This window comes from Mesorhizobium sp. WSM4884 (genome assembly GCF_029625675.1).
In the GTDB taxonomy this organism is placed as follows: domain Bacteria; phylum Pseudomonadota; class Alphaproteobacteria; order Rhizobiales; family Rhizobiaceae; genus Mesorhizobium.
This window is the reverse complement of record NZ_JARTVO010000010.1, coordinates 115343-173013: the sequence shown is the minus strand read 5'-3', so window position 1 is coordinate 173013 and position 57671 is coordinate 115343. Positions and strand designations below refer to the sequence as shown.

Genomic DNA, 57671 nt, shown 5'->3' with positions numbered 1-57671 from the left:
TGATTTCCTGCGTCCTGCAAGATAATTGCGCGTTTTTGCTTGCTCGCCGTCTGCTAGATTTTTGCCCGACTCAGACATTTGCGAGTTTGCGTGGTTTTCGATTATATCGTCGTGGGTGGTGGCTCCTCTGGATGCGTGATGGCGAGCAGGCTCTCCGCCTATGGCGCTCGCGTGCTGCTCATTGAAGCTGGCCCTGATACGCCGCCGAATGCCATTCCTGACGACATCCAGGATGGCGACCCAACGCGTGCTTACCTTAATCCCGGTTATCGATGGCAGTCACTCCACGCGACAACGGTGCGAGGTGGCCGCAAGCCTGTCCATTACGAACAGGCGCGCGTCATGGGTGGCGGCTCCAGCATCAATGCCCAAGTCGCCAACCGCGGCGGGCCCGGAGATTACGATGAGTGGGCCTCAAGCGGTGCAACGGGCTGGGGTTGGGAAGACGTGCTGCCCTACTTCCGTCGTCTAGAATGCGATTTGGATTTCGGCGGGGAATTTCATGGCACGAACGGCCCCTTGCCAATCAAACGTGTGCGCCAATCAGACTGGTCGGGCTTCATCCGGGCAATCTCCGATGCTTACGATGCTTTGGGGCTTCATTTCAGGCCAGACTTCAATGGTGCATTCGGTGATGGCTATTCAGTTGTCCCATTGACCAACCGCAATGGTCATCGGGTCTCCTCCGCGATGGCGTACTTACCCGAAACCGTCCGCTCTCGCCGCAATCTAACGATTTTATCCGAAACGACAGTTGCGCGGCTGACCTTTTTGGGAACAACGGTAACGGGGGTCGAGACGGAGAACAAATCGGGCGTGCAATCGTATAGCGCTTCTTGCGTTATCCTGTGCGCAGGAGCACTCCATTCACCCGCCATATTGATGCGCTCCGGGATCGGCCCCGCGAAGGAATTAGTACAATTCGGAATCCCTATCGTTGCAGATTTGAAAGGTGTGGGCCAGAATCTTCAGGAACACCCCACGATTTGCGTTTCGGCCTATTTGAAGCCGGCCGATCGCTTGTCACCCGGCGTGAGCGAATATATTCAGATGCACGCCCGCTACTCGTCGGGTTACGAAGGCTGCCCGTCGACCGATATGGCAATATCGACTGTTGCCAAATCATCCTGGCACCCGCTGGGGAGGCGCCTCGGCACTCTCGCCGTGTGGGTCAATCGCAGCTACTCGACGGGAACTGTGGCGCTCAAGGGTAGTTCGCATAAAATAGAGCCGGAGGTCGATTTCAACTGGTTGAGCGACAAGCGGGACGCCGAGCGCCTCAAGCAGGGCTTTCGCTTCATAGTCCGCCTGCTGCAGCAAGATTCGCTGTCCTCTGTGGCGCTGGACCCGTTTCCGTCAGCGTTGAATGCGCGAGCGAAGCTGGTGAGCAAGGTCACAAGCACAAACTATGCACTCACGTCATTTCTGGCGCTGCTCATGGACGCGTCGCCGCGGCTGCGCCGTGGGCTGATTAGGCGCGTCATAACGGATGGGGATAGCATTTCCGATCTCGTCAACGACGAGAAACATCTGGATCGGTATATTCGCCAGAACGTCATCCCAAGTTGGCATCCGACGTCGACCTGCAGGATGGGGGCAGCCGCGGATCCTGGCGCTGTGACCGATCCGTCGGGACGCGTTCATGGTATTTTGGGTTTGAGGATCGCCGACGCTTCCGTCATGCCATTTTGCCCTCGGGCGAACACAAACATTCCGACGATTATGGTGGCTGAGAAATTGGCCGACACAACCTTGAGAGACGGCAGACGGAGCTAGGCCAGGCGGCATGTACATTCTGCCGGAGCGCTGCCGCAATGTGGTGTTCACCGAGCCGCTTGCTAAGTTCACCGAAGCCCTGCTCATGCCGAATGGCAATCCCAAAAGACCAGCACTCCTTTGACGATATTCGTGATAAGGGCCTAACGCTGGTCACCACCGCCGGTTCCGACACGGTCACGACCGCCAAAGACGCGGGCATTCCGGAGGATCGTGTCATGCAGGTCGCCGGCCAGGCCGAATTCTTGCAGGCAGTGAAGGTCGGCCGCGCGGCGGCGGGGTCGCTAAACTACTTCACGGTAAGGAGCTCGCTGACAAGGTCGACAGCGTTGAAATGGCAGATCCGTTCACCCCGCCGGCTGGGAAGGCCGGCTACCCAAGTCTCGCCTTCCTGCCCAATCAGCAGGCGGTCGATGCCTTCAACGAGGTATTGAATACTTATATCGGCTCCGACCAAATGATGCAGTCGGTCAAAATACGGCTACACCAAAATCAATCTGCCGGACGGCACCAAGACCGGCGACCTGTGCAAGGGTTGAAATCTTGCGGGGAATGCCACCCATGCACCTAAAAGGCTCCCGGCCGCAGTGGCTGGGCGACGACAGAGCAAAGTGACAAGACGCGAGGCTCCGGGGTGCCGATTTCCGGTATTCAGACGAGATAGTTCGGCAACGTGGCATGTGAGGCTGCTACGCTCAGGAGTGAGCAATGGCAGTCCATCTCGCATGTCGCAATGCCGACCTGATGCCCCTCCTTTTGCCGAGGAACCGATGATCACCAAGCATCGCGTATCGGTTGATGGTGTCGAGACATCGTACTGCGAGAACGGAGCTGGTAGGCCGATTGTTTTCCTGCAGGGGGCGGGCTTCCGTGCAGAGGCTAAGAGTTCCTTTGTTCGGCAGCTGAACGGGCTATCCGATCAATTTACGGTAGTAGCGATTGATCAACTCCATTTTGGGGGAACGGATTATCCTGCTGACTGCAAATACATTAACCGGCTCGGTCGTGTGAATCATGTAATTAGCTTCCTCCAACAACTGGGTTTGAAGCAGATCACGCTAGTCGGCCATTCAGAAGGATCATTCGTCGACGCGCGGGTCGCGATCGTGCGTCCCGATCTTGTTTCTAAGCTTGTCCTGCTGACCGCTAACTCCGTGTCGCCGGCGTTCGGAGATGACCGTGACGAAGCTTGGCTGGAGGCCTGCCGGCAGGCTTACGGCTGTTCCGGCCCGATGCCGAGCGAAGAGGAATACATCACCGCACGGCGGAAAAGCTGCCGCGCCCACGGGCAGGATGTGGAATGCGCCGAGCGAGAAGCCTATCGGCGGGCCGCGGCTCGGGGACAATGGGAGATCTGGCAGAGATTGCCGGAAGACGAGACAAACCTGCATCGTTATCCACTGCTGCAGCAGAAGTATATCTTCCCCTACCTTGATCAGCTTCAGGCCCAGACGTTGATCATCTGGTCCAAGAACGACCCTACCGCGACGCCGGAGCAAGGGATCAACCTGGCGAAGCTGATCAGGAATTCAGATTTCCATCTGCTCAATAATGCCGGCGATTCCGTCCAGGTTGATCCGGAGCGAAGCCGTGAACAGACTCATCCGTCAATGGCACGAATGATCAACTGTGACGGGAACAATGCTCGGGCCAGCGTCTCCGAGGCGAATCTCTCAGCGGCGTGTCGCATACGACGAACTTGTGCCCTGCCATGGCAACAAGGGCATAGCCCAGGCGGTGGCGCCCATCCAACCGGGCAGGGCAGGAGTCATGCAAGACGTGGTGTGCCTCAGTTGGCCATACCACAGCTCGCGATTGTTCACTTCCAACGAACCACGGGGATGACGGAAATGTGCGTATGCACCCAAAAATCACCGAATTTCTGCGAATAACTTGCATTTCTCGCACAAAGCACCACAGCTGCGCTGCTACGCTCACGAAGCATGCACAAGTGGCGTAGCAAAGGATCGACTGGAGGAATCTATACCTAAGTGGGGACCCTGCAGCTCACACGATGATGGGAACCGCCGGACTACAAGCTCAACAAATGATGCAATGGTCTTTTCCCGAGGCATATCGGGAGACCATCGGCGATGCGAAAACGGAGGACTAACCAGTGGTCAAGTGGAAACTCGACGAATGCTTTAAGGCTGCAATCTTGAAGAGGATTGCCGCGCTCGGCCTGGCGGCGATGACAATCTCGTCCTTTGCCGGTTCGGCCTCGGCGGAGTCGCTGCTCGATAAGATTAAGAACGGAGAAACGATCCGTCTTGGCTTCACCAATGAGCCTCCCAGTGCCTATCCTGGTGCGAACAACGAGCCGCTTGGCCTGGTCAATGTGATGACACTGGACGTTCTGAGAAAGATGGGAACGACCAAAATCGAGCCGGTCGTAACCGATTGGGGTTCCCTTGTCCCGGGCCTCCAGGCTGGTCGCTTTGACATCATCACGGGCGGCATGTGGATTAAGCCGGAGCGGTGCCGCAACGTCCTGTTCAGCGAACCGATCGCATCGAGCAATGATTCGATGATCGTGCCGAAGGGCAATCCGGAAGCGCTGCATTCCCTCCATGACGCTCAGAAGAAGGGGCTTACCCTGGCCATCATGACGGGTACCACCGCAGTCGAGCAGGCGAAGAAATTAGGTTTCCCTGACGACAAGGTTATGCAGGTCGCCGGACCGCCCGAGGTCGTACAGGCTGTAAAGGCCGGCCGCGCCGCTGCCGGCTCGCTCTATAGTCTGAACGCGACGACTCTTGCCGAGCAGGATCCCAGCATTGAGGTGGCTGACCCGTATACCCCGCCGGGACCGAATGAACATCCCGCCATAGCCTTCCCGCTCAGCGAACAGGCTGCGGTAGACGCGTTCAATGCTGTGTTGAAAGACTATATTGGCTCTGACGAAATGATGGCCGCGGTCGGCAAATATGGTTACACCAAACGCGATCTCCCGGATGGCAGCAAGACCGCTGATCTTTGCAAGGGCTGAAGCTATGCGTCTGACCGCTCCCCGGCCCTTGGCCGGTAGGCGGTCAGTGGGGAGGGCATATGAGTAAGGTCGATCTCAGCTTTATCTTTGCCGTGCTCACCAAGGGCGTCATGACTACGGTCATCGTCACTCTTGGCGCCTGCGTCGTAGCGATCGTCCTTGGGCTTTTCGTGGGCCTGACCCGAGTCTCTCCCCGTCGGCAGTTGCGCTGGTTCAGTATCGCCTACATCGAATTCTTCCGCGGGACGTCCATGCTGGTTCAGCTCTACTGGTGGTTCTTTGTATTGCCGATTTTCGGTATTTTCCTGTCGCCGTGGACTGTCGGAATTTTGGGGATCGGAATGAATGCCTCTGGCTACGCAGCCGAGTATGTCCGCGCCGCCATTCAGGCCGTTGATAGGGGCCAGTATGAGGCATCTACAGCGCTCAATTTTTCGCGGCTCACCATGATGCGGCGTATTATCCTCCCACAGGCAATGCGCGCCATGCTGCCGACCTGGGGTAACATGCTCATCGATGTGCTTAAGGGTAGCTCGCTCGTCTTCTTCATCACCATTCCCGAATTTACTAGCGCCGCCAAGCAGGCGGCCGACGCAACTGGCGATTATATGCTGTTCTTTGCGGTTGCACTATTCGGTTATTACATCATCGCGCGCGCCCTCATCACTCCTTTCGTGCGCTGGCTGGAACGCCGCGTCTCGCGCGGTTTCGTTCGGGAGCAGGTGGCTTGAAGATCTGGGATTGGTCTTACGTATGGGAGGCTTTCCCATATCTCTATCAGGGAGCGATCGTCACCATTGAGGCTACGCTGCTCGGGTTTGCGATCGCGCTGATATTGGGTCTTGTCTTCGCGATGATTCGCCAGTCGCCAAACCGCTACGTCTCGACCACCATGGCGGAGATCGTGGAGTTTATCCGTTCAACGCCCTTGCTGCTGCAGTTGTTCTTTGTCTATTTCGTTGGTCCGCAGATCGGAATCTTCATTCCTGCCTGGACGGCGGGAGTTGGCGTGCTGGGGATCCACTATGCAGCCTATTGTTCCGAAGTCTTCCGCGGCGGCATCGAGAATGTGGATGGCGGCCAGTGGGAGGCCTGTACGGCACTAAACCTTTCGCGAACGCGGACCTGGCGAACAATCATTCTGCCGCAGGCGATCCCGCCCATGGTGCCAGCTCTGGGCAATTACTTCATCGGCATGTTCAAGGACACGCCGGTCCTGGCGGCAATCTCGATCTTCGAGATGCTGCAGCAGGCGAAAAATTTCGGGGGCAATAACTATCGATACATAGAAGCGATCACTATGTGCGGCTTCTTCTACTACGTGTTCAGCTTGGTTGCTTCCGCTATCGTGCAGTCGGTCCGCGTCTGGCTCAACCGCCGCTACCATCTGCAATAGGGAGGCCTTATACTATGAGCGAATTTGTGCTTCGCTTCGAGGACGATCTCACGAAGCGCCCTAGGGCATCAGCCAGGCGGGACGAGCTTGACCTCGATATCAGGCGCAGCGAAAAAGTCATGAACGAACCCATAGTTCGCTTCGAGAACGTCACAAAGCGCTACGGCGCGTTGACGGTGCTGGACGAACTCAATCTCGAGATCGCACGCAACGAGAAGGTGTCCATCATTGGTCCGTCCGGCTCGGGCAAGACCACCGTTCTGCGCATGCTGATGACGCTTGAGCACATCAACGGGGGGGTGATATGGGTCGACGGTGAACCGTTGACGCATACGCAGAAGAACGGCCAAATAGTGCCGGCGAGCGAGCGTCATCTCCGTCGCGTGCGTGCCAAGATCGGTATGGTGTTCCAGCACTTTAACCTGTTCCCGCATATGACTGCTCTGCAGAACTGCATGGAGGCGCCGATCTCCGTCCTTGGGCTCTCGAAGAAGGAGGCGGAGGCCCGAGCGGCAGAGCTGCTCGACTTGGTGGGCCTCGGCGACAAGAAGAACCATTTCCCGATCCAGCTTTCCGGGGGCCAGAAGCAACGCGTGGCGATCGCTCGGGCGTTGGCCATGCGGCCCAAGGTGATGCTGTTTGACGAGGTGACATCAGCGCTTGACCCGGAACTGGTTGGAGAGGTGCTCAACGTCATCCGCAAGCTCAGCGCCGAACATGACCTCACAATGCTGATGGTCACGCACCAGATGGGCTTTGCCAAGGAGTTCTCCGATCGCGTGTGCTTCTTTTCTGGCGGTAAGATTGTCGAGCAAGGCCCGCCCAGCCAGCTTTTAGGCAATCCGCAAAACGAGCGAACGCAGCAGTTTCTCAATGCGGTGCTGGAGACGAGGTGAGTTGCGGGTTGTGCCGCTAGTTGAGTTATCCCGTGGGTGGCTTCCGGGCAGGAACTGGTCCGTTCGGAGCAGGCTGCCCTGCGACGAACCTACGCGCGGTTTTTCAGGGCCGGGTTGATGTCGAGGTTACTGCCCCAGTTCATTCAGGACTGCATAACTAGGATCGTCCGGTCCAAGCCCCAGATTGGTCGAGTTAGGTAAATAGCGCTGCCCGTTCGGCAGTTGCGAGCTTGAAGATCTGATGTGCGTTCAATCTGCCATTCAGGGCATCTGGGCTCTGGAAAGTGCCCTAACACGATTGTCTGACGGCGGACGCAAACCCGGTATCCTACAGGCCCGGGGAGGGTCGCACAAGCGTTCTGCGGTTTCCCAGTTTTTACGGCTTTCATGCGAATGCACCAAAACAATGCCGACTTACTGCGCCTGGAAAGGCATGTTTCTCTGAAACAGCCGTTTCGACGCTGTTAAATTCGTGCATTCAGAGAGAACCTGTATCGCGCAGGTGATGGGCATTTGCTGCCGAAATCACCATCTTAGCTGCTTCCAGAAGAAGGATGCTTCCGTGACAACTCAACAAAGGGCCCTCGGAATTATTGGGCTGGAGATCGGACTTCCGCCTCGTGAATTTCCGCCACCGCAACCGGAGTCGGTCTTCAACCCGGCAACTTTCGACTTCCCAATTATAATAGAGACCGCGGCCGGGGCTTTGGAGGAGAGGGTCATTCCCGGTGATGCTTCTCTCGAGCCGGCCTACATTGCAGCTGCCAGGCGGTTGGTCGAGCGCGGAGCAGTCGCGATAACCGGGGACTGCGGGTTCAGTATCCGGTACCAGGCTGCAGTGGCCGCGTCTGTCGAAGTCCCGGTGGCCATGTCGAGCCTGCTACTGGCGCCCACGCTACTCCGGCAGCTTCCAGCTGACGCAAAGCTCGCCGTTGTGGCCGCAGACTCAAGACACTGCGGCAAAGAGCTGCTGGGCATAGATTCATCCGCAGAGGCAAGAGTAGTCATCGGCGGCATTGAAGGTGACGCGTGGCCGGCTGGTGTTGTTGAAATGGAGTCGGAGGTTGCAGCCTGTGTCGCGCGACTTGGCGCCGCACATCCGGGGATTGCCGCCCTCCTATTTGAATGTACATTGTTCCCGATGGTGACGTCAGCAATCCGTCGTAGGACAGGACTGCCCATCTATGACGCCGCGACCCTTTATCGGATGACATTCGCGTCCGTGGCTTGACCGCTTGGAGGCCACTATCCCAAAATATGAGCTCATGTCTGGTATGAGTTGCGGCTCGTTATTGTAACACACGTCCGCATCTTGTCGAATACTCTGTCGAGACTGGATCCTCGATTTCCGAGGTCAGGACGCGGTGCCTGAGATGCAGGTTGGATTTTTGGAACTCGTGCTGGTCGACCGTGATCCAGACGCTAAGCGGCGACCGACTTCGGCCGGAGTTGAAGCAGGGCGATCAAGGGCCACAAAAATCACTTCAGCCACCTGAGCAGGAGGGAGAAGTTGTATCCGGCGGCGGCCAGGACGGCGTTGAGGGCGTCGCCCTGCTGGCCGGCGAGGTAGTTGCGGCCCATGCGGTGTTCGTTCTTGATGTGGCCGATATGACGCTTGCCAGCGTGTGGCCGTCATAGGGATTGCCGGGCAGCGCTTTTGCATGCAGGGCGAACTGGCCGCCCTTGGAGCGCTTCAGCGTGGTGGCCACCGACACCTTCACACCGAACTCGTAGGGCATATGCGCCTTGCCCTTGCCAATGCATTCCACCTCGTGCGCGTGCAGGCTGTAGATCTTGCGGCCGCGCTGGCGCTGGCGTTGCTAGAGAACGGTGGCGGCCTGGTAGAACGGCCATTTGAAGAGCGCGTCCAGCCCCGCATCGCCGGCGATCTGGCGAGAAATGTCGCGAATGGTCCGGCCGAGATAGGTCTTGAGCCTGCGCAGCGCCTTGTTGGCCCGCTTGAACTGCTTGGCGTGGGCATAGCGCTGGTGGCTGATCAGCGCCAGCTGATAGCTCTGGCGCAAATGGAGCTCCTTCCCTCTTGGCCAGCCGCACCAGCCGTTCGCGCGCCCGGTTGATGAGCTTGGCGTCGGTCGGGAACATGACGTTCTTCGGCTGCACGGTTGTGTCGACGATCACCTGGCGCGTGTCGGCCGGCTTCATCGCCCCGGTCTTGACCGCAAGGCTGAGGCTCTCCTGCAACAGCGCCACGATCCGCTCCTCGCCCATGCGGCTGCGCCAGCGCGTCATCGACGAGAGGTCGAACGGCAGCGTATGGCAAAAGAACGTCTCGCCGGTGAGATACTGGAAGTAAGGGTTCTCCACCCAGCGCTCGCACAGCACCTCATCCGACAGGTTGAAGGTGTGCTTGAGGATCGCCAGCCCCGCCATCAGCCGGGTCGGCAGCGGCGGCATGCCGGGGCCGTCCGAATAGACGGCGCCGAAACGCTCCTCCAGCACCGGCCGGTCGATCGCCTGCTTCATGTTGATGATCTGATCGAGCCTGGAGCGGAACAGGTCCTGCTCTCCCGTCTCGCGTGGCTTGGACATTCGCCGTCCCCTCGATTCGCCGCCGCCGAACCGAGTGAATCACGCTCCGCAGCACAAGGGAATCGCAAAACCGAATTGCAGGAAAACAGCGTCCAAATACCGCTAATCCTGCAATTCAAAAGACGCTATCCGCCTCAATCAAAAGGCCAGATCAATGGCTTGCGGATAGTTCACGGTCGACGAGCTGGCGGCCACGCATCAGGCTGGAGATCCATCAGCGTTTACATCGTTTTTCAACGGGCGGCTCAAGCTCCGTGTTGTTGCGCGGCGCGCAGCTTGTCGAACGCCTCTTAGACCGTCGTGTGCCGGAAGAGGATATCCTCTGGAATTTCGGCATCGACATTCCGACATCACACATCCGTGATAAAGGCGTTTGCGGCTCGACGGGACCCTCCAACCCGAGGTCGCGAACAGAACCTGAATGACTGCCTCGTTTGCTATATGCGAATTGTCCGTGGGCGCCGCCAGGAGCTGGAACCGGCCAATCGACTTTAATTCTGGCTAGCTGTGCCCAGAATCGAGAAAAACGCCGGATTCATGCAGGCACAGCGGCCAATTTGCAGGAACCACCCCCCTGGGCACTGCTACTTATCTGGAATGAGGGGACTGTGGAGCTTCCGTCAAAAGGAAGCCAGATGTTCCGGGTTGAGGCCGTAGATCATCGTGGTCGTGTGAACATGAAGTGATGATAAAGCCGGCAAACAGGGAGGATAAAATGAGCCAATACTCATATAATCGTCGTGCGCTTATGAAGGCAATGCTGGCGATTTCGGCGACCCCTTGGGGGATTAACTCGAGGGCGTTCGCCTCGTCGTGCGACGATCGCATCCTGCGAATCGGCGGACTGGGTGGAGGCCCTGATTCGATGAACCCCTTCGCCACTTGGGGCTCCTTTTGGCCCTTGGCTATTTGCTATGATTTCTTGGTCTGCATAGACGCCCAGCGATACGACGATCGAAAGGGCTTTGCCCAATCTTGGTCCGTCGCCGACGACAACCTCACTTGGACCTTCAAGATCTGGCCCGGCATGAAGTGGTCGGACGGCCAGCCTGCTACCGCTAGGGACGCGGCGTTCACTTATAGTTATTTGCACGATTCCATAGGCAAGCCCGACGAGCTAAACGTCGGGTGGAACAGCACCAGCGGTCTTGAGAACGTCGAGTCCATCAAAGCGTTCGACGACGAGACTTTGCAGATCGTGACCAAGTTCCCCGCGACCTGGCCAATAGACAATATCATAATGATCGTTCCCGAGCACATTTGGAAGGACATCAGCTATGCTGACGCACGCGTAACCTTCCGCAACGATCCGCCTTTGGTGGGTACGGGACCTATGATCGTTTCGGAGTTTCACCAGGGCCAGTTTACACGCCTGACGCCGAACCCCTATTTCCGTACGGGGAAGCCCCAAATCGCGGGGGTGATCCTGCGGTCCTTCGATGCCGCCGATCCGATTGCGCAAGGTCTTAAGAGCGGGGAACTCGATTATGGCAACTACCTGACGTCCGCCCAGTGGGCTGATCTCTCGAAGGATCCCGACATTGTAGTCGGTGAATCCCGCATAGCTCAGAAAACCTATCTCGCCTTCAACACCGCTTCGGGAGATGGCGCAGGTAGCACCAAGGCTCTGCAGGATCCGGCGTTTCGCGATGCGCTCGGCTACGCGATCGATCAGAAGGCCATCGTCGATCGAGCCATGCGCGGACACGCCGACCCTGGTGTCGGACTCGCAATGCCGGTGGCGGCCGATTACTATTCAGATCTGAACGACATCAGGCGCCACTTCGATCTCGCCGAAGCCAACCGCCGGCTTGACGCCGCAGGGTACCGGGACACGAACGGCGATGGCATTCGGGAGGACAAGGACGGGAAGAGTTTCCAGCTAGAGCTGGTGTCTGGACCTTCAGCAAATATAGAGATGCCGGTCGCGGCAGTGCAGTTTATCGCTGGCTGGTTGGAGCAAATCGGTATCCCTGTATCGGTGACTCGGCTCGACTCCGGTGCGCTGAGCGCCCGCGCCGCAGCTCCGGCGAAAGGCGGCGGAGGGTGGGATCTGCTCATTTCCGATACCTGGCAAGGCCCAACACCTAAAGACCTGCTCATCTTCGGCAGCAGCAATTCCATCGGCATCAAGAACAAGGCGTACTGGACGAATGCGGAGTTCGACAAACTGTTCGCGGAGGTGCAGGTCACCGTTGACCTCAAGAAAAACCAAAAGCTGGTCGACCAGGCAGCGCGACTAATTTATACTGAAGCGCCTTACATCGTACTATGTTACCCCACCCTGCTCGAAGCCCACCGGAGGGATTGCTTCGAGGGTTGGGGAAAGCAAGGCATCATGTCGATGGACAGCTACTTCCCATTCGATCGCTTGAAGCCGGTGCCCGCGCCGTGAACGGAGGGGGAGGGAGCCGTCACATCCTGCGCATCATCGTCAGGGCCTCTATAACCCTCCTGATGGTGGCAGTCCTGAACTTCATCCTATTCCGAGTTATTCCAGGTGACCCTGCATCTCTTTTGCTTGGCGGGGCGCGCGTCAGCGTCACCGCCGAGCAGATTGAGGCGCAGAACCAACGTTGGGGCCTTGACCGGCCGCTGTTCCCGGACCAGGCGGTCGACTACCTGTCGGCAACACTCCGCGGCGATTTCGGCTACAGCTTCAAGTTCAGGGGCAGGCATGTCGCAGACCTGATAGCGGAACGCCTGCCGGACACCATAGTCCTAGTCGGGGTTGCTCAGATAATGGCAATCGTTATTGGGGTGATGCTTGGGATCTACGCAGGCTGGCGCCGGGGAGGAGCCGGCGACCGTATCGCAACCGGAGCCTCTCTGGCGCTCTATTCTACGCCGGCTTTCTGGCTCGGCATGATCCTGGTGGTAATCTTCAGCACGGCATTGGGTTGGCTCCCGGGCTATGGTGCATACTCGCCCGGCCTGATCACGGGCTCTCTTGGTTCGTTCCTCGACTACCTGCAACATCTCACGCTTCCCGCCACTGCGGTGGCGCTTGGGCTAATCGGCCAGTACGTCGTCGTCGCTCGTGCCGCAATGAGTGACGTACTCACCGAGGATTACATGGTAACCGCACGGGCGAAAGGGCTGACCAACGGTCAAATGCTGATGCGTCATGCATTTCGCAATGCAATGCTACCGGTCGTGACCTTGATCACCCTCAATATTGGCTATGTGGTCGCCGGGGCCATCACTGTCGAAGCCGTTTTCGCCTGGCCGGGTATCGGCGGGCTGACGGTGGAAGCACTCAACGCACGGGACTACCCAGTCCTTCAAGGCATATTCCTGTTGCTTGGCGTTTCAATTGTTCTCGCAAACCTCGTAGCCGATCTTGCCTACAGCCTTCTAGATCCGAGGGTCCGACAATGAGCGACAATATTGTTCGATATTGCCCGCGAGGCCGGGCGCGCGCAATAAAAGGCTTTCTGCGTCAATTTCTCAGCTATGGCGGTGCTCAGGTGGGCCTCGTATGTCTGGTATTCTTTCTTGTTGTGGGAGCGGTCCCCAATATTCTGGCGGGACCGCTCCAGACTGCGATCAATGCAACTGGCGATTTCCTCGCACCCCCATCAGGCGAGCATCTGCTCGGCACGGACGAAATCGGGCGGGACGTGCTCAATCTGGTCCTCCATGGTGCCCGGATCTCGCTTACGATTGCGCTACTCGCGACTGTGATCAGCCTCGTCGTTGGGACTACAATCGGTACGACCGCTGGCTACTATGGTGGCAGGGTCGACGTCTGGCTGATGCGCTTGACAGACTTCTTTTTTGTCATGCCGTCCTTCGTGCTGGCGCTGGTCATTACACCCGTGGTTCTCGAGGTGATGGGGCGCGGTGGAGAAATCCTGGGCTTCCGTCCTTCTCTTTTCGTGATCATTGTCGTTATAGGCATGACAAGCTGGTCCTTTGTTGCACGTATCGTCCGGAGTCAGACACTGTCGCTTAAGGAGCGACCATTCATTGATCGTGCGCGCGTTGCGGGTAGCAGTAATTTCGGCATCATGGTGCGGCACATCCTCCCCAATCTCGTGCCGCAAATCGCAGCCAATGGTGCGCTGGTGGTCGCCAGCGCAATCTATGTCGAGACATCGCTCTCATTCCTTGGACTCGGGGACCCGTTGCAGCCTTCATGGGGCACTTTGCTTTCGCTCGCTCAGCGCGCCGGCGCGGCCAGTGCTGGAGCCTGGTGGTACCTCGGCGCCCCAGGACTGTGCGTACTCACGGTTTCGCTTAGCTTCGTCCTGATTGGCAGTGCCCTTGACGACACGTTCAATCCACGGCGGAGGGTGATCCCATGACCAGCTCCTCCCAGGACAAAACACCGCTTCTGGAAATAGACCGGCTCTCTGTCGATTATGGGCTCAAGGGCGTTTCATTGCGAGCAATCGACGGCGTAAGCTTCGCGCTCCGAGCCGGAGAGGCCGTGGGCCTCGTCGGAGAATCGGGCAGTGGCAAGACCACGACCGCGATGGCGATCGCTGGTCTACTATCACCCAACGCGCGGGTCAGCGGCGGCCAAGTGCGCTATCGTGGCAACCGACTGCCGATCGACGATGATGCGGCGATGCGGCCACATCGCTGGAGCGAAACGTCCGTTGTCTTCCAGGGCGCGATGAACGCACTTAATCCTGTTCACCGCATTATCAAGCAGATCGCCGAGCCATGCATGCTGAAGCTCGGCATGTCGCGGGGCGAGGCGACCAAGCGGGGAAGTGAGTTGCTTCAACTGGTCGGCATCCCGGCGGATCGTGGTTCCGCCTACCCTCACGAGTTGTCGGGCGGAATGCGACAAAGGGTGATGATTGCCATGGCGCTCGCGTGTCGACCTTCGATTATCATTGGTGACGAGCCCACCACAGCGCTCGACGTCATCACTCAGGCTCAGATCCTTAACCTGCTAGGCGACTTGCGATCGCAGTTGAGCCTCGCCCTGATTTTGATCACCCACGACCTTTCTGTGGTGGCTAAGTGTTGTGATCGCGTAATGATCATGTACGCGGGCCGCATCGTCGAGGATGGCACTGTCGCCGAGATTTTCGCCCAGCCCAAACATCCCTACACCCGACAGCTGATCGAATCGATCCCGAACCCAGCGAGCGGCAAAAAGATGATCCGGCCAATACCGGGTGATCCTCCCAACTTGGTGAATCGACCCTCGGGCTGCGCTTTCCATCCGCGTTGCCCGTCGGTCATGGGGGGGTGCGCGACCGAAGTCCCCAGCCTCAATAAGTTCGGGCGGGGACGTGTCGCCTGTCACCTTCACCGGTCCTTGACGCAAGAAGACAAGGTCGCTGTTCATGCCTGACACTGCCGGCATCCTGCGTCTCGAGAGCCTGCAAGTTCATTTTCCTATCCAGGGCGGTCTGTTCGACCGTGTCCTGGGCCGATCTGTCGGCGCCATGCGCGCGGTAGACGGGATCGACCTCAACGTCGGGCGGGGCGAGATCGTCGCCCTGGTCGGCGAATCGGGAAGCGGCAAGACCACTGTGGGCCGCGTCATCACCAAGCTTGCCAAGCCGACTGGCGGCAGAATGCTGTTCGAAGGCCGCGACATGAGGTCGGTAGAGGGCTTCTCGGCTCTACGTCCGTACCGGCGTCGCGTGCAAATGATCTTCCAGGACGCTTATCAGGCCCTCAATCCGCGACACACCGTGTTCGACATCGTGGCGGAGCCGTTGCAGTCCCTGCGGCTGGTCGGTAACGCCACTCAACTCGCCGACCGGGTGAGTGAAGCGCTTGCGGCCGCTGGGCTCAATCCTCCCGGCGATTTCTTCGCCCGCTTCCCGCACGAGCTATCCGGCGGGCAGCGCCAGCGCGTCGTGATTGCAGGAGCGCTTGCCGTCCGGCCGGAACTCATCGTTGCTGATGAACCTGTATCGATGCTCGATGTCTCGATACGCGCTCAGATTCTTCAGGTCCTGGTTGACTTGCGCGACAGGCACAACATGGCGCTGCTGTTCATCACCCACGATTTGCCCCTTGCCTGGCTGATCGCCGACCGGATTGCGGTCTTGTATCTTGGAAAATTGGTCGAGATTGGTAGCGCCGACGAGATCACATTCAACCCTCGCCATCCGTATACCGTCGCCTTGCGCAACGCCACACCGCAGATTGGCGGCAACGCAGGTCGCGCCGAGTTGCCGGCCCTGCAGGGCGAGGTTCCAAGTGCCGCGCGCGTGCCGAAGGGCTGCCGTTTCCATCCTCGTTGCCCGCTTGCCTTCGACCGTTGCAAAGCTGAGGAGCCGCCGGCGATCGAAGTTGGACCACAGCACCTGTCAGCCTGCTGGCTCGCTAAGTGAAAGGCATGCAATCAGCGCCACCCCAATGAGCGTATTCCATCTGGTATTGCACAGGCAGGTGGGCTGGAACACCACCATGCAGATAGAATGCTGAGACCCGTCGAAATTGGCCACTCCATCTTGAATCAGTCTCAATGTCTGGGAGGCACTCTGAAGTGTGTAATGAACTAGGCCCGATTAAACCGCCAACGCCGCGATACGAAGTGGTTTTGCAGACCGGCTTGCGCGTTCCAATGCGGGACGGCGTTGAGCTCGCCACGGACCTGTATCGGCCTATTGGTTACACTGGGGAACTCGGGTCAATCCTTATCCGAACTCCATACGGTAAGACGCCCTATCGCTGTCCGGTTGAGCCTCGCCACAAAGTGGCAAGAATGTTTGCTGGACAAGGGTTCGCTGTACTTGTGCAGGAGCGTCGTGGCGTCTTCGATTCCGGCGGCGTATACGCTAGGGAACATATAGGGGACGACGGTTATGACACGCTGTCCTGGATTTCGCAGCAGCCATGGTCGAATGGACGCGTGGGCACATATGGGTGCTCGGCGCTTGGTATCGCGCAGGTTTTGCTGGCGCAGTTGTGCCATCCAGCCCACCGATGCGCAATTGCGCAGGGATCGGGCGGCGCGAACGGCTCTGCCGGAGGGCGATATCGCAACGGGGATCTCCGTCTCGGCGGTGCGGTGGAGGTTGCCGCGTTTGTCCCCTGGTTCCACCAAACCGCAGCGAAGGACCGGTCCCGAGTGCAACCGAAAAGCGATGAGGAGTATCAGCGGGCTTTCGCGTCGCTGCCGCTCGTCAACATGCTTAAGAGCCTTGGGGGACCGCCGACTGACTGGGAGGACTGGGTCTCGCGTGACCCAGGCGATCCCTGGGGGGATCGGAATGGGATGCTTAGCGAGGACTCGACCATCGACGTCCCAGCCCTGTTCGTGAACTCGTGGTACGACGTGGGGGCTGCCGACGCGCTTCACCAGCAGCGCGTTTTTAGTGCTCGCGGATTGAGCCCGGCGGCACGCGATCACCAACATATCATTCTGTCGCCAGCCACGCATTGTGGCACCGAGAGTCTCAAAGCCCCGACGGTTATCGGCGAGCGCGAGCTGGGCGACGCGCGCCTGGATTGCTGGCAGATCTACCTGGACTGGTTCGACTGCTGGCTGAACGACAAGCCCGACCGGATCGAGGGAATGCCCCGCGTCCAGTACTACGTGATGGGTCGCAACGAGTGGCGTGCCGCGTCAGAATGGCCCCCTCTTGGTGTGGAACTGCAGCACTGGTTCCTCCGCAGCGGCGGGAATGCCGCGACCCGTCTAGGCGACGGGACTCTTGATGTAGAGCCTCCGAGTGCCGACGAGCCGGCTGACACGTTTACCTACGACCCTGGGGATCCGGCGCCGTTCTTGGGGATGGACGGCGGGAAGTCAAGTGGAACTACTATAGGACCCCGCGATTACCAGGACGTCCAGCTTCGTCCAGACGTCCTCTGCTTCACTTCACCGCCCCTCACAGAGGGCATGGAGGTTACCGGATTTGTCCGGGCGGTCCTCTTCGTCTCTTCTTCGGCCCCGGACACGGACTTCGTGGCCAGACTGTTGGACGTACATCCCGATGGCCGTGCGATTGACGTGGTGGACGGGATACTGCGCGTCCGCTATCGCGAGGGCTTTGATCGGGCTGTTTTCATGGAACCGAGCGTTATATGCAAAATCGAGATTGATCTCGACGCCACAAGTAATTGGTTTCCGGCCGGCCATCAAATTCGCCTGGAAATCACTAGTTCGGCCTTCCCGCGGTTCGACCGCAACCTGAATACGGGAGGTAACAACTGGGACGAAACTGAATGGGTAGTGGCTCGGAACACGATTCATCACTGCGAGCAGTTCCCCTCCCACGTACTGCTTCCTGTGATGACAGCGATGGGGTCCCATGCCGGCAAGGCGAATTTGAACAGCTTGCCGCCTGGCTAGCCTACCTCCACTATTTCAAACAAACGGTGATAACAAGCTGCGATCGGTCGGGGAGCCCGTCGCTTCTCACATCAAGCAGCTTGCCCCATCGGCCCGCGTCAATCAGCATGGAATGGGGGTCCATGGATCGGCACATAATGGCGGTGAGACTCACAATTGATGTTTTGCACAGCGGCGTAGGCGCGCTGTCACATTGATTTAAGCAATAGGGAAATTGGGGTGGCAACGCGCCATCATTGAGTGCCGGACCTGCTAGAGAAGCACGGTTGAGTTTCTTTTCAAACAACTTAGCAACGGCACAGAGTTCATCGTTGTACTGTGAATGCGACGAACACACCACCGTGCAGATAGAATGCTGAGACCCGTCGAAATTGGCCACTCCATCTTGAATCAGTCTCAATGTCTGGGAGGCACTCTGAAGTGTGTAATGAACTAGGCCCGATTAAACCGCCAACGCCGCGATACGAAGTGGTTTTGCAGACCGGCTTGCGCGTTCCAATGCGGGACGGCGTTGAGCTCGCCACGGACCTGTATCGGCCTATTGGTTACACTGGGGAACTCGGGTCAATCCTTATCCGAACTCCATACGGTAAGACGCCCTATCGCTGTCCGGTTGAGCCTCGCCACAAAGTGGCAAGAATGTTTGCTGGACAAGGGTTCGCTGTACTTGTGCAGGAGCGTCGTGGCGTCTTCGATTCCGGCGGCGTATACGCTAGGGAACATATAGGGGACGACGGTTATGACACGCTGTCCTGGATTTCGCAGCAGCCATGGTCGAATGGACGCGTGGGCACATATGGGTGCTCGGCGCTTGGTATCGCGCAGGTTTTGCTGGCGCAGTTGTGCCATCCAGCCCACCGATGCGCAATTGCGCAGGGATCGGGCGGCGCGAACGGCTCTGCCGGAGGGCGATATCGCAACGGGGATCTCCGTCTCGGCGGTGCGGTGGAGGTTGCCGCGTTTGTCCCCTGGTTCCACCAAACCGCAGCGAAGGACCGGTCCCGAGTGCAACCGAAAAGCGATGAGGAGTATCAGCGGGCTTTCGCGTCGCTGCCGCTCGTCAACATGCTTAAGAGCCTTGGGGGACCGCCGACTGACTGGGAGGACTGGGTCTCGCGTGACCCAGGCGATCCCTGGGGGGATCGGAATGGGATGCTTAGCGAGGACTCGACCATCGACGTCCCAGCCCTGTTCGTGAACTCGTGGTACGACGTGGGGGCTGCCGACGCGCTTCACCAGCAGCGCGTTTTTAGTGCTCGCGGATTGAGCCCGGCGGCACGCGATCACCAACATATCATTCTGTCGCCAGCCACGCATTGTGGCACCGAGAGTCTCAAAGCCCCGACGGTTATCGGCGAGCGCGAGCTGGGCGACGCGCGCCTGGATTGCTGGCAGATCTACCTGGACTGGTTCGACTGCTGGCTGAACGACAAGCCCGACCGGATCGAGGGAATGCCCCGCGTCCAGTACTACGTGATGGGTCGCAACGAGTGGCGTGCCGCGTCAGAATGGCCCCCTCTTGGTGTGGAACTGCAGCACTGGTTCCTCCGCAGCGGCGGGAATGCCGCGACCCGTCTAGGCGACGGGACTCTTGATGTAGAGCCTCCGAGTGCCGACGAGCCGGCTGACACGTTTACCTACGACCCTGGGGATCCGGCGCCGTTCTTGGGGATGGACGGCGGGAAGTCAAGTGGAACTACTATAGGACCCCGCGATTACCAGGACGTCCAGCTTCGTCCAGACGTCCTCTGCTTCACTTCACCGCCCCTCACAGAGGGCATGGAGGTTACCGGATTTGTCCGGGCGGTCCTCTTCGTCTCTTCTTCGGCCCCGGACACGGACTTCGTGGCCAGACTGTTGGACGTACATCCCGATGGCCGTGCGATTGACGTGGTGGACGGGATACTGCGCGTCCGCTATCGCGAGGGCTTTGATCGGGCTGTTTTCATGGAACCGAGCGTTATATGCAAAATCGAGATTGATCTCGACGCCACAAGTAATTGGTTTCCGGCCGGCCATCAAATTCGCCTGGAAATCACTAGTTCGGCCTTCCCGCGGTTCGACCGCAACCTGAATACGGGAGGTAACAACTGGGACGAAACTGAATGGGTAGTGGCTCGGAACACGATTCATCACTGCGAGCAGTTCCCCTCCCACGTACTGCTTCCTGTGATGACAGCGATGGGGTCCCATGCCGGCAAGGCGAATTTGAACAGCATCGCTAGGTGTTTAGATTGTGGTATTCGGCTTTGCCCCCCGCCTTGAACGGGTTGTTTTGAAGTGCTGCGCTTCGAGATGATGACAAAACGTGGTCTGTGTGAACAGCCACAAGCATCAGGAAAGGAAGCGCAGCATGAAAAATTATGCCGGACTGGACGTCTCCGTGAAAGAGACCACCGTTTGCATCGTGAGAAGGGCGCCGAATTTGCCGAGAGATGAAGGTTGCTAGTCATCCGGACGATCTTGCTGACGCATTGAAGAACCCCGCATGGAATCTCGCCCGGATCAGGCTTGAAGCCGGCCCCTTATCCCAATGGTTGGTCTGGCGGCAGCCGGACTACGTGACCTGTATCGAGCCCCGTCATTCCAAGGCGTTCTCAAGGCACAGGTCAACAAGACCGACCGCAACCATGCTCGCGGCATCGCGCAGATATGCGGGTTAACCTGTTCCGGCCCGTGCATGTCAAGAGTAAGCGGTATTCTCGGGCCACGGCCTTGAGCTCGAGCTTGTTGATGTAGACCCAAGGCAGGAGATCGTCGATCTGGCTGTTGGGGTGGCCGTTGACGATCCTGGTGAGGACATCGGCGAGATAAGCCGAGCGGTTCGACACCATTGAGCTTGCAGGTTTCGATCAGCGAGGCGATGACTGCCCAGTGTTCGGCGCCGCCGTCAGAGCCTGCGAAGAGCGCGTTCTTGCGGTTGAGCGCGAAGACTGATTCATTATGCACCCCCTCTTCAAATGGCGGGAAACAGCGATTTCTGATTATCGTCGTTGATGATACGCGGAGATTTGCGCGCCAAATCGGCCTTGATCCGTTCATCTTCAAGGTCGCTGGCGCGGATCTGGTAGGGCGCGCCGCGCATGACCTGCTCGGCTGGTAATATGCCGTCCCTGACGAACCGGCGGATTTTGACGTGCGACACGCCAAGCTTCGCGGCCGCGTCCGACATGGTAAGCCACTCGCCGTTCTTGTCGGAAGACCGATAGCCGCTGATCTTGTGCACCGTGCGCAGGGATTGGACGCGTCGCGCCGTCCAGGTCTTTCCCTGACCCGTCTTCATGCCCATGCGGTTGAGTGTGGCGGCGATTTCGGCATCCGACCATCGCGTTGCCATGGATCGCATGACCGCCAGAGCCTCCTCAGGCGTACTCTGGCCATGCTCTCCGGATTTGGACTTGCGAACCCTTACCTGGGAATGCTGGCCCCCATGCCAATGGATGGTCAGGATCACATCGCGCGCGTCGTCATCGACGTCCGCCACAATGTCCTTGATGAGCGCGCGCAGCAGTTGCTGACGGAACCGCATATCGACACCCGGCGCATTCCAGGCGGCTTCGAGATCCTGGGCGAGGCCGGTGAAGTCAGGGATCGCGTCGACAGGCTCCATACGCTGGACTTCACTGAGCCGGGCCTCGCAGGTCTCCACGCGCCTGAGCCTAGCTTCCCAGTTCCTCTCGAGCTGGGCCGCTATAAGCCGGTTCTCCGGGTCGCAGGCGGCGTAGCGGCGCTCGGCGAGCGATGCCTCATAGCGTGCCTGCTGCAGGTCCATCTCGATCATCTGCCGCCGCCTGGCTTCGCTCTCCAGCTGCATCTGTTCAGCCTCCAACGCCGCCTCGATCGCCATCGGCGCAACCGCCTCCAAGGCTTCGCGGGCCACCGCCGCATCGGTGCGAAAGCCGTTGAACGACATGCATCGCGCCTGCGCCATCATGGTGTTCTCGCAACGATAGACCGGGTAACCTTGGCCACGTCCGGCATACGTGACAACCAGTCTTCGCCCGCATCGACCACAGGAGAGAAGACCCGGGAGCAACGCGCGACCGCCGCGGCCCGACTTGACGCCGCCGGCTTTGCCATAGGCGTTGGCGGCGAGAAGTTCCTGGTTCCGTTCGTACTCGCTCCATCCGATATAGCCTTCGTGATGCTCCTTGAGCACCACCGCCCAATCGCTGGCCGGCTTGTAATGACCATAGCTCTTGCGGACGCGGCCATCCACGATCTCGGTGCGCTTCTCGCTCTTACCATAGACATAAGCGCCGGCGTAGAACGGGTTCTTCAGGACGGAGATCACGTTGCGGTAGCGGACCGGAACCCAGGCGAAGGACACCATCTTCTTGCCGTCGGAGGGTCTGGGGAAATGCACGCCATCGTCGATCATCGAGATCAGGACCTGGCGGGCACTGCCGAGTTCGCGGAAACGCGCGAATATCAGGCGAATGGTCTCCTGCAGGCGTATATCGGGATCGAACCCGAGACCGTAATCCCGGTGCCAGACGTAGCCGAAGGGCACAGAGATGCGCAGTTCGCCGCGCTGTGCCTTGGCGCGGTCAGCTTCGTACATGCGAGCACGCAGCACCCCGAGTTCGAACTCGCTTATGCTCCCCTTCATGCCGAGCAGCAGGCGATCGTTCGGCAGTCCCGGATCGTAGACTCCGTCCAGATCGATCACCCGTGCATCGACTTCGCCGCACAACTCGAGCAGCCGATGCCAGTCCGGTCCGTTGCGAGACAGGCGGGACGCCTCCAGGCAAAGCACAGCGCCCACATGACCGGTGCACAGATCGTCGACCAGGCGTTCGAAACCGGGACGTTCCACAGCTCCACTTGCGGTGCGTCCCAAGTCCTCGTCGATCACCTCAACCTTGCGGAATCCCCAGCGCCGCGCGACGTCGACCAGCTCATATTGCCGACGCTGGCTCTCAAGATTGAGCTGCACTTGCGCCTGCGTGGACTGACGTACATAGACAACGGCCTTGCGCTTGAGGATGGTGGCCGGAATCAGATTACGGCTCGTCATCGCGGCTCTCCTCCGTCACGATACCGGCGGCGGCCATCAGCACATTGGCGAGCCGGGCGATCACGATCGTTCGTTGCGCTGCGCTCAGCCCGACTAGCTTGTGCGAGTCGAGCGCATGCTGAGCTGGCGAACGATCACGAGAGATCGTGTCGGTGGCGGCAAGGTTCTCATTTTGAGTCTCCCCGATGATGAAACCATCCGGAGAGCCTCGCCGGAAACGGCGCTGGATCAAGAGCTTGTTCAGTTCAAGCAGTGCAGCAAGCGACGCGCGCGGGGAGCCCAGATCCATTGCTGCGCACGGGACTTCGACCTCCTGCCCAACATGGGCAGAATGACCCCGAGATTGCGATCGGACGGATCGAGCGTTCGACGGTGTTGCTGTCGATCTCGATGCGGCCGTCGTCAAGGAAGTGCGAGAGGCCTTCCCAGCGTGAGAGCGTGTAGCGGATTGCCTCTGCGAGCTTGGTCTTCTGACTGATCAGGCCGAGCTTCTCACGCAGCCAGGGTTCGAGATCGGCGACGATGGCGCGGCTTTTGTCCTGACGCATCGCGCGGCGCTCGTTGGCCGATCGGCCACGGATGTCATCCTCGATCTTGTAGAGTTCGGCGATCCGTCTCAGCGCGTCACTGGCGATCGGCGCGGGACCGGCTGCTGCCAGTTCATAAAAGCGCCGACGGACATGCGCCCAGCAGAAGGCGAGCGTGACGCCGCTTTTGTCGGCCAGCACGCGATAGCCGCCATAGCCGTCGACCTGCAAGATTCCGGTGAAGCCTGCGAGATGAGCGATCGGACGCTCGGCCTTTCGGTCCGGCGCATAGACATAGGCGACGCCCGGCGGGTCGCTCCCCTCCCATCGTCGGTCATCGCGGGCATAGGCCCAGAGTTGACCTGTCTTAGTCTTGCCGCGGCCGGGATCGAGCACCGGCGCGGTCGTCTCGTCGGCGAAGAGTTTTGCCGAGGACTTCAGCTTGCCAAGCAGCCGCTCATGCACCGGACGCAGGTGCCAGGCGGCGCGGCCGACCCAGTCGGCGAGCGTAGAGCGATCGAGATTGATACCCTGCCGGGCGTAGATTTGCGCCTGACGATAGAGCGGAAGGTGATCGGCATATTTTGAGACCAGCACCTGGGCGACCGTTGCCTCGGTCGGAAGACCACCCTCGATCAGCCGGGCCGGCGCCGGAAGCCTGAACCACGACGTCCTCGCAGGCGCGGCAGGCATATTTGGGCCGGCGCACGACGATTACACGCAGCTGCGCCGGAACGATGTCGAGCCGCTCGCTCACGTCCTCGCCGATCCGATGCAAGCCATTGCGGCAGCATGGGCAGGCATGGTCCTCGATGTCGACGACCATCTCCACGCGCGGCAGATGGGGTGGCAGCGCGCCCCGGTTGGCCCGGCGCCTCGTGGCCTTTGCTTGCCGCTCGGCGGGAGCAGATTGCTCCTTCTCTTCCTCACCGGCGGCCTCGATCTGCTCCGCCTCTTCGAGCCCCAGCAGCAATTGATCCTCGGGGAGCGTCTCGGCACGCCGGCCGAAGCGGTGACGCTGCAATTCCTTGATGATCTGAATCAGACGGGCATTCTCGACGTCGTGCGCCAGGACCATCGCCTTCAGCGCGTCCGGATCGTCGGGAAGCTGGTCAGCCGTCATCGCCATGAACGGATCAGACCATATTCGCCGACAGCCCGCGACAGCGGAATCTAGGCTGATTCACTTCGTCGCGGGTCAGCCCGCCTGGGCTGGCACGCGGGTCCGGCGCGCCTCATGGACTCGCCGCCAGTCGAGACCTTCGAGTAGCGCCGAGAGCTGCGCGGCCGTCAGCCGCATCATGCCGTCATGCACTTTCGGCCAGCGGAACTCCCCATCCTCCAAACGCTTAGCAGGCAAACCCCGGTGCCATCCCAGAAGATCAGCTTGATCCGGTCAGTCCGCTTCGCCCGGAAGACGTAGACGGCCCCGCTGAACGGATCGGCCCCCATTGTCTCTCGCACCAGCGCCGCCAATCCCTCCGCACCCTTGCGGAAGTCGACGGGCTTCGTCGCCACCATGACCTTGACCGCACCCGTCGGCCCGATCACGACGTCGCCTTCAGCGCGCGGATCACTGCGGCCACCGTCTTGGTATCGGCGCCCCGGCCGACGCGCATCGCGATGCCGTCGATCTCAAGCTCGATCATGCCGGCATCTCGGGTGGCTTGCCGTTTCCGCTGCTTCGGTGAACGGCTGGCTGCAGGTTCCGCCGCCGCCACAACCGCCGGCACAAAGGCAGGAGAATCTTGCTGCACCGAAGCGGCCTGTTTGCGCGCTTCGCGGCGCCAGGCGAAGACCTGCTGCGGCCTGAGACCATAACGGCGGGCGACCTCGGAAATGATCGCATTCGGCTCCAGCGTCTCTGCGATGATCCGCGCCTTGTCATCCACCGACCAGTGACGCCGACCGCCGGCACCGTTGATCACCTCGAAACGCCGAAGCTGCCGCTCCGGGTCAAGCGTAAGGTCAAGTCCAGACACAAGCCGATCTCCGATCCCAATACAGGATCGGCAACCTCACAGATCGCGACCACTCCCGAAAGGTGGTCCGGAAACACCGCTCTGATGTCCGCTGTCAAGGTTTGGAACGCATGAGGTCGCCCGATCCGAGGAACGGCTGCTCATTCTGATGATCGCGCATGGGTGGGGAGGCGGAACTGAAGGACGTCGGTGATCAAGCTCTGATGCGCGGGTTGGCTACCGCATTCCCGATTGTGCGTCCGGGGCTGTTCCTATCTTACTGCGGGCGTCGGTCGATTTGCCGGCCACAAAGCGTCTGACGGGCATTCCCCTGCCGTGGTCCCGCCTCCGCCCATGCGCGATATGTGCGCCATCGCGGCGAGCGATCAGGTGACGCGCGCCTCCCTTGCGACTGCCCACATAAAGCCGACCAGTTCACGGGCGATCGCGGTGCAGACGACCGTTGTCCGTTTGCCCCGAGCGCTCAGCATGCGGTAGCGGGCTGTCAGGCGGGACTGCGCCTTCCAGGCGATCTCACGCACCTTCGGTGACGCCTGCTCCAACCGGTATAGCTTCGCCTTCCCGACCTTGGGCGGATGTCGATAGGTCCAGGCGCTCTCGACCAACATGTGGCGAACCCGACCGTTGCCTGCCTTTGTGATGCCGCCGCGCCGGACTGTCTCCCCGGTTGAGCGCTCGCCGGGGACCCGACCGAGATATCCCATGAGCTGGCGTGGGCTTTCGAACCGGCTGGCGTCGCCGACTTCGGTGACGAACGTCACGGCGACAATTAGGTCTACCCCACGCAATGTCTGAAGCGCCCACACGATCGGTGCCAGCGACCAGGCCGGGACGAACTCTTCGATCACACGCTCCAGCCGCTCGACCCGCTCTTTCGAGACGCGCACCGCCTCGACCATCTCCTGGAGTGCGATCTGATGCGCGGGATGATCGAACCTTGTTCCTGAAGCCAGCGTAGATAGCGCATCGTCCAGCTCTTCTTTCGCGGATAGCTACGGCCGTGCTTGAGCATGAATGCGCTCACCTGCTGGCGATGGACCCGCAGCGTCTCGACCGCGCCCGCCCGCGCGCGAACAAGATCCCGTATGGACTCGTGCCCTTCATCGGGAACCCACACCGCGGTCAGCTCGCCGGCGCGCAATAGTCGGGCAAGGGAAATGGCGTCTCGACGGTTCGTCTTCACCCGATCGCCGGGCTTCCTTGGTATCAATGATGGTGCAACCACGGTGCACTCGTGCCCGAGCGACCGGATCAGGCGATAAAGGCCGTACCCGGTCGGCCCAGCCTCATAGCAGAAATGCACGTAATCAAAGCGGCTGGCGATCCGGCCTATGACCCGCCGCATGCTGGTCGCCGACGCGTCGACCTCACCGAAGAACCGAACCTCTCCTTCCCGGCCTGCCTCCGCAATCGCAATAGCGTTCTTAAGCTTCGCAACATCGATTCCGACAAATGCTTCTCTATAATCCGCCACGGCTCGTCCTCCTGTGGTGAGGATCGGCTCGGCCCGTCCGAGCAACCCTCGGACGCGCAGTGTAGGGCGAGCCACCTCATCGGCAGAGGCGGACATACGGTCTTACTGTCAAGACGCTGACGACCCAGAATCGCCGGGCGCTGCTGACGGCCCTCAAGTCGCTTCAGGAAAAGGCCATCGCCATCGAGAACGACATCCGTGGCCTGTTTCGTAACTTCGGTCTCAAAGTTGGCATTGTCGACGGCCGGCAAATTCGCGGATCGCATCCGGGACCCTTCCGGTGACATTCCGGAACTCGAGACATCATGGAGACGTTGCTCACCGCCCGTCGGAAACTTTGCGAGCAGTTCACGGTGCTACACGAAAGACTGTTGTCGATCGTGAGGGGTGACACGGTTTGCAGGCGGTTGATGACCGTGCTGGGCGTCGGCCCTATCGTTGCACTGGGTTTCAACGCCACGGTCGATATTCCTGCCCCCTTCAGGAATTCGAAGGACGTGGGGCCGTATCTCGGTTTGACGCCGCGGTTACATCAATCAGGCTAGGATAATCGCGTCGGCAGGTCAGCCTAGGAAGCTTGAATGGGATTGACTTCAACACGCCGAATAGACAAGTCCAGGCATTTGGTGGAGCGGATTGAGAGTGAAGCGCTCGGGCTGGGAAGCCCATGCCTTGCAGATGAACTCGTAGGGTGAGACCTTTGAGGGCCTTCAGCCTGCGGCCGAAATTTGTAGGCCGCAACAAAGTCGGCAAGATGCCGACGCAGTTGGTCATGATCGTCGTAGTGGAAACGCTTGCCCGTCGCGTCCTTGATGGTGCGGTTCATTCGCTCGACCTAGCCGGTGGTCCAAGTATGCTTTGGCTTCGTGGTTCGAAGCACAGCGCGACGATGCGGCCCCCGAACGTGCTTGCGGGCTTCCTGGCGCCGCGACGAGCGCTTGCAGGCGCTGACGGTCGCTGGCCAAAACGGTGAAGGGGGATGCTATTGCGCATGCATCTAACTCGCACGCCAAACCGCAAAACGGAATCCCGAAATCGGACTCTTTTGATCCGATCAATCCACTATGAGACGCCGATTCCGAAATAGCGGGTGTGGGCGACATTGAGGATGCGATTGATCAAGCTTACGAAGCTGTGTCCGCCGGCCGTTGCAGCTGTGCCATAACTGGAGTGTATACCAAGGGCCGGCACCGAGTTCATCTCTAGGACAAACGGTTGGCCTGAGCGATCGATCCGGAAATCGACGCGGGCATAGTCCCGGCAGTGGCAGGCACGGAAGGTCGCAACCGAAATATCCCGTAACATCGTCTCAAGCCCGCTCTCGATTTTCGCCGGGCAAATCTTGGGCACCGCTGCGGCCGCCACGTACTTCGCATCCCAATTCATAACACGCGTTTCGCGGTCACCGAAGTCCTGCTCCACTAGAGGCAAAACTTCGGGCTCCCCGTTTCCGAGCAACGCAACGCAGATTTCCCGCCCCTCGATGTATTCCTCCACTAGCGCATCCTGAGCATGCTGCGTGACGATCACTTCGACGGCCTGCCGCAACTTAGAGTGTTCATGTATGATCTGCAATCCGAAGCTGCAGTCCTCCTCCCGCGGCTTCACTACCACTGGGAATCTCAGGTCGCCGGTGTTCTCGGTGCCGCGACGCATCACGCGAAAGTTCGGAGTCGGCACGCCCTGATCGCGGATGAGCATTTTGGTAATGACTTTGTCTCCCGTCAGCCCAATCCCGAAGGGGCTACATCCAGTGTATGGAACACCGGCCATCTCAAGCATGGCAGGAACATGAGTGTAACGCTTTTCGCCCTGAATTCCCTCCGCCAAGTTGAAGACCATTCCCGAGGGGCGACCTTGCGGATCAGGTGGCATGAACCGCTCGAGACTGGCGAGCAGTCCTTTATCGCCTTCACACACTACCGTCTCGTGGCCGCCCTCTTGAAGTGCCGCCACCACATCTTCCAACGTGCCGCTATGCGGCCAAGGCTGCGGCGGCTGCGGACAAGGCTGACCGAACCGGTTAATCACACCGTTGAAATCACTGTTCGTTACGATGGCTACTCGCATGAGCTATCTCCTTTGACGTTTGTCTGCTGTCACGAAACCAATGAAAACTGGATGGAGGCCAACCGCTATATCAACATTGACGACCTGCACGAGTACAAGAGGCTCGAAGCACCATGGCTGACCCTTTTCACAACCCCCTCCACAAACATAGGTCCACCACCCGGTTCCCTCTCCGGTTCCCGACCCTTTCCGCTGGCGGTGCTCTTTTTGCCCAAGTAGCTCGAAAGACGGCGAGTTGGGTTGCGGTACCATCAATAAAGCCTTATGCAGGGTTTATGCCAAAACAGATGATAACCGGCGGATGAGAGCGCTCCGACGCGAAATGATCGCTTCAAAAACCGTGCCAACCTCGCAAAATGCACGTCGGCCAGTGCTTTGAGTTTGATATCAAACTTACGGTCATATCAGGTACTAAACTGGCCCGCACAACCACTATGTCGCAGGCGCGACAAAATCCGACAGAGATCGTATCCCAGGGGACGAGCGGCGACCCATCCGCAGTCTTTTGACGCTCGCCGGTCCCTTACATCGAGCCCTGGCGTCCAGAATTGAAGTTGGGCGAAGGCGATCCGCATAATCGTATGCCCGGCCTGGCCGGCTTCAACGTGCGAGCGCTGCAGCAGTTTCAACAATGATGGCGAGTCGGCATAAATCTTCTTGAGAGGCTGGCGCTTAATCCCGGAACAAACGCGGCAATCAGCACTTCGCCTTGCTCATTTCGATGACGGCCATAGTGTTATTGCGCGCTTCAAAAGCTGGACAGCGATTCCGCTAATTCCCGGACAGCGTTTTCACAAAAGTCCGACAGTTCGTCGAGGTTGGTCCTCGGCAGCCTGGTTGCTGTAGGGCTGATTGATTTCGGTGTTCTCGGAGTCGGTCAAGAGGGCCGAGGCTTTTTTCTTCGGATGCTCTCGCCCTGAAGGGCGATGCGGTGTGCATTGTGCACGAGCGGTCGTGTATAGCGTCGGCGACCGTGCTGTCGTTAATAAGGTCGTGCCAGCTTGCCACGGGGACCTGGGCGGTGATCAGGGTGGATTTTCTCTGATAGCGCTCCTCGACGATTTTCGAAGAGGTGGAAGCGCTGCTGATCGGAGAGAGCATGGTTGCCGAAGTCGTCGTGGATGAGCCAAGTGGACACGGGTGAGCTTGTCGATGAGGCGGGGAAAGGAACCATCGATGCGTCGCTCTCGAACAGGATAACAGTGCGGCTTCGGAAAAGTCCGGACAGGCTTTCCGGTAATCTCAATGATGAGATCCGCGCCCGCCGTTCCAAAAAAAGGTTCGGCACGAAGCCCGCATTTTTTGCACTGGGCTTACGGCGTGCTGATCCACTGTTTCGTCATTACTATTCCCGAGCCTTGCAACCGAGCCGGAAGCGTCAGGCGAATGCAGGATTCCTGCGCTCGTAGAGCGTCCCAGCTTGGTCAGCACAACCTGACGATACGCGCCATCTTGGCGGCAAAGGCATTTGACGCAGCTGAATTGTCACGATCAGACGGCAGTTGGATCCTCATTGGATGGCCAGTGTTGCAAAAATCACAGGCTGGAGATCGGACTTGCGCCCTGGTGAATTTCCGCCACCGCATCGGGGTCGGTCTTCAACCCGGCAACTTCGACTTCCCAATTATAATAGAGACCGCGGCCGGGGCTTTGGCGGAGAGGGTCAGTCCTGGCGATGCCTCTCTCGAGCCGGCCTACATTGCAGCTGCCAGGCGGTTGGTTGAGCGCGGAGCCGTCGCGATAACCAGGGACTGCGGCTTCAGTATCTGGTGCCAGGCTGCACTGGCCACGTCTGTCAAACTTCCCGTGGCCATGTCGAGCCTGCTACTGGCGCCCACGCTCCTCCGGCAGCTTCCGGCCGGCGCAAAGCTCGCCGTCTGGCCGCAGACTCAAGACACTGCGGCGAAGAGCTGCTGGGCATGGATTCATCCGCAGGGGCAAGAGTAGCCATCGGCGGCATCGAAGGTAATACGCGGCCGGCTAGTGTTACCGAAATGGAGTCCCCGGGTTGCAGTCTGTGTCGCGACTTCGCGCCGCACATCCCAAGATTGACGCACTCCTATTTGAATGTACATTGTCCCCGATGGTGACGTCAGCAATCCGTCGTAGGACAGGACTGCCCATCTATGACGCCGCGCCCCTTTATCGAATGACATTCGCGTCCGTGGCTTGACCGCTTGGAGGCCGTCAGGTGCTTGAGCGCGGCAGTCTCAAGTTTTAAGGGGTGGCAGCGTGGAATCTGCTCCTCGCGAAAGAAGGAAGCCCCAGGCGACTTTCGATCGTATATGCCGCGGCTAGGACGGAGGTGTCGGAATAGCGCGCGCCGACCAGTTGTAGCCCGACGGGCAGCCCTTGATCATCCAGGCCCGATGGAATCGATGCTGCTGGTTGCTGGGTCAAGTTGAAAGGGTAGGTGAAGGGCGTCCAGTCCACCCACCCCTTGTAACTATCATCCGGCACATTTCGCCCGACGGGGAACGGCGCGATAGGCATCGTCGGTGTGACCAAGAGATCGTAATTTTCGTGGAACTTCGCCATCAGAGCGGAGAGCTCGAACCGCATCGCCTCAGCTTCCTGAAATTCGGTAAGGGTGATCTTCAGCCCGCGTTCGGCACCTTCCAGAAAGCCAGGATCTAGTAATTGTCTTTGCTGTTTGTTCATTCGTGACACAATACGGGCGGCGCCAGCGAACCAGAATGTAGAAAACACCTCCACCGGATCCGCAAATCCCGGATTGACTTCGGCCACCTCGGCCCCAAGAGCTCGAAGCTGGTCGATCGCATTATCGGTAACGTTTTGGATATCTCGCGCCACCTTGACATAGCCGAGGTTCCGACTGTAGCCGATCCGCAGGCCCCTGATGGTGGTCTTTGCTGGATCGGGGTCGAGACCTAGGTACGCCGGACCCGCATAGCCATCGCGAGCGTCCTTTCGTGCAATCACATTCATCATCAGGATCGCATCCGCAACGGTGCGGGTCACCGGCCCCAAATGAGACAGCGTTGTCATGGCGCTAGCTGGCCATTGCGGAACGATGCCGAAGGTTGGCTTGAAGCCGAAGGTCCCCGTGAAGCTCGCCGGTATCCGGATTGATCCCCCGCCGTCGCTACCCTGATGAAGAAAGCCAAGGTTGAGCGCAGCCGCAACTGCCGCCCCTCCCGACGACCCGCCTGGTGTCAGGTCAGGATTCCAGGGATTGCGGGTGATCCCGTAGACCGGGCTGTCTGTTACCCCTTTCCAGCCAAATTCTGGAGTGGTTGTCTTGCCCAGGATAACGCCACCGGTCTCACGGATACGGGCTGGAACAGGGGCGTCTTCAGTCCAGGGTCCCTCGGTGCTGCCGGACAATGAGCCACGTCTTGTCGGCCAGCCTCGTGTCAAGGTGAGGTCTTTGATGGTGGCCGGAATGCCATCTAGTACTCCGGCTGGTTCCCCCTTCATCCATCGACCCTCCGAGGCCCGGGCAGCAGACCTGGCCCCTTCGTGGTCGACGAGGCAAAATGCGTTCAGCGCCGGGTTGTTGGCGTCGATGCGGCTGAGACAGTCATCGACGACTTCAACAGGCGAGAGCTGCCGCCTTCGGTAGAGTTCCAGGCATTCGCACGCCGACAGACCCTCAAGAGATGTTGGCACGGATGAACGAGTTTTCATTTTACGAGGTCCGCTACATTCAAGCCTGGCATAAGACGGCAGTTATTCATTCGTTCTGCGGCCCTTGTCAGACCGATCATCAAGACGTCGGACGGGATCCCAACGTGTTCTCTACGAGCTTGATCCAGTACGATGTTCCATAAGGAATCGCCTCGTCGTTGAAATTGTAGGCAGGGTGATGCAGGCCGGCGCTGTCACCGTTCCCGCACCAGACGAAAGCACCCGGCCGCGCCTGCGCCAGGAAGGAGAAATCTTCCCCCCCCATTACCGGTGGCGTCTCGAGCACATTGTTTTCACCGGCCACGCCCTTGGCCGCGCTTCTCGCAAGGTCGGTCTGCTGGACCTCATTGAAGAGAATTGCGTCGAAGCTCTGAAATTTAATATCTATCTTCGCGCCGGTTATCTGGGCGATGCCGGCGACCACTTCGCCCACCCGCTCCTTCACGAACTTGCGCACCTCCGGCTTTAGCGTCCGCATGGTGCCCACCAACTCCGCTGTTTGCGGAACGACGGGGACTAGTCTCTGCCCGGACTGGAACTGGTGGAACGAAATTCCTGCCGAGTCGACAGGGTCAATGTTCTGAGCCAGGATATGCTGCAGGGCCGTCACAAGCTGAGCGCCGACCAGAATCGGATCGATGCATTCATGAGGCCTTCCAGGGTGCCCCCCTCGCCCTTCAATGCTAATTTCTATGCTATCAGTTGCCGCCATCACTGGACCTTGCCGGATTCCGAAGACACCTACCGGCAAGCCCGGACGATTGTGCATTCCGTAGATGTGCTCGATGCCGAACCGCTCCATCAAACCGTCATCTAGCATGGCAACGGCGCCGGTACCGATCTCCTCGGCAGGTTGGAAGATCATGACCGCCGTTCCAGCGAAATTCCGAGTATCGGCAAGATAGCGCGCGGCACCCAACAGCATCGCGGTGTGGCCGTCATGCCCACACGCATGCATCAAGCCCTTGTTCTTGGACGCATAGGGCAGATCGGTCGCTTCGTTGATCGGCAGCGCATCCATGTCAGCGCGCAATCCGATAACCTTTGGGTTACCGTCGCTCACGACGCCGTTGCCCTTGATGACGCCAACGACGCCGGTTTTGCCGATGCCGGTCGCGACGGCGTCGCAGCCGAATTCGCGCAGGCGCTCGGCGACAAATGCCGAAGTACGGGGGATGTCGAAGCCCAGTTCGGGATGTGCATGGATGTCCCGGCGCCAAGCCACTATCTCGGGGAGAAACTCTGCGACGCTATTGAGAATTGCCACGGGGACTTTCCTTTCTTGCCGGTTGCAGGCGAATTTCACGCTTTGTCCTTGCGAGAGCCGGGAGACCCGTTTCCGCGCTGCCGGGAGCACAGCATCCTCTGTGCGACGTAGGCACCCCAGCTATTCCGCCGACTGAAGCCGCTCCAATTAGCCGGGGACCGACAATCCTGAATTCCGCTCCGCCCAGAATGTAGCAAGTGCCAAAGAGCTTGGTTGCGCGAAGGGCGCCTTGGTCCCGCAGAATATCATCGTTTTTTGGTCATTGGCGCATAACACCTGCAGGCTGAGAGGAGGTGCCCTGGTATATATGCGGGACCATTCAAAATAGGACAGCCGACATTCAGAAGTGCGGGACAACTGCGACCCGCGGAAGGCGCGTGGTGGTTGCCTGGGCGGGCTCTTTTGAAGGCTACTCTTCAGCAATTGGCAGAGCAAACGACGCCTTGATCCGATCCATTACAACGATTGTCTTGAACCCCTTTACTTCAAGATGTTCGTAAAAAAAACGACGGGTAAACGCCTCGTACTCGGCCATGTCCTGAGCAGAGACCGTAATAATAAAATCCGCTTCACCCGTAACGTAGTAAGCGTTCATGATCTCAGGCGTCCGCCGAATTGCCTGCTTGAAACGATCGATGATATCGGCGCGATCGCGCTCGAGAGTGATGGATACCAGCAGGAGCAGGGGCCGACCGACGGCTTCCGGTGAAACTATGGCAACGTCCGCTTCGATGACGCCAGCGTCTCGAAGTCGCTTTAATCTCCGCTGACAAGCGGTAGCCGATAGTCCGGCAAGTTCGCCCAATTCCTCTGTCGTAAGGCGATTGTTGCGCTGCACGACGTTGAGAATCTTCCGGTCAATTCGATCCAGATCCATTCACAATCTCTGCTCATGATGATATCGGCCAATGCCAAGGCCGCCAGTCCGTACGTCCAAAATGTAGCAAGTGCCAAACGCCCTCTCGGCGCTAAAGTCGGTCCAAGTCGCAGAAAATCGGCGTTTCTTTCGCCATCTGCGCACAATACCGGCATAGTATAACTATCTGAGGGGTGCCGCTGAATCGATGGGCGTTGCTGGTGAGCAGTTGCGGGCCAGCGCAAGAACGGCAGATTCGATCGGGTGGGGGCGATCCCCGGTCGAAAAGATCCTACCGATCTCGTTGCTCAGGCGCAGAAAACATGAGTTGCAGCACGCTCGCATCAGTTCGAGGCAAGCGTGTTAGGGAGCGACATCACCAAGGGTGTCGGCGTTGCAGCATAAATCGGAGACCATGAGAGTCAGGCTATGAACCGGCCCCGGCTTTCGGATGCCTTACGGCCCTCGCGCGTCGGCCGCGAGTGAACTATGATCCGCATGGGTGTGGGGCTGGAGGAGAAGGTCGTCGGCTCAGTCAGGCTAACGTCGCTCCAAGCACTGGTAAGAAGCCCTATCCGCGGTCTGAGAATTACCCAAATTGATCTCTCGTGAGGCAGTTGTTGCAGCTGCATTCCGTCGAGACGCTTCAGTGATCCGCGAGAATGGCTCGCGATCTCTGCGTGAATCGCGGTTTGGCGCAGGAATGCGGCGTGGGAGACCGAATGTTAGACCAAAGTCGGCACGAGCACCGTGTAAAATGGGCAGGTCAGCGCAGACCAGTCTGGCGGCATTCTTACCCTTGCCGGAACGATCGCCTGAACAAGGTAGCTCAACCGCCGTCCGCACTCCCAGGAGAGAAAGCCATATGCTTCCCTTGGACATCCTCCGAAAGGAGTTTCCAGCCACAGCAAACGCCATCTACATGGATGTCGCGAACCAGGGCCTCATATCAAGCACAACATTGGCTTCAATCGAGCCTCATTTGAACAATCGGCTGCATGGCCTAAACGACGAAGAAAGAATGCTCGAACACGTCGAGCGTACTCGCGCTAGGTTCGCACAATTTATCAATTCAGATCACGATGAAATTGCAATTACCAAGAATGCATCGGAAGGCATCAACATCATCGCTAATGCGATCGATTGGAGAGATGGAGACAACGTCGTTCTATGCCCAAAATTGGAACACGCAAATAATATCTTGCCATGGATTCAGATCAGAGACCGCTACAATGTCGAGTTGCGAGTCGTAGAGCCGGATAACGGCTCAATTCCCCCTGATGCATTCGTAAAGGCGATTGATTCTCATACCCGCGTTGTTGCCTTGGCGACGGTGACGATGGTTCCGGGGTTTCGGACCGTCATGGAGCAGATATCCGAAGCCTGTAGGCACTACGGTGCATTTCTTTTGGCGGACGCGACGCAATCTGTTGGGATACTCCACACCGACGTCAATCGACTTGGCGTAGACGGTGTAGCAGTGTCCACTGTGAAGGGTTTGATGGGTCTTTATGGATCGGGTTTTTTATATTGCCGTAAAGAATGGGCCGATCGGCTGAGCCCGGCCTATCTTGCGCGCTTCAGCGTAGATTTCGGAAACGCGCCAGAATCAGCTCCGGTACCTAGTTTTGTAAAGTTGCGCTCTGGCGCGCCCCGCTTTGATATCGGGCATTACAACTTCCCTGGCATGTTGGCTGCATATGCATCAATGGGCCAGCTACTTGATATCGGAACCGAGGCGATCGACCAGAGCGTTACCTCACTCGCAAAACGTATGGCCACTGGTCTCTTAGATATCGGGCTTCCGGTCTGCGGCGGGCCACCAGGCGCTCACACTGGAAGTATCGTAGCCGTTGGCGATTCCAGCGATCTTGTTGAAGGGCGCCCAGTCGACGCCCGCATTCGGTCGCTTCACGAGCATTTCACGAAGAACGGGGTAATCGTCTCAATACGCAGAGGCATGCTCCGGTTTTCCCTGCATCTTTACAACACCGCCGATGAAGTCGATCGCGTAATCAATCTGGCCAAGAGCTGGTCGAAGTAAGAGCGACACGGCTAGTTCATGCACACAGGAGAGTACATGTCGACCCAGAGCGCCGAGACTATCGGACTTCTCCAAGATCTTATAAAGATCGAGAGCATCAATCCATCGCTGTCGCCAAAAGGTAGTGGAGAGCAAGGTGTAGCCAAGTTCCTCGAGGGTTTTTGCAAGGAGCGGAAGCTGGCTTACGGGATACAGGAGGTGGCCGATGGTCGCTCGAATTTCCTGACCTGGGTACCTGGGAAAGAACCCGATAGGCGTATTCTATTCATTGCTCATATGGATACCGTTCCTATCGATAGGTGGGAATCAGATCCATTCTCGGGTGAGCAACGGGACGGGCGAATATATGGGCGAGGTAGCTGCGACACAAAAGGCTCACTTGCAGCTATGTTGATTGCGCTTAGCTCACTTGGTGAACGGCAGCCCCGGGCCACGGTTGTTGTGGCAGCCAGCATTGACGAAGAGTACCGCAAACTTGGCGCCCGCGCTATAGCCGATTCCGGTGTCGCTTATGAGGGTGCGGTAGTCGGTGAACCCACCGAATTAGAGCTCGTTGTAGCTCACATGGGTTCTGTCCGCTGGCAAATCGAGGTTCAGGGTGTACCGGCTCATACGTCGAAGCCTCATCTCGGAGTGAACGCGATCACGGGCATGGCCAAGGTGGTATTGGCACTTGATGAGCACCATCGATCCCTTGTGTCTCGGGCGCAGCACCCATTGGTAGGGTCATCACAGCTGACCGTGAGCCTCATCGAAGGAGGTTTGGAACTTACCACTGTACCGCCGGTATGCCGTATCTGGGTCGATCGGCGTCTCATACCCGGGGAGCGGCCGCAGGACGCGTTGGCGGAGGTAGAAAGCATACTGGAAGGCCTTCGCCAGGGCGAAGACAAGATCAATGTTCGGTCATTGCTTCCCGCATTGGAAGACCCGCCTCCAATCAGTTCCGGGTCGAGCAAAATTGCAGCAGTCGCAGGAGCGGCTTGTGCCCACGTCGCGGGGACCGGAGAGCAGAAGGGAGCCACCGGCGGCTCGGATGCAAATCAGCTGTCATTGGCTGGGATCCCGTGTGTGATTATCGGACCCGGGCGTACTGCCCAAGCCCATACGAACAACGAGTTCGTTGAAATCGATCAACTGACCAAGGCTGCTGATTTGTACCAGAGAATCATGCTCACATATTAGGAGTGGCCGGCCTGATGGGGGTGCTCAAACCCCGTCCATTGGGCCGCGGACGCCCCGGATGCTGCATGAGCGTGGCGGCCGCAACGTCCCGATCTTCGCTGGTCTCGTCGGCGCTTCCCACGTAGATCTTGCCGCCCGTGCTTGAAATTCTGTTGCGACAGGCAGAGTGCGTCTTCACCATAGGGAGGGCATGATCTTCCACCGGAGACGCAGAGCCACCGAAAATTTGGCGCTCATATGCGGATAACGTACGGCAAGTGCCTAGGAAATGCAGATTTTCCGCGACAAGAAGAAATCCTCGGGGAAAACAGCCTCTTGTGACGTGATACGAAGAGAAAGTATGCGGACAGGACGAATGCCTGATCCGTTCGAGGAATGCCTGTTTTGAAGGACTCGACGAGATGAAATATGAGAAGCCATTTCCGCCCGAGGAGTTTCGGCGTCGTGTTCATGACGTGAAGCAGCGGATGGAGCGAGCGGGGCTGGACTTGCTGATCTGCCAGGATCCCGCGAATATGTATTGGCTTACCGGCTTTGACGGCTATTCGTTCTACGTGCCTCAGGTGGTCTTAGTGCATCTCCAGTCGGACATGCCCCTCTGGTTCGGACGTTTCGTCGATGTAAATTCCGCTTATATAACGACGGATCTGCCTAGAGAAAATATAAGCTCATTTTCCGATCATAGACTTCAACATCCAGAATTACATCCATTTGACGATCTTTGCGAGCTTATCAATTCGCGCGGCTGGGGATCTGATCGAATCGGTGTCGAGCTTAACGCCCACTTCTATACTGCCCGAGCACATCAACATCTCGTCAAAGGCCTTCCGAATGCAAAATTCTCTGATAGCCGCGAATTAGTCAATTGGGCACGGCTTATAAAATCTGACCTTGAACTAGTCTACATGAGAGAAGCGGGCCACCTTGCAACGCATACGATGCAGACGGCAATCGCTAACCTAAGGCCTGGAGTGCCGCAACATGAGGTCGTCGCGGAGGTGTACCGGGCCCAGACACGAGGGGTGGACGGTAAATATGGCGACTCTAGCGGTCCTCCTCTTATCCAGACTAGCGAACAAACGAACGCTCCGCACCTCAGTTGGACCGAGGAGCCCTTGCCGACCTCTGGCCTGGTTCTCATGGAGTTCGGCGCCACCCGACGCCGCTACTGTGCGCCGCTGTGCCGCACCGTCCACATCGGAAAGCCACCCGCAGAGGTCTCGCGTCTTGCTGAGGTTATAGTGGAAGGCGGGGATGCTGTGCTCGAGATGGCAAAGCCTGGTACCGTCGTTGAGGAGCTTAATGCGGTGTGGCAAGATATCCTCAAGCGGAACGGGTATATCAAGATAGGCCGCTCCGGCTATTCAATCGGACTCAACTTCCCGCCGGAATGGGGCGAACGCACGGTTAGTATTCGCGCGGGCGACAAGACCATCCTACAACCAGGAATGTGCTTCCATTTTCAGTCGGGGGTTAGGCTCGAAGGGTTCGGCGCCGCCATCTCTGAATCATTTATTGTAACCGAAAGGGGCGGTGAGCGATTGGCAGATGTTGATCGCCGCTTGATCGTCGTGGACTAGGTGATTTGGATGTGACCCAAATCGTTTTGCGATCTCACTGGGTCCGTTCGAAGCCGGTTGAAATTTGTTTCTGCGGCGAGCGGATGAACGGATCTAGCTTAAGGACGGCGCTGTCTGAGAGGTGCGGCATGCCCAACCTCTGGGACAGGAGAATCTCGCCTAGCACATGAGTTCTCTGCATCAGCGGAGATTAAGATCCGTAGGCCGAAATGAGCCACCTGTGACGCGAGCGCGGCGTGAACGTTGCCCCATTCTACAAATGCGCGGATGACGCAAGAGGACTTAGCTTTTGAGGAGCATTGAGGACGAGTTTACGCGCGCCTGAAGCGGGCTCTTGCCAACCCTGCGCGCCGGTGGGAACGCGAGTATGGTCCGCCCCGTCCGTGCAACACGTCGCGACATCAGCACACGTTGTTCCCGATAGATGGCTCGGCAGCGAAGCTCGCCTTTTGCCCGGGGCTCGCTTCATCCTTTTCTGCTGTTTCGTGCGACTTCACCACTTCACCAAGTGAATGTCTGGGTTATCGCGGGGACCTCAATTTCGGGACCCCAAGACCTCCTTCCGAATGAAGTCGTCCGCGATGCCATCGTGTCTGAAGCGGTCGCGGTCACCCTGCACAGTGCCGGACGAAAGTAGCCTTGCGGCGAGTTCCGTCTAAGATTCGAGGCGGTTGCGCCTGCGTCAGTGCGCCTGATCGGTGTCGGTCGAGAACTTAATGCCACGAGGCCAGATCGGGAACTCGGGATCGGGAGATCGGCGCTGGAACCAACTACTTTCCGCGCCGCCGGCGACCAGCGCGACCTTCGCTCGCGGTCGCTAAGCCTCCTGGCAAGTGAAGTTGTGAGCCGTGTCCAATTCTACGCGAATTGGCTGCTGTTTGCAGGAATGCAGCTAAAGGGGCATCAACTGCGCTGCCGATCGGCGCTGTGGCAGCAATAACCTAAAGGCATCAGCATACCATTGGAGTCTTAGATGAGGGGTACGTCAATCACGGCATTACGCAGGCTCAAACGGCCAGACCTTTTGCGTGGTGATGCGTATCTGAACGGCGCCTGGCTCTCCAAATCAGATACTCTTGCCGTGTTTGATCCTGCCAGCGGTGACGAGATCGCTCAAGTTGCGGCTTGCGCAGACGCCGACGTTGACGACGCGGTCCATTGCGCAAGAGCAGCGTTCCTCAAGTGGCGCGACATGCTTCCGTTACAGCGTGGTGCATATCTGCGGAAATGGGCGGCAGGCATGCGGGAGAGCGCCGAAGACCTGGCTGTCATCATAACGGCCGAGCAAGGAAAACCGATTGCTGAAGCCCGCGGCGAAGTTTCATACGCTGCCGGCTTTTTAGATTGGTTTGCAGGGGAAGGGGAGCGGGCTTACGGCGAAACGATTCCCAGCCATCTCCCCGCAAGCAGGCTGGCCGTGCATTTGCAGCCGATCGGGGTGACTGTCGCCATTACGCCATGGAACTTCCCAGCGGCAATGATCACCAGAAAGGCTGGAGCTGCACTGGCCGCTGGCTGCACAATGATTGTAAAGCCGGCACCCGAAACGCCACTGTCGGCCCTCGCGCTTGCCCGCCTTGCCGGGGATGCTGGCATTCCGCCCGGCGTGTTTCAGGTGATCACGGGCGAAGCTCCGCCACTTGCCAAACGGCTGTTGTTGCATACCCACGTGCGTGCGTTCTCTTTTACGGGCTCCACCGAGGTCGGCAGAATCCTTCTCGAGCAATCCGCGAAGACAGTGAAGAAAGTCTCGCTCGAACTTGGCGGCAATGCTCCTTTCATCCTTTTCGGCGATGCGCCGATCAACGCTGCGGTCGCCGGTTGCATGGCAGCCAAGTTCGCGACATCCGGTCAGGACTGTCTCGCGGCAAACCGGATTTATGTGCAGCGAGAGATTTACGAGCATTTTACGGAAAAATTTGCCGAGGCCACCAGTAAACTAAAGGTCGGGCACGGATTGGAGCCAGGTGTCGACATCGGTCCGATGACAAAGACGTCTGGTGCTGACAAATGCAGGCACCAGGTTTCTGAGGCTCTAGCAGCCGGGGCTCGAATGGTAGCAGGCGCACAGCACAATTCGCTTGGCGGGAACTTCGTCACGCCGGCCGTGCTTGCTAATGTGACCGATGACATGGTGATTGCGAAGGACGAAACGTTTGGACCTGTCGCTGCAATCCTGCCCTTCGACGACGAACGGGAGGTGGTCGCGCGAGCCAACAATTCCGAGATGGGACTTGCGGCCTACGTCTATACCCAAGATCTCAACCGAGCCATGCGGCTCTCCGACCGGCTCGAATATGGCATGGTTGCCGTGAATACTCCAAAATTTACGGGGCCGGGCATTCCGTTCGGCGGCTGGAAACAATCCGGCCTTGGTCGCGAGGGCTCAAGGCACGGTCTTATCGAATATCTCGAACCCAAATACCTCTGCATCGGCAACATCGCGGCCTGAAAGGAAGCATTCAATGACCATCAACATCAAAGAGATCACCGAAAAGGACCGCAACTCGGTCTTGCATCCTTTCACTCAGCTTAAAGATTTCGCCACTGGCAAGCTCGGCGACCCAACGATCGTGGTGACAGGGAAGGGGATCCGCATCCAGGACGCGCATGGCAACCAATTTATCGATGGCTTTGCCGGCCTATACTGCGTCAATGTCGGGTATGGCCGCACGGAAGTCGCCGATGCGATCTCGCGTCAGGCCTATCGCTTGGCGTATTACCACTCCTATGCGGCGCACACGACCGACGAGCTTGCGATCCTCTCCGATCGCCTTGTGAAGATGGCGCCGGGCAAGATGAGCAAGGTGTTCTATGGCATGTCCGGCTCGGATGCGAACGAGACCCAGGCCAAGCTTGTTTGGTACTACAACAACCTGCGTGGCAAGCCGACCAAAAAGAAGATCATCTCCCGTGAACGCGGCTATCACGGCTGCAGCGTCGTGTCGGGCTCGATGACGGGCATGAGCTTTTATCACGACCACATGGACCTGCCACTTCCGCAGATTGTTCACACGGGTGTTCCACATCATTACTGGGGCGCAACCCCGGGCGAAACCGAGCGCGAATTCTCCGCTCGCCGCGCCGCCGAGCTTGATCAGTTGATCGAGCGGCTCGGCCCGGACAACGTCGGCGCCTTCATTGGCGAGCCCGTCCTCGGCACAGGTGGTATCACGCCTCCGCCGGAAGGCTATTGGGAAGCGGTACAGACGGTCCTCAAAAAACATGATGTGCTGCTGATTGCCGATGAAGTGATCACAGGGTTCGGCCGCACCGGTTCCATGTTCGGCTCACAGCACTATGGCATCGAGCCAGACCTCATCACGATCGCTAAAGGTTTGACGTCGGCCTACTTCCCGCTTTCAGCGGCAATCGTCGGTGAGAAGGTGTATAAAGTCCTGGAGGATGGAGCCGACAAGGTCGGGGCATTCTCGCACGGCTACACCTACTCTGGTCATCCGATCGGCGCCGCCGCGGCCAACGCGGTCCTCGATATTGTCGAGAAAGAAGACCTCCCCGGCAATGCGCGTGACGTCGGCGCGTTTTTCCAGGCGCAGTTGCAGGAGAGGTTCGCGCAGTTGCCGATCGTCGGCGAAGTGCGGGGCGTCGGTCTTATGGGCGCAATCGAGTTCGTTGCCGATCGCGACAATCGGAAGCGTTTCGATCCGGCGCTCAAGGTAGGTGCGCGAATCTCGAAGGCCGCCCGTGACCGTGGTCTTATCGCTCGGGCCATGCCGCACGGGGACATTTTGGGCTTTGCTCCGCCGCTGGTTACAACCAAAGCTGAGGCGGAGGAGATTGTTGCAATCGCAGAAAGCGCCGTGCGCTCGGTTATGGATGAGCTTGTTCGCGAGAGTGAGAAAATCTGAATGAGTTGGGCCATCTTGTCGTAATCAAGGCGCAAACTCAAGCGACGGCCTGATCGGCTTGCGGGGCTGCCAGCTGAGCTGGTGCCGCGTTCCGCTCATTGAGTTTTCGGCGGAATTCAATGCAGACACTGCTCAGGAGGAACTGGTGGCCAATTCGACCGCACTCAATCCCTGGGAATGGCCTGAAAGCCATTGGCGGCGGCGCATCAACAAAGTCAGAGCGGGCAAGGCACTAAGACCAATGTGGCCCGGCGGTAAACGCTGTGCCTTCGCCATCTCGTTCGACGTCGATCATGAGTCGAACGAATTGCGCAGGGGAGGGCGATCGCTAAGCAGATTATCCTGGGGTCAGTACGGGAGCCGACGAGGGATGCCTCGGGCTTTGGAACTCTTGAGAAAGTACGACGTTCCGGCGAGTTTTTTCGTTCCCGCTGTGATCGCTCAGTTGTATCCAGACGAGCAACGCGCAGTTGTCGATGAAGGCCATGAAATTGGCATGCACGGCTGGATACACGAGCTAAACTCGGAACTGAGCGCAGAGAGCGAGCGCTCTTTAATGATGAGGAGTGCCGACACTCTTGAAAAAATCACTTCCAAACGCCCGACGGGAATTCGAACGCCTTCCTGGGATTTTTCCGACGCAACTCTACGGATCATACGTGAAACCGGATTGACATACGACTCATCCCTTATGGCCGATGATAGTTGCTATGAGCTGCTGGAAGACGAGGAACCCACGGGAGTGATTGAAATACCGGTCGAATGGATTCGAGACGATGCCACTTATCTTTGGATGAGTCCCGATGGGTCTTCACGGCCAGATTTATCAGTCGACGACGTGCTTTCTGTATTTATTCGGGAGTTCGAAGGGGCCTATCAAGATGCCGATTTATTTCAGCTGACTCTGCATCCACACGTCATTGGATATCGCTCACGGATCTGGATCGTAGAAGAATTAATTCGACGCGCCAAAGCAAAGGGTGACGTTTGGTTCGCCACACATCATCAGGTCGCCGAGCGTGCGTCCTCATGTCTCTGAAAACTCTCAGACAGGAACGCCGGTAGAGTGCGGTGTTCTTGGGGCGGCGCAAGCCGTCCTGCGCCTCGACCGTTGCGGCGGTCACCAATGGATTTGGAATGACGCGGATCATCCGCTGTCCGGTATTCGCTTTCAGAGCGGGTACAGTGGGAGTTCTTATCTTGGAGGAGGACTACAATCTTGATTGACACGACCTTTGCCGGAAAAACGGTGCTGATTACCGGCGGGTGGCGCGCTTGGCCCGGCCAGTGCCAAACTGCTGGCGGCGGGTGGAGCGGATTTGGTGTTGGCTGACCTGTCGCAAGAGGCTCTGGACCAAACTCTGGCCGCCTGTCCTGGTGCCCGTTGAGTTGTCTGCGACGTGACCGATCCGGCGATGCTGGAAGGGCTGGTCGACCTCGCCCGCGAGAGCTTTGGCCGGCCGGTTGAGGGCTTGGTCGCGGCCGCTGGCATTACGGTGCGATGAAGCGGCTGATAGACGTGAAGGGTACGAAGCCATGTTCAGCTTCAACGTCGGGGCCATTTGGCGAATCTGCAAGCTGCATCCCGCAGATGCGCGAGCTTGGCCGCGGATCGGTGGTGCTCTTCAGCTCGACTGCTGGTCTGCAGGCCTCGAAGGACGTGCCGATCTATTCGGTGACCAAGGCGGCGGTTGTGATGATGACTCGCACGCTGGCGCTGAACCACGCGGCAGAAATATCCGCGCAAACTGTGTCTGCCCCGGAACCATCGCCAGCCGTTGGCCGAGGCCGGCGTCGCCTTCGCCCGGGGAGAAGCGGCACAGGTCGAGCGCCGGACGAAGATCATCGCTGCGCATCCGATGGGCCGAATGGGGTTGCCGTCCGAGGTGGCGACAGCTGTCGGCTATCTGCTGGACGATGCGGCGGGCTTCACCATCGGCGCCGCGCTTACGGTCGACGGAGGCAGCCTTGCCTAAGCTCCGGTCAGAAACACTGTCGTCGTCACCGGCGCGGCGCGCGGGATCGGTGCCGCAACAGCGGCGTGGCTTGGCTCGGAAGAGGCGTGGGTGTTGCTAGTGGATGTTCTGGATAAAGTGCACGACACAGCTGCGGGCCTTGGCCAGACGGCGCTCGTCTGCGATCTGGCCATGCCCGACGCCGCAGGGCGGGTTCTGGCCGCCTTGGATGCCGCAAGGATCGAGACGCTCGACGTCCTCGTGAACAATGCCGGCATTGGCGGTTCGAAGTCGCTCGCCGATACTGACGATGCCTTTTGTTCCCGCTGATCGATATCAACTTGCGTGCAGTCATCAGCCTGACCCGCGAGTTGCGGCCGCGGATGCGCCAGCCGGGCGGGCGGATCATTAATGTCAGCTCGATCCTCGGGCTTACGGGCTATCCCGGAACGGTAGGCTATTCGGTGGCCAAGGCCGGGATCGCGTATCTCACGCTCCAGCAGGCCGGCGAGCAGGGCCTGTAGGGTATAACCGTGAATGCGGTGGCGCCCGGCGTGGTCCCCACCGACATGACTCGAGCGCTGCACGTACGCAGCTACCAACGCCTGATGGTCGCGCCAATCCGCTCGAGCGCGTCTCCTCGCCGGAGGAGCAGGCGGCGGTGATCGCCTTCCTGCTTCGGACGACGCGTTCTACGTCTCGGGCGCAGTGATCCCCGTCGACGGCGGCTCCCGCCTGTCACAGTAGAGAAGAATAGCGCAATTTAAGCCTATACACAGGATGGCCCTGCAATTCCCGGATGCAGACCGACTCTGCCGGTAACCGGTTCCGGTGGTCGATCCTGTTAGCGGCGCCATTACCCGGCGCACATTTGATCGCGGTGGTGGGCAAGTTGAATTTACCCTTCGCGCGCTTCCCAGCGATCAATATGGCAGTGTCGTACTGCTCGGTCATTGTCGCAACGGTCGCGTTCAGCGTCGGCGCGAACCACAGCGCCTTGGCCACACCAGGTTGTAGCAGACGGATCGCCTCAGTGACCCGCCGAAGAAGCTGAGGCCGTCAATCCAGTCGGGCAGCTTTTGAGTCAGAGTTGGCAAAGGCTGCTCGAACTGAACGACTGTTGAGGAAAGCCTTTGCAGGCGCGGCGGGCGCGAGCACCGCGGGGAGCCGCAAAAAGGCACGCGGAGAGCTCTGCTGAGGCTGCAGTCAACTCAGCGTCCTTGGGAGCATATTGAAGTAGTATTTGCCCATCTCTCCCTGTTATGGCGATTTGAGAAGCAAAAAGCCCGTTCAGCGTTTAGCTTGGAGAATGTGCCCACTGCACTGCTCGCCCGCGAATCACCGATATTATGCAGATTTAGGAGCTCGACGCCGATCTCCTGCATTTGTTGGCGAGGATTGCTGGAAGAGTACCCATTCAATGCACTAAAATCCTGGAGTGGTCTGATCCTCATATTGTAAGTGTAGGCTGGCCTGATGCGGCTGGTTCCAAGTCTTCACAAAGGTTCCAACTACGCCTCCTCCCAAGGCGCATCGGCCCGGCAGCGAGTTCAATCTCCTGCCGGGCGTTGTAACTATTTGCGCACATTGGCCGATTCGGACCTTCAACGGGTTGGGCGGCTGCTGGCTGTCGGAGCAATGTAAAACTGGCTCATAGGCAAGAGTTAGATTGATGAGCAGTCTTGCGGACCAAGTCGCCGATCCAAATTCGCCAGGAGCATTTGCGCCCCTCAGAAATCCGAGCTTTCGTTCAATCTGGTTCGCCACGCAGGTCAGCTCGCTCGGCTGGTTGATGCAGACTGTTGCCATCAGCTGGCTGATGGCTACGATTTCGACTTCCGATCTGATGGTCGCGCTGGTTCAGGCTTCTTCAAACCTGCCAGCGTTCATCTTATCCGTCTTCGCCGGGGCCTTGGCTGATAATTTCAGCCGGCGCCGGGTCATGTTCGCCGGCCGGTGCCTTATGGTATTGGCATCTGCGATGCTGACGGCTTTTGTGGTGCTGGGCTTTGTCGATCCGTGGATGATCCTCGGCTTCAGCTTCTTGATCGCATGCGGCGGCGCTCTCCACGATCCAGCCTGGCAGGCCTCGGTTGGCGATATGGTGAACCGACGCGACGTTCCCGCCGCCGTCACGCTCCTCTCCGTTGGCTTCAACACTGTTCGGACCGTAGGCCCGGCGCTCGGTGGCATAGTAGTTGCCTCTTTTGGGCTGATGACGGCTTTCGCCGTAACCAGTCTTACCTATCTGGTCCCTTTGGTAACCATATGGCGCTGCAAGTGGATGGTTCGCTCATCACCTCTCCCACGTGAGTCGATGAGGACGGCGATCTATGACGGGCTACGCTTCACGGCGATGTCGTCGGAGATTAAGACGGCGATCACTCGCGGAACCCTCTTTGGTCTGGCGAGCATCGCCATTCTCGCGCTGCTGCCGCTGGTTGTCCGCGACCAGCTGGGAGGCGGACCGCTCGCCTATGGCACGCTCATGGCCGGATTCGGGACAGGCGCCGTCTTCGCCGGCATCTCGAACAGCGTGTTCAGACGGAGCTTGTCACAAGAGCGGCTGATGACGCTCGCATGCGTCGCCTGCGCGGCATGCTCCCTTTCGCTTGCGCTGACTTCTTCGATTGCAGTGGCGGCAATTGCACTCGCCATGGGTGGCGCGGGCTGGGTCACCGCCTGGTCCGGGGTCGGCGTGACCGTGCAACTGGCAAGCCCGCGCTGGGTCGTGGGGCGCACCATCTCGATTTACTATGCATTGATCGATGGCGGCATCGCAGCGGGCAGTTGGGTGTGGGGCACGGTGGCCCAGAACCATTCACTGACCTTGGCACTGGAGGGCTCCGCTGGAGCCCTTCTGCTGGTCGCCGCCACGGGCCTCCTGTTTCCCCTTCGCGAGCGCCGCGAATCCGATCCAGATGCTTTGGAGGACTTCGACGCACCGGCAGTCGCCCTCAATCTCAAGCCAAGAAGCGGTCCCATCGTGGTCAAAGTCGAGTACCTAGTGCCCGAGGAAAATCGCGAAGCATTCCTGGAACTCATGCGGGCGCGCCGGCATGTGCACAGTCGCGTCGGCGCTCGTCATTGGACTCTCCAGCGCAACCTTCAGGAGCCTATGCAATGGATAGAGACATTCCGCACGCCGACCTGGACCGACTACCTTCGCCTGAACCATCGTCTCACGGAAGCAGACAAGGAATTGGGTAAACAAGTGCTGAAATTGCATGCAGGACAGCTTCCGCCTAAAATCATGCTTTTTATCGAGCGACCAACAAGCTCGGCCCTAAAGTCCGATGAATCAGCACGTTATTTTCTCCGACACTGACTCTTCGAGGTTAACCCCTTGTATCTGCACGCAGAGGACTTTGTGCGATGGAAGCGACTGAGCCTCGAACCGGATGGCCATCCGGTTCGAAGCAAGGCGAAGTCGCCCGACACCCCTCCGGCCACAACCGTGGGTGAGCCTGGGATCTTCGCCTTCGTCACGTACGACCGAATAGTCGCTTGGCTCCAATCGCACGCACAAGGCAGGTTACCGTGAACAAGACTATCTGTGGAGTGGATGTTTCGAAAGACTGGCTCGATACCCATGTCGTGCCGAGCGGAGCGGCGGGCCGCTTTCGCAACGATGCGGCAGGCATAGCCGAGCTTGCTGCCTGGTGTTAGGTCAATGGTGTCGAGCTCGTCGTCATGGAGGCCAGTGGCGGCTACGAACGGCTTCCCTTCCTGCTGTCGTGGGAGTTGGGAGTAGCCTGCGGCATGGCCAATGCGAGGAGCGTACGCTGATTCGCCGAGGCGATGGGCTTCCTGGAGAAGACCGACAGGATCGACGCCGCCGTCATCGCCCGCTATAGCGAGGTCAAACGGCTGCAGCCGACGCTGCCGCCGAGCGCGGCCCAGCAGCGGCTCAAGGCGCTGGTCGCCCGGCTTTCCCAGGTAACCGCCGATCTCACCGTCCAGAAGCAGCGCAAGAGCGCTGCCACTGATGCCGATACCATTGCCTGCGTATTCCGATGAAGCCGGCCACCGATTCCGATTTGAAGCCGGCCAGTCATTCCGATTTCATTCCGGCCAGCATTCCGATTTGAAGGCGGCCATTTTTCGGTCTGATCCTGGGTCTCGTTGATGTTTGGGTTGGGTTTTGTTTCAGGTCAAGCTGACGGATAAGCCCGAAAGCGGCACCATGCAAGAATACAATAGGTCCACCGGTTCCATTCTCGCAATACAAAGTCGCGACGGCCCCAATCAATATGCAATGTTCGGTGATCATTGTTTCCTCAGCAAAAGCGAGCCAGATCGGTCTGCATTATGCATATGGGAAGCGAGGCTTCTGGTATTTACTTCATAAGCGTAGCAGCGTCTACAGGCCTTTTGCGCCAATTGCCCCCTAGCCGAACGCAGGAATTCGGCGTAGGCGCCCCAGTTCTTCAACCGCGAATTTGCAGGAAATTCCTAAACAAGCGCGGTGACCGTCTAGTGCATCAAGTTACGCGCGGAGCATCCTCCCCAATGCCTGCATCTGCGGCCTTCTAATCCGATCAATGTGGTCGCAAGCGGGGTGCGACCCGAAGCGCGCAATCACCATCTCCGCCTTTGGCGCTATGTACAGGTTCTGGCCGTAAAGGCCCCGACCTTCAATAGCATCAAGCTCGTCGTGTGATACCCACCATTGGCTTCGGTATGTATAGCCGAATGGGAGGTCCGGCTTGGCGGGGTGGTCGAGATCTTGAAGGTCGTAGACAACACTCGCGGGAACCAGTTGCTTGCCATTACACGAGCCTTCACATCGCATCAGCTCGCCGAAACGCGCCAAGTCGCGCAACGTCACATTGAGTCCGCTATGCGCCCTCGGCATACCGTTTGTCGGGTCGATCTCGACATAGGCGTCTTCTTCGCAGCCCAGTGGCAACCATAAGCGCTCCTCCAACAGTTGTGCGAACGACCGGCCCGTTGCGCGCGACATAACCCAAGCCATAACATTGGTATCGACGCCTTTGTAGACAAATTTGCCGTGCGCCCCTTCCTTTCGTATGGTACGCAGGTATTCGCATCTATATGACTTGTCTACACTTGTGTAATCTTCAGTAAAAGCAACGTTAGTTTGCATGTCCATGACTTGGCGGAGCGTTGCATCTTCCCACCCTGTACCTCGTAATTCCGGCACAAACTGCGATATTGTCTTCCTGTCGTCGAGAATGCCCTCATGCACCAACGCCGCGGCTAGGGTGCCCGCATACGATTTGGTGATTGACTGACACGAATGTTGTACGTGCGGCGCGAGTGCGCCGAAGTATCGTTCGTATATGATCCGCCCCCGATGCAGGACCAAAATGCCGTCGGTGTAGGTGTCGAATAGCGCCTCCTCGAACCGGTTGGTGCGGTCGTCCATGTCGACGAACGTGAGCCCATCGATTTCGGTAGACCTGTTGCTGCACTCAAGCTGCGACGGTCCGCCCCGCCCTCGCCACACTTGGACTGTGGGCCGCAGCTCACGCATATGCGATAGCGACCAGCGAAGCTGAGGAAAGGTCCAAACAGTTTCATTCTCGAATGTTACACGCTTGTCTGGCGGCGGCGGCGCACCGCGCATCCAGCCAAATTCGCGAGGATCCGATGCACGGCCGTCCAGGTATTGCTGTCCGTCGAATTCGAGTACGCTCTCCGACGCGTTACCGACGGTTTGCCGTTGTTTGAATTCTGTCATACATGGGATCCAATTTCATGCCTAGGCGCCCCCGGCGCCAGCTGGCTATCGAGAGTTGCGACCCAACCTCGGGAGTTCGGACTGGACTAAATCACAACATGTTATGATCATAGCAGCGGCAGGCGCGCATTCTATGCGAAATGTCCTCGACAACGCAGCAAATCAGCGTTGTATTGCGGCCGGCGCATACTTGCGGCCCCGCTCTCGCGTGGCAAGTAGGACCTAACTTGCCGAACGCTTCCAGCTACAAGAGGCATGAGCCATCATGCGCAGTATGCCGAGTACATCTCGATTAAACCGGGTCCGAACGGGTTGACAATTGTAACGCGTCTCCGCTGTCCGAGCTACGATGAGTCAAAAATTCTCTGGTCTATCAACGATGTTGACCCAGAGGGATACGTGCGAACTCGCAAGGCAAGAAATCGCGAAATGGCATGGGCGACTCTGCATGTTGGCGACGCGATAGTGGATAACGCCGTCGCCTTCGTAGGTGGGCTCGGCTTGAGTCGTCGCATGCGACGTCTCGAAGCAACCGCCCTGGTCAATAGCGACGTCGACCAGCTCCGAGCCCTTCTTCATGCCGGACATCATTTCGCGGGTGACGAGCTTTGGCGCGGCAGCACCGGCGATCAGCACGGCCCCGACCACGATGTCGGCAGAGAAGCATTCTTCCTCGAGCGCCCCGACGGTTGAGTAGCGGGTGCGCACACGGCCGGCGAAGAGGTCGTCGAGATTAGGGAGGTCGAGATTAGGGAGGTCGAGATTAGGGAGAGAGAGGGGCTTGGACCGCAGTTCCCACGTGACCAGAGTCAGCCCTGCAAGGTGTAATTCAACGCGCCAGTCCAGTTTAGATCCTTCCAAACAAGACGTCTTGTGGCGATGCAATCTGCAGCCTTCGGAGTCCAGCGAGTTGGCGAGTTCGCCGACCTCTCTGAGGCCAGGGTATCCGTGCTTTGTGAAATCGCCAGAGCGATCCGGCGAAAGCCAAGGGTAGTTCGCAGGAAACCTGCATCATCGAACTCGATTTCGCTGAATGCCAACAATGCAGAGCGATAAGGTGTCGTTCGTTAAATGACGGACCGGGATGGGTCCAATCAGCAGGGAGCAATGGCGCACCGCTAAGACACTCCTCTCGGTGGCGACGAAGGTAGCTTTCAAGAAAATAAGAACGAGAAAAAAGGGAACTATAGATGAACAATCATGTAACGACGGTCGTAGTTGCAGTCTCCATGGCGGTTGCGTCGATGTCTTTGTCAGCCAAGGCTTGCGCCGGCGAAGTCCTTGATCGTGTGCTCGCGGCACAGACATTGACGGTAGCGGTCGGGTCCGACTGGGGAGCCTTGTCTCACTTGAACGACCAACATGAACTCGACGGTGATGATGTAGAGGTCGCGAAGGGCATTGCGGACTACTTGGGCGTGAAGATCAAATTCGTGACCCCGGGCTGGGATATCATTCAGGCAGGCCAGTGGGGGGGGCGTTGGGACATGGCCATGGGTCAAATGACGCCGACCAACGATCGCGCCAAAAAATTCGCCTTCCCGGCCATGTACTTCTACGAAGGCGAAGTCGCTGTCGTTCACAAGGATAGCAAAGCGACGAAGCCTTCCGACCTGGAGGGCAAGATCGTCGGCGTCCGAGCGGGAACTCTTGGCGATTTGTATGCCAATCACAAGCTCACACCGGCATGGATCGGCGCTAAGCCAATACAATATCAATTTACAGCGGGCCAAGTGAAGGCTTATCCAAGTGCTAACTCTCTTACGCTTGACGACCTGCGCCTCGGCGATGGTGTTCGTCTCGATGGCGTCATTACTGAAGGAACGACGGCGGCTGCGGCAATCAAATCTGGCTATCCATTGAAGGTTATTGGCGATCCCTTATTCTACGCCCCGGGCGCTGTCACAATCGAGCGTGGCGATAAGGAGTTTATCGACAAGGTCGCTGCCGCGGTCAAGAAGATGAAGGATGACGGCACTCTTGCTAAACTCTCGGTCAAGTGGTTCGGGGGGGATTTCAGCGTCGATAAATAACATGACACAATCGTGGGCGTCCCCTTCCCGGGGGCGCCTCTTCTTAGGAAGAAAATGCTTATGCTTTACCACGATACAGTTGAATCTGAGGTGCTCGTCCACAAGCCATGGTTTATCGGCTGCATATTTGCAATTGTGCTCGCGGTTTTTCTTATCTTCAACGTAGCGGGCACCACGATGGGCGAACTCCTACGGCCCGTGATTGGCGATCACGCACAAGTGAAGTTTTACAGTCGCATTGCGATCGCTTTTGTAATTGCCGCAATGTTCTGCCTCAACCTCGTGCTGATTGGTTTTGTCCCGCTCAAAATCCAAATCGGGATCGTATGGTTTGAGTTGGTGCTACTGTTCCTTTCGCTCTTCGCGGCATTTGACTTAAGCATGCCATTTATTTGGGCAAACCTGCCATTTCTAATTACGCAGGGGGTAGTTACTACAGTTTACGTATCAGCGATGTCACTGCTATTTGCGTCGGCTATCGCAATAATCGGCGCGATTGCGAAACTGTCAAGCAACGGCATGGCTTACGCGATAGTCAGCTTCTACACTTCATGCTTCCGGGGTCTGCCGCTTCTCATGCAGGTTTATCTGATCTACATGGGCTTGCCCCAGGTAGGTTACGTTATTAATGCCGTGCCTGCAGGCGTGTTGGCGCTTTCGCTATGCAGTGGTGCCTACATGACGGAGATCTTCCGTTCGGGCATAGCCAGCATCGATCGCGGCCAGTGGGAGGCATCCCGGTCATTAGGTTTCGGCTTTGCGCTCACAATGCGCAGAATCATTCTGCCGCAAGCGCTTCCGGTTATCATTCCCCCGATGGGAAACACGTTCATCTCAATGCTCAAAGACAGCTCTCTCGTTTCGGTTCTTGGCGTTTGGGAGCTGACGTATCTAGCTCACTCACTCGGCCAGCCAACCTTCCATACTATGGAGATGCTAGTAACAGCGGCAATGATTTATTGGATTTTATCCGCCTGCCTGGAACTGGTCCAATCCCGGATCGAGGACCATTTTGCCAGAAGTAAGAAGCGATGATCGTGAATTCATTGGTCAAGCTAAAAAAGACGTCTAAGTTGGTTCGGCCATTTTCAAGGCACTTACAGATGCGCCAATGAACAAGAGAGATGCAATATTGAGCGACGAAGTCATCGAAGCTAAGAATGTATCCAAATGGTATGGTGCCTTCAGAGCACTAACTGACATCAACCTAACCGTCCGCAAGGGCGAACGTATCGTCATCTGTGGGCCCTCAGGCTCGGGAAAGTCGACGCTGATCCGTTGCGTCAATCGGCTCGAAGCGCACCAGGATGGCGAGATTACCGTCACTGGGATTAGGTTACATAACAAAATGCGCAACGTAGCTGAAGTTCGCAAAAGCGTCGGCATGGTTTTTCAGCACTTTAATCTTTTCCCGCACATGACCGTGCTGATGAACTGTATGGCGGCGCCGATGTGGATAAAGGGCGTTCCAGAGGGTGAGGCTAGAAAGATCGCGCTTAAATTCCTAGAGCGCGTGCGCATTCCCGAACAGGCGAACAAATATCCGGCTCAGCTCTCCGGGGGACAGCAGCAGCGCGTCGCAATTGCCCGGTCCCTCTGTATGGAGCCTGCAGTCATGCTCTTCGATGAGCCGACCTCCTCGCTCGATCCAGAGATGGTCGCTGAAGTGCTCGAGACTGTGACCGGACTCGCACGCGACGGCATGACCATGGTATGCGTCACCCACGAGATGGGCTTTGCGCGCGCCGTGGCCGATCGAGTAATCTTCATGGATCGAGGTGAGATCGTCGAAGAGGGTACACCGCACGACTTCTTCAGAAACCCGCAGCACGAAAGAACGAAATTGTTTCTCAGCCAGATCTTGTCGCATTGAGGGAGCCATCCTTCAACGAGGCCGTTCGACCGAGTTACTGTGTATCGAATGCGTTGCCTCAGGCCAGCGAGACAACATGTGCGGATATTGTATTCGTACGTATTGGCTGACATACATCAGAGCGTTCTCGGCAAGCGCCTCGTTCCCGGAAGCGCGAGAGTAGGATCCCGCTGAGCTTGTGCGCAGCCCACCGTGCCAGTTCGCGTCCAGGCGCGCTGAGGATTGGCTCGCCACACATGATCAGGTTGCAAGAGTGCGGCCTCAACCCTCTGCCCGCAACCGACCACAATCTGCAGACGTCGTCCTCTGGCAGATTCCCGACCATCTTTGGGTGAACCAAACGGATCAACACATGTTAAAGAACATAACCTTCGACCGCCACAGCTCCGACAAGCTTAAGAGTGAGGTCACGATCGACATTGATAAATGGGGGGTTCCTCATATCAAGGCTCAGAACTTGCACGACCTATTTTTCGCGCAGGGTTGGAATGCAGCTCGAGACCGCCTCTGGCAAATTGATATTGCGCGCAAACGAGGTCTCGGTCTCCTGTCACGAGACTTTGGCCCCGGATATTTGGAGCAGGATCGGGCGGCGCGTCTCTTTTTATTTCGCGGAGCCATGAGTGCAGAATGGCAGGCGTACGGCCCGGATTCCGAAGAGATATGCTCAGCGTTTGCCGAGGGGATCAATTCCTACGTAGACAGTTGCCATGACGGTTTGATTGCCTTGCCACCCGAGTTTGGCCTCCTCGGTCACACTCCCGACTATTGGAAACCCGAAGACGTCGTTCGCGTGCGAACGCACTCACTAACCCGAAATGCGATTTCGGAGCTTCTGCGCTGCAGGGTGATGGCATTGGCAGGTGTGGAACGAGGTACCCGCCTCGACAGGTTGAGACAAGAATTGTCACCTCCGATAGCGCCACGACCAGCGGAGGGCCTTGACCTCGCCTTTATGACAGATCGAGTACTGCAGGATTTTCGCTTGGCAATCTGTCCCGTCTCATTCTCGAGGGAAAGACTTGCAGCAAGTCTTCAGGAAGCTGACCGTTGGACCCGCGTAACACCGAGTGATGAGATCATGCAGACGGTGTTCCAAGAGGGCTCAAACAACTGGGCCATATCCGCAACAAAAACCACAACGGAGCGACCAATCCTTGCTCTAGACCCGCATCGCAAGCACGTCCTTCCGTCCATCAGGTATCTTGTACACCTGAGTATGCCCGGGCTCGATGTAATTGGCGCTGGAGAGCCTATGATCCCAGGAATCTCCATGGGTCACAACGGGACAGCCGCCTTTGGTCTGACTATTTTCGGCGCTGACCAAGAAGATATTTATGTTTACGAAACCAAGAGTGAGGGAAATAAATACTTATATAAAGGGGCCTGGGAGCAGGTGAAGACTATACACGAGAAAATTCCAGTTCGCGCCCACACCGACCAGGAGGTAAAGCTTCAGTTCACACGCCATGGACCCATTTTAAACCAAAATGCTGAAAAAGACCGCGCCTTCGCACTGAGAACCGTATGGATGGATCCCGGCATGGCACCTTACATGGCCAGCTTGGCCGTAATGCGCTCTAAGACATTTTCAGAATACACCTCCAGTCTAGCAAACTGGGGTTGTCCTTCAGTTAATCACATCTATGCGGACACGTCGAATGTAATTGCGTGGAAACCGTCAGGTGCGGCTCCGGTCCGAAGAAATTGGGACGGCCTGCTTCCGGTTCCAGGAGACGGTCGGTTCGAATGGGAAGGGTATTTGTCACCGGACGATGGGCCGTTCGAGATGAACCCCGCCAAAGGTTTTGTCGCCACTGCCAACGCAATGAATGTTCCGGAGGAATGGAGTAGATCGCATCCTGCTTTTGGCTACGAGTGGTCTGACAGCAGCAGACATGATACCCTTCATACAACTCTCTCACGATCAGAGAAGATCTCGTTGCGGGACTGCATGTCGCTGCAATGTTCGGTGTATTCGCCGATAGCAGTTCGTATTCTTGCGAAACTAGACACTCTTCTCGGTTCGGTTGCAAACATGCCTGCGTTGCACTTATTTTCTAACTGGGACCGGCATTTGGATGCGAGTTCGCCAGCCGCCGCGTTCTTTGAGATTTGGCTTAGCAAACACCTTGGCCCGACAGTAGCTCGCTTAGAAAGCGCTGACGATGAAGTGTTGGCACTGCTCGTGCCTTTACAGCCTTCGGCCATAGCCTCTTGGCTCGAACAGGCAGAGCCTAGTGAAAAGTTGAAGCATTCCATAATGGAATCCCTAACTTCTGCCTGGAGTGAATGCATATGTCGATTTGGCGACGATTCTGCCTCATGGGCATGGGGCAGTATACATAAGCTTGATTTGCGCCACCCTCTGCAGGCACTGACGTCTGAACAATGGTCGTTGGGCGCCATAGCCCTCGGCGGAAGTAGCTCAACGCTCAATTTTTCGAGTTACCGAAGCGGCCAATTCTCTGTTTCAGAAGGACCGTCAGTGCGGATAATCATGGACGTTGGGTCATGGGATGACAGTCTCTTTATTAACAATCCAGGTCAGTCGGGTGTTCCGATCTCAAGTCATTATCGTGACCTCAATCACGATTGGCAACGGGGCGAATACAAGCCCTTGTTATATTCAGAGGAGTCCATACGGAGGGAGCTCGAACATAGGGTCGTCCTGTCTCCCGCTGACTGTTGAG

38 protein-coding genes and 11 pseudogenes are annotated in these 57671 nt (G+C 58.2%); 32 read left to right on the top strand and 17 right to left on the bottom strand.

The window, feature by feature from the left end:
• Positions 1-90 precede the first annotated feature (90 nt).
• The 7 genes from P9236_RS18135 (at position 91) to P9236_RS18105 (ending at position 8288) form a co-directional block, all read left to right on the top strand.
• Positions 91-1776, top strand: coding sequence for a GMC family oxidoreductase N-terminal domain-containing protein (locus P9236_RS18135; protein ID WP_063169348.1), 1686 nt, complete (start codon positions 91-93; stop codon positions 1774-1776).
• A 770-nt stretch (positions 1777-2546) separates the two neighbouring features.
• Positions 2547-3668, top strand: a complete 1122-nt coding sequence (locus P9236_RS18130) for an alpha/beta hydrolase (RefSeq protein ID WP_063169347.1) — start codon at positions 2547-2549, stop codon at positions 3666-3668.
• A 224-nt stretch (positions 3669-3892) separates the two neighbouring features.
• Positions 3893-4765 (top strand): ectoine/hydroxyectoine ABC transporter substrate-binding protein EhuB, encoded by an 873-nt coding sequence (gene ehuB, locus P9236_RS18125; protein ID WP_082826582.1) that lies wholly within the window; start codon positions 3893-3895, stop codon positions 4763-4765.
• Between the two features lie 59 nt (positions 4766-4824).
• Positions 4825-5496 (top strand): ectoine/hydroxyectoine ABC transporter permease subunit EhuC, encoded by a 672-nt coding sequence (gene ehuC, locus P9236_RS18120; protein WP_063169346.1) that lies wholly within the window; start codon positions 4825-4827, stop codon positions 5494-5496.
• Positions 5493-6161 (top strand): ectoine/hydroxyectoine ABC transporter permease subunit EhuD, encoded by a 669-nt coding sequence (ehuD, locus tag P9236_RS18115; protein WP_063169345.1) that lies wholly within the window; start codon positions 5493-5495, stop codon positions 6159-6161. The genes ehuC and ehuD overlap by 4 nt, the downstream gene beginning before the upstream one ends.
• Before the next feature lie 119 nt (positions 6162-6280).
• Positions 6281-7057, top strand: coding sequence for an ectoine/hydroxyectoine ABC transporter ATP-binding protein EhuA (ehuA, locus tag P9236_RS18110; RefSeq protein ID WP_063170381.1), 777 nt, complete (start codon positions 6281-6283; stop codon positions 7055-7057).
• Between the two features lie 562 nt (positions 7058-7619).
• Positions 7620-8288 (top strand): hypothetical protein, encoded by a 669-nt coding sequence (locus P9236_RS18105; RefSeq protein WP_176477193.1) that lies wholly within the window; start codon positions 7620-7622, stop codon positions 8286-8288.
• A 248-nt stretch (positions 8289-8536) separates the two neighbouring features.
• Here the strand turns inward: P9236_RS18105 and P9236_RS18100 are convergent.
• Positions 8537-9607, bottom strand: a pseudogene (locus P9236_RS18100) (IS5 family transposase).
• Positions 9608-10322: 715 nt separating this feature from the next.
• Here P9236_RS18100 and P9236_RS18095 point away from each other — a divergent pair.
• The 8 genes and pseudogenes from P9236_RS18095 to P9236_RS18060 all read left to right on the top strand — a co-directional run.
• Entirely contained in the window at positions 10323-12002 is a 1680-nt protein-coding gene (locus P9236_RS18095) for an ABC transporter substrate-binding protein (protein WP_063170379.1), read from the top strand.
• Positions 11999-12988: an ABC transporter permease gene (locus P9236_RS18090; RefSeq protein ID WP_063169344.1), complete on the top strand. Its 990-nt coding sequence runs from the start codon at positions 11999-12001 to the stop codon at positions 12986-12988. The genes P9236_RS18095 and P9236_RS18090 overlap by 4 nt, the downstream gene beginning before the upstream one ends.
• On the top strand, positions 12985-13917 hold the full coding sequence (locus P9236_RS18085) for an ABC transporter permease (RefSeq protein ID WP_063169343.1): 933 nt from the start codon (positions 12985-12987) through the stop codon (positions 13915-13917). The genes P9236_RS18090 and P9236_RS18085 overlap by 4 nt, the downstream gene beginning before the upstream one ends.
• Complete coding sequence (locus tag P9236_RS18080; RefSeq protein ID WP_063169342.1) at positions 13914-14924, top strand: ABC transporter ATP-binding protein; 1011 nt, start codon at positions 13914-13916, stop codon at positions 14922-14924. The genes P9236_RS18085 and P9236_RS18080 overlap by 4 nt, the downstream gene beginning before the upstream one ends.
• Positions 14917-15918, top strand: a complete 1002-nt coding sequence (locus tag P9236_RS18075) for an ABC transporter ATP-binding protein (RefSeq protein WP_063169341.1) — start codon at positions 14917-14919, stop codon at positions 15916-15918. Before P9236_RS18080 ends, P9236_RS18075 begins: the two co-directional genes overlap by 8 nt.
• A 134-nt stretch (positions 15919-16052) precedes the next feature.
• Positions 16053-17885, top strand: coding sequence for a CocE/NonD family hydrolase (locus P9236_RS18070; protein WP_082826581.1), 1833 nt, complete (start codon positions 16053-16055; stop codon positions 17883-17885).
• 399 nt (positions 17886-18284) lie between these two features.
• Positions 18285-20150 (top strand): CocE/NonD family hydrolase, encoded by a 1866-nt coding sequence (locus P9236_RS18065; RefSeq protein WP_127365890.1) that lies wholly within the window; start codon positions 18285-18287, stop codon positions 20148-20150.
• A gap of 88 nt (positions 20151-20238) precedes the next feature.
• A pseudogene (locus tag P9236_RS18060) lies at positions 20239-20576 on the top strand (IS110 family transposase); the annotation flags it as partial.
• A 44-nt stretch (positions 20577-20620) separates the two neighbouring features.
• Here P9236_RS18060 and P9236_RS18055 read toward each other — a convergent pair.
• The 7 genes and pseudogenes from P9236_RS18055 to P9236_RS18025 all read right to left on the bottom strand — a co-directional run.
• A pseudogene (locus tag P9236_RS18055) lies at positions 20621-20813 on the bottom strand (transposase domain-containing protein); the annotation flags it as partial.
• A 28-nt stretch (positions 20814-20841) separates the two neighbouring features.
• A complete protein-coding gene (locus tag P9236_RS18050) occupies positions 20842-22905 on the bottom strand; it encodes a recombinase family protein (protein ID WP_063169338.1) in 2064 nt (687 codons plus the stop codon).
• On the bottom strand, positions 22892-23194 hold the full coding sequence (locus P9236_RS18045) for a hypothetical protein (RefSeq protein WP_063169337.1): 303 nt from the start codon (positions 23192-23194) through the stop codon (positions 22892-22894). The genes P9236_RS18050 and P9236_RS18045 overlap by 14 nt, the downstream gene beginning before the upstream one ends.
• Before the next feature lie 49 nt (positions 23195-23243).
• Positions 23244-24561: pseudogene (locus P9236_RS18040) on the bottom strand (IS66 family transposase); the annotation flags it as partial.
• Between the two features lie 69 nt (positions 24562-24630).
• A pseudogene (gene tnpB / locus P9236_RS18035) lies at positions 24631-24983 on the bottom strand (IS66 family insertion sequence element accessory protein TnpB).
• Positions 24980-25360: a transposase gene (locus P9236_RS18030; RefSeq protein ID WP_199489649.1), complete on the bottom strand. Its 381-nt coding sequence runs from the start codon at positions 25358-25360 to the stop codon at positions 24980-24982. Before P9236_RS18030 ends, tnpB begins: the two are co-directional and overlap by 4 nt.
• 419 nt (positions 25361-25779) lie before the next feature.
• A pseudogene (locus tag P9236_RS18025) lies at positions 25780-26984 on the bottom strand (IS110 family transposase).
• Positions 26985-27193: 209 nt separating this feature from the next.
• On the opposite strand from P9236_RS18025, the gene P9236_RS18020 reads away from it, so the two are divergent.
• On the top strand, positions 27194-27433 hold the full coding sequence (locus P9236_RS18020) for an IS110 family transposase (RefSeq protein WP_063169335.1): 240 nt from the start codon (positions 27194-27196) through the stop codon (positions 27431-27433).
• 48 nt (positions 27434-27481) lie between these two features.
• On the opposite strand, the pseudogene P9236_RS18015 reads toward P9236_RS18020, so the two are convergent.
• From P9236_RS18015 to P9236_RS18005, 3 genes and pseudogenes are all read right to left on the bottom strand, one after another.
• Positions 27482-27762: pseudogene (locus P9236_RS18015) on the bottom strand (integrase core domain-containing protein); the annotation flags it as partial.
• Positions 27763-27950: 188 nt separating this feature from the next.
• Positions 27951-28958, bottom strand: coding sequence for an ATP-grasp domain-containing protein (locus tag P9236_RS18010; RefSeq protein ID WP_063169333.1), 1008 nt, complete (start codon positions 28956-28958; stop codon positions 27951-27953).
• A gap of 771 nt (positions 28959-29729) precedes the next feature.
• Positions 29730-30059, bottom strand: a complete 330-nt coding sequence (locus P9236_RS18005; RefSeq protein ID WP_272482847.1) for an ATP-binding protein — start codon at positions 30057-30059, stop codon at positions 29730-29732.
• Between the two features lie 2 nt (positions 30060-30061).
• Between P9236_RS18005 and P9236_RS18000 the strand changes: the two genes are divergently transcribed.
• A complete protein-coding gene (locus P9236_RS18000; protein ID WP_164548505.1) occupies positions 30062-30367 on the top strand; it encodes a hypothetical protein in 306 nt (101 codons plus the stop codon).
• Between the two features lie 808 nt (positions 30368-31175).
• Here the strand turns inward: P9236_RS18000 and P9236_RS17995 are convergent.
• From P9236_RS17995 to P9236_RS17985, 3 genes are all read right to left on the bottom strand, one after another.
• The gene (locus tag P9236_RS17995) at positions 31176-32609 is read right to left on the bottom strand and encodes an amidase (protein ID WP_063169332.1); all 1434 of its coding nucleotides are present in this window, start codon (positions 32607-32609) and stop codon (positions 31176-31178) included.
• Between the two features lie 79 nt (positions 32610-32688).
• Entirely contained in the window at positions 32689-33876 is a 1188-nt protein-coding gene (locus tag P9236_RS17990) for a M20 aminoacylase family protein (protein ID WP_063169331.1), read from the bottom strand.
• A gap of 409 nt (positions 33877-34285) precedes the next feature.
• Positions 34286-34753 carry an Lrp/AsnC family transcriptional regulator gene (locus P9236_RS17985; RefSeq protein WP_063169330.1) on the bottom strand — a complete coding sequence of 156 codons (468 nt, stop codon included), beginning with the start codon at positions 34751-34753 and terminating at the stop codon, positions 34286-34288.
• A gap of 844 nt (positions 34754-35597) precedes the next feature.
• Between P9236_RS17985 and P9236_RS17980 the strand changes: the two genes are divergently transcribed.
• The 9 genes and pseudogenes from P9236_RS17980 (at position 35598) to P9236_RS17940 (ending at position 45889) form a co-directional block, all read left to right on the top strand.
• The gene (locus tag P9236_RS17980; RefSeq protein WP_063169329.1) at positions 35598-36776 is read left to right on the top strand and encodes an aminotransferase class V-fold PLP-dependent enzyme; all 1179 of its coding nucleotides are present in this window, start codon (positions 35598-35600) and stop codon (positions 36774-36776) included.
• A gap of 36 nt (positions 36777-36812) precedes the next feature.
• Positions 36813-37961, top strand: coding sequence for a M20 family metallopeptidase (locus tag P9236_RS17975; RefSeq protein ID WP_063169328.1), 1149 nt, complete (start codon positions 36813-36815; stop codon positions 37959-37961).
• A gap of 401 nt (positions 37962-38362) precedes the next feature.
• Complete coding sequence (locus P9236_RS17970) at positions 38363-39541, top strand: Xaa-Pro peptidase family protein (RefSeq protein ID WP_063169327.1); 1179 nt, start codon at positions 38363-38365, stop codon at positions 39539-39541.
• 973 nt (positions 39542-40514) lie between these two features.
• Positions 40515-41993, top strand: a complete 1479-nt coding sequence (locus P9236_RS17965; protein WP_063169326.1) for an NAD-dependent succinate-semialdehyde dehydrogenase — start codon at positions 40515-40517, stop codon at positions 41991-41993.
• 13 nt (positions 41994-42006) lie between these two features.
• A complete protein-coding gene (locus tag P9236_RS17960; RefSeq protein ID WP_063169325.1) occupies positions 42007-43410 on the top strand; it encodes an aspartate aminotransferase family protein in 1404 nt (467 codons plus the stop codon).
• Between the two features lie 145 nt (positions 43411-43555).
• Positions 43556-44449 (top strand): polysaccharide deacetylase, encoded by an 894-nt coding sequence (locus P9236_RS17955; protein ID WP_224570030.1) that lies wholly within the window; start codon positions 43556-43558, stop codon positions 44447-44449.
• Between the two features lie 739 nt (positions 44450-45188).
• Positions 45189-45386: an SDR family oxidoreductase gene (locus P9236_RS17950; RefSeq protein WP_063169323.1), complete on the top strand. Its 198-nt coding sequence runs from the start codon at positions 45189-45191 to the stop codon at positions 45384-45386.
• A 27-nt stretch (positions 45387-45413) separates the two neighbouring features.
• Positions 45414-45695: pseudogene (locus tag P9236_RS17945) on the top strand (SDR family NAD(P)-dependent oxidoreductase); the annotation flags it as partial.
• Positions 45683-45889 carry an SDR family oxidoreductase gene (locus P9236_RS17940; protein WP_199489648.1) on the top strand — a complete coding sequence of 69 codons (207 nt, stop codon included), beginning with the start codon at positions 45683-45685 and terminating at the stop codon, positions 45887-45889. The pseudogene P9236_RS17945 and the gene P9236_RS17940, both read left to right, overlap by 13 nt.
• A gap of 400 nt (positions 45890-46289) precedes the next feature.
• Here the strand turns inward: P9236_RS17940 and P9236_RS17935 are convergent.
• Positions 46290-46456 (bottom strand): annotated as a pseudogene (locus P9236_RS17935) (IS21 family transposase); the annotation flags it as partial.
• Positions 46457-47037: 581 nt separating this feature from the next.
• Between P9236_RS17935 and P9236_RS17930 the strand changes: the two are divergent.
• Positions 47038-48693: an MFS transporter gene (locus tag P9236_RS17930; protein WP_063169321.1), complete on the top strand. Its 1656-nt coding sequence runs from the start codon at positions 47038-47040 to the stop codon at positions 48691-48693.
• A 269-nt stretch (positions 48694-48962) separates the two neighbouring features.
• Positions 48963-49349: pseudogene (locus P9236_RS17925) on the top strand (transposase); the annotation flags it as partial.
• A 505-nt stretch (positions 49350-49854) separates the two neighbouring features.
• Here the strand turns inward: P9236_RS17925 and P9236_RS17920 are convergent.
• Together P9236_RS17920 and P9236_RS17915 are read right to left on the bottom strand one after the other, a co-directional pair.
• Entirely contained in the window at positions 49855-51072 is a 1218-nt protein-coding gene (locus tag P9236_RS17920; protein ID WP_063169320.1) for a serine hydrolase, read from the bottom strand.
• Positions 51073-51426: 354 nt separating this feature from the next.
• A pseudogene (locus P9236_RS17915) lies at positions 51427-51804 on the bottom strand (alanine dehydrogenase); the annotation flags it as partial.
• A gap of 458 nt (positions 51805-52262) precedes the next feature.
• On the opposite strand from P9236_RS17915, the gene P9236_RS17910 reads away from it, so the two are divergent.
• The 4 genes from P9236_RS17910 to P9236_RS17895 all read left to right on the top strand — a co-directional run bounded on the left by P9236_RS17910 (position 52263) and on the right by P9236_RS17895 (position 57670).
• Entirely contained in the window at positions 52263-53105 is an 843-nt protein-coding gene (locus P9236_RS17910) for a transporter substrate-binding domain-containing protein (protein ID WP_063169318.1), read from the top strand.
• Between the two features lie 60 nt (positions 53106-53165).
• The gene (locus P9236_RS17905; protein ID WP_063170377.1) at positions 53166-54140 is read left to right on the top strand and encodes an amino acid ABC transporter permease; all 975 of its coding nucleotides are present in this window, start codon (positions 53166-53168) and stop codon (positions 54138-54140) included.
• Positions 54141-54234: 94 nt separating this feature from the next.
• Positions 54235-54978 carry an amino acid ABC transporter ATP-binding protein gene (locus P9236_RS17900; protein WP_135921822.1) on the top strand — a complete coding sequence of 248 codons (744 nt, stop codon included), beginning with the start codon at positions 54235-54237 and terminating at the stop codon, positions 54976-54978.
• Between the two features lie 352 nt (positions 54979-55330).
• A complete protein-coding gene (locus P9236_RS17895) occupies positions 55331-57670 on the top strand; it encodes a penicillin acylase family protein (RefSeq protein ID WP_063170375.1) in 2340 nt (779 codons plus the stop codon).
• Position 57671 lies beyond the last annotated feature (1 nt).

Bases quoted from the DNA above. Each gene is read 5' to 3' on its own strand.
- P9236_RS18130 (WP_063169347.1), top strand. From the start codon at position 2,547: ATGATCACCAAGCATCGCGTATCGGTTGATGGTGTCGAGACATCGTAC.
- ehuC (WP_063169346.1), top strand. From the start codon at position 4,825: ATGAGTAAGGTCGATCTCAGCTTTATCTTTGCCGTGCTCACCAAGGGC.
- ehuA (WP_063170381.1), top strand. From the start codon at position 6,281: ATGAACGAACCCATAGTTCGCTTCGAGAACGTCACAAAGCGCTACGGC.
- P9236_RS18095 (WP_063170379.1), top strand. From the start codon at position 10,323: ATGAGCCAATACTCATATAATCGTCGTGCGCTTATGAAGGCAATGCTG.
- P9236_RS18085 (WP_063169343.1), top strand. From the start codon at position 12,985: ATGAGCGACAATATTGTTCGATATTGCCCGCGAGGCCGGGCGCGCGCA.
- P9236_RS18080 (WP_063169342.1), top strand. From the start codon at position 13,914: ATGACCAGCTCCTCCCAGGACAAAACACCGCTTCTGGAAATAGACCGG.
- P9236_RS18075 (WP_063169341.1), top strand. From the start codon at position 14,917: ATGCCTGACACTGCCGGCATCCTGCGTCTCGAGAGCCTGCAAGTTCAT.
- P9236_RS18070 (WP_082826581.1), top strand. From the start codon at position 16,053: ATGTCTGGGAGGCACTCTGAAGTGTGTAATGAACTAGGCCCGATTAAA.
- P9236_RS18065 (WP_127365890.1), top strand. From the start codon at position 18,285: ATGTCTGGGAGGCACTCTGAAGTGTGTAATGAACTAGGCCCGATTAAA.
- P9236_RS18050 (WP_063169338.1), bottom strand. From the start codon at position 22,905: ATGACGAGCCGTAATCTGATTCCGGCCACCATCCTCAAGCGCAAGGCC.
- P9236_RS18045 (WP_063169337.1), bottom strand. From the start codon at position 23,194: ATGGATCTGGGCTCCCCGCGCGCGTCGCTTGCTGCACTGCTTGAACTG.
- P9236_RS18020 (WP_063169335.1), top strand. From the start codon at position 27,194: ATGGAGACGTTGCTCACCGCCCGTCGGAAACTTTGCGAGCAGTTCACG.
- P9236_RS18010 (WP_063169333.1), bottom strand. From the start codon at position 28,958: ATGCGAGTAGCCATCGTAACGAACAGTGATTTCAACGGTGTGATTAAC.
- P9236_RS18005 (WP_272482847.1), bottom strand. From the start codon at position 30,059: ATGCTCTCTCCGATCAGCAGCGCTTCCACCTCTTCGAAAATCGTCGAG.
- P9236_RS17995 (WP_063169332.1), bottom strand. From the start codon at position 32,609: ATGAAAACTCGTTCATCCGTGCCAACATCTCTTGAGGGTCTGTCGGCG.
- P9236_RS17985 (WP_063169330.1), bottom strand. From the start codon at position 34,753: ATGGATCTGGATCGAATTGACCGGAAGATTCTCAACGTCGTGCAGCGC.
- P9236_RS17980 (WP_063169329.1), top strand. From the start codon at position 35,598: ATGCTTCCCTTGGACATCCTCCGAAAGGAGTTTCCAGCCACAGCAAAC.
- P9236_RS17975 (WP_063169328.1), top strand. From the start codon at position 36,813: ATGTCGACCCAGAGCGCCGAGACTATCGGACTTCTCCAAGATCTTATA.
- P9236_RS17970 (WP_063169327.1), top strand. From the start codon at position 38,363: ATGAAATATGAGAAGCCATTTCCGCCCGAGGAGTTTCGGCGTCGTGTT.
- P9236_RS17965 (WP_063169326.1), top strand. From the start codon at position 40,515: ATGAGGGGTACGTCAATCACGGCATTACGCAGGCTCAAACGGCCAGAC.
- P9236_RS17960 (WP_063169325.1), top strand. From the start codon at position 42,007: ATGACCATCAACATCAAAGAGATCACCGAAAAGGACCGCAACTCGGTC.
- P9236_RS17930 (WP_063169321.1), top strand. From the start codon at position 47,038: ATGAGCAGTCTTGCGGACCAAGTCGCCGATCCAAATTCGCCAGGAGCA.
- P9236_RS17920 (WP_063169320.1), bottom strand. From the start codon at position 51,072: ATGACAGAATTCAAACAACGGCAAACCGTCGGTAACGCGTCGGAGAGC.
- P9236_RS17910 (WP_063169318.1), top strand. From the start codon at position 52,263: ATGAACAATCATGTAACGACGGTCGTAGTTGCAGTCTCCATGGCGGTT.
- P9236_RS17905 (WP_063170377.1), top strand. From the start codon at position 53,166: ATGCTTTACCACGATACAGTTGAATCTGAGGTGCTCGTCCACAAGCCA.
- P9236_RS17895 (WP_063170375.1), top strand. From the start codon at position 55,331: ATGTTAAAGAACATAACCTTCGACCGCCACAGCTCCGACAAGCTTAAG.